Raw genomic sequence first — 57,671 nt, 5'->3', positions numbered from 1 at the left:
TGTAAAAAACTAGCATAAAATCAATATCAAAAGGGAAATAAAATAAGTAGTATATTATACTCTTGTTTTCTAACTTTGTGTTTTTTAATAATCTCGGCTATTACCTTTTCATAAACCTAATACCGTTTTAATAATTTTTTCAAATGCAAATACAATTCATCGATAGAAAATCTGGTAATCTAATTACCGAAACCCCACCTGGTGAAGGTTTTTTAAAATTATTATACAATAATCCGTTTGGAAAAATGGCTATTCTACCAATTGCTAAACGTAAATTTTTATCAGCTTGGTATGGCAAAAAAATGAACAAACTAAGTTCTGTAAAAAAAATACCCTCTTTTGTAAAACAATTAAATATTAATATGAATGAAGCTGAAAAATCTATTTCAGCCTTCACTTCATTTAATGATTTTTTCTATAGAAAATTAAAACCAACAGCAAGACCTATTGAAAATGGGTTTATCTCTCCTGGTGATGGAAAAATGTTAGCCTTTGAAGATATATCAAACATTCATAACTTTTTTGTAAAAGGACGACAATTTACACTAAAAGAATTTTTGGGTAGTGACGAGTTAGCTGAAAAACACAAAAACTCTTCTTTGATTATTCTAAGACTAGCTCCAAATGATTACCATCGTTATCATTTTCCGTTTGAAGGAACACCATCTCAAATGACAAAAATAAAAGGAGATTATTTTTCTGTTTCACCATATGCATTAGCTTCAAACTTCACGAAAGTTTTTTGTGAAAACAAACGTGAATACTGCATTTTATCAACTAAAGAAAAGGGAGAAATTATAGTAGCTCCAGTTGGTGCCACCATGGTAGGAACAATTGTCGAAACTTTTAAACCACACCAATCAGTAAAAAAAGGTGATGAAATGGGCTATTTTGCTTTCGGAGGTTCAACAATTGTATTACTTGCTGATAAAAACAAGTTAAAAATTGATTCAGATATTATTAAAAACACCAAAAACCGCATTGAAACTTTTGTTAAAATGGGAGAAAAAATAGGTTTATAACACTTTTAATTTTAACGATTCCTTTCTTTTAAAAATGATAGAAATCATAAAATTATTAGCGCATTAATACGTAAATTTGCCAAGTTTTATACTTAGCAGATTTACAGATGAAAAAAATCTTAGATATTCTTTACTCTACCCGCTTAACGGCCGTTTTATTTTTCTTATTCGCCGTAGCTATGGGAGTCGCAACTTTTATAGAAAACGATTTCGGAACACAAACCTCAAAAGCTTTAGTTTATAATACTTGGTGGTTTGAATTGATAATGCTATTTTTTGTTGTCAATTTTTTCGGGAATATTTTCAGATACCGTTTATTCAGAAAAGAAAAATGGGGTGTTTTACTATTTCATGCTTCTTTTCTATTAATTTTAATTGGTGCAGGTGTTACTCGTTACATCAGTCATGAAGGAATCATGATTATTGACGAAGGAGAAACTACCAATACTTTTTTTTCAGACACTAATTACTTGAATGTTATAGTAGACAATAATAAGTTTCAAAAAGAAACAAATAACGAATTATTACTTTCTGCATGGGGTAGCAATTCAGCTAAGTTTACTGAAACATTTCAACCCAATAAAAATGAAACACAACATAACATTACTTTCAAATTAGTTGAATACATTCCTTGGTCTGAAGAAAAATTAGTTCTGGATGAAAATGGAATTGAACATTTGTTCTTGGTGGAGAGTTCAAGCGGAAGTAGGCATGAGCACTATATAAAAAGAGGTACAACTCAAAATATTCATAACATACTTGTTAGTTTTGACGTAAGTGATAACAACGCTTCTGTTAATTTTTTTTATGAAGATGGTAATTTGAAGATGATTTCTAAAGATAATGGTGACTGGCTTCGAATGGCTGATCAAAAAAGAGGTCAGATTGTTAAAGATAGTGCACAACACTTTCAGCTTTTAACACTTCATACTATAAAAGGGTTACAGTTTGTTATACCTAAATCTCCTGAAAAAGGGATAATGAAAACACTTTCGGGAAAAAAAGATGATAAAAAATACGACACTGTTATTTTTGATATTACCGCTAATGGAGAAACAAAAAGAGTTAACTTTTACGGGGGGAAGTTTAATGTTGATAATATAGAAGAGTTTAATATCGGTGACTTAAATTTTAGAGCTTGGTATGGTGCTAAAAAACTACAAACACCTTTTAATGTAAAACTAAATGATTTTCAACTAGAAAAATACCCTGGCTCAGAAAGTGCAGCAGCTTATGCTAGTGAAATTACTGTTATAGAGGAAAAAGAAACTTTTGATTTTAGAATTTTCATGAACAACATTTTAGATTATAAGGGGTACAAATTATTTCAATCTAGTTATAAAATTGATGGTGATCATGAACAAACTCACCTTTCTGTAAATCATGATTTTATAGGTACTTGGATTACTTACATTGGATATTTCTTATTATTCTTTGGTTTAATATGTATTTTATTTATTAAAAACACTCGTTTTGATGATTTAAAAAAGGCATTAAATAAGGTAAAAGCAAAAAAAGCAAGTTTGTCAGTAATCATATTATTGCTCTCTTTAAATACAATTGGTCAAGAGCATGAAGCTCACAAACCAAAACAATTTTCAGAATCACAAATAGATTCTATTTTAACAGCCAACAAAGCAAGCATAGAGCACGCTACTAAATTTAGTTCTTTAGTAATACAAGATGTTGGAGGGAGAATGAAACCTACGCACACTTTAGCTTCTGAATTACTTAGAAAAGTTGCACACACCAATAATTTTAAAGGTCTGAATCCTACTCAGGTTTTACTATCTATAACGGAGATGCCAATGCTTTGGTTAAATGTTCCTTTTATTTATTTAGAAAAAGGAAACCCACAAATAAGAGAACTTCTTGGTGTATCTAAAGATACTAAATATGCCAAATTCATTGACTTCTATGACGATAAAGGAACTTCTATAATAGGTAAACGAGTGGTTGAAGCTCAAAAAAAGAAGATTAAAAGTAAATTTGATACCGATATTATTAAAATTGAACAAAGGGTTTGGTTATTATCACAAACTTTAGGTGGAGGTATGTTAAGAATATATCCGATACCTAATGATGAAAATAACAAATGGGTATCACAGCCAGAAACATTAAATGCTGGTTTTAAAGGAACAGACTCTGTATTTGTTCGCCAATCACTACCTGTTTATATGCAACTTTTACAAAGTTCAAAAAAATCAGGAGATTATACTGAAACGAATAAGGTCTTAGACGGAATTAAAAAATTTCAAAAGAAATTCGGAAAAGAAGTGTATCCTTCTGAAGATAAGGTTGAGTTAGAGATTGCATATAATAAATTTAATGTTTTTAATCGATTAATTAAGTATTATGGATTATCGAGTATCCTTTTGATTATCTTTTTAATTACTCAGATTCTTTCATCTAAAAAATGGATTAATTATATAGTAAAAGCTTTAATTGTTTTTATTATAGCTTTCTTTATTCTACATACTTTAGGATTACTTTCTAGATGGTACATTAGCGGAAGTGCTCCTTGGAGTAATGCTTATGAAGCAATTGTATTTGTTGCTTGGGCGACCATGTTATTTGGCTTATTACTTGGTCGAAAATCAACATTAACAATAGCAGCTGCTACTTTTATTACAGCTATTACCATGTTTTTTGCAAGTCTGAATTGGTTAGATCCAGAAATAGCAAATCTTCAACCTGTATTAAATTCTTGGTGGTTAAAAGTTCATGTTTCTATTATTGTGGGAAGTTATGGGCCGTTTTCTCTAGGAATGATTTTAGGTATTTTCACTTTATTCTTAATGATTTTTACAAATTCAAAGAACAAGAAGAAAATGGATCTTCATATAAAAGAACTAACAATTATTAACGAAATGTCTATAACTGTTGGATTGGTAATGTTAACCATAGGTACCTTTTTAGGAGGTATGTGGGCTAACGAAAGTTGGGGACGTTATTGGGGATGGGATCCGAAAGAAACTTGGGCTTTAATATCTATAATGGTGTATGCATTTGTTTTACATATGCGTTTAATTCCGGGGCTAAGAGGTCGTTATACTTTTAACCTTTGGTCTATTATTGCATACGCATCTATAATGATGACTTTTATGGGGGTAAACTTTTATTTATCTGGGTTACATTCATACGCTAGTGGAGACAAAGTAATTACTCCTACTTCAGTTTATTACTCAATTGCTTTTGTTTTTATTTTAGGTTTATTTGCTTGGTTTAAATATAAAAAGTTCTATAAAAAATAAACATATTAATATTTTAACAGAAAGATGTACTTTTGTGCATTGATTAAAAAGAAAAACATGTTCAATAAAAATATAAAGTTAATTATAGCTGCAATCATAGCCTTTTGGGCTGTTTATGAATTTACTCAAATTCATATTATGAATGGAATTTCTATTCTTTTACTTGCTGGTCTTTTCGTATTTTTTTACTTCAAAAATGAATTCATTTTACTTGCATTTATGCAATTACGCAAACAAAATTTTGAAGGTGCTAAAAAATGGCTAGACTATATAAAAAATCCATCGACTGCTTTAATTCAAAAACAAGAAGGCTATTATAATTACTTACACGGAATTATGCTAAGCCAAACCAATATAACTCAAGCAGAAAAATTCTTACGCAAATCTGTTAAACTTGGTTTAGCAATGGACCATGATTTAGCTATGGCTAAACTACAATTAGCTGGAATAGCTATGACAAAACGTAGAAAACGTGAAGCAACAAACTTAATGGCCGAAGCAAAAAAGTTAGACAAACACGGAATGCTAAAAGAACAAATGCAAATGATGAAACAGCAAATGAAGAAAATTTAATTTTATTCATTATTATTTTTAATTTTAACAGAAAAGAATGCAAAAGAAACTAGTTTTAAAAGCTTTTGAAAAGTATGCATCAAGATGGGTAGTTTTAACTATAGATATCATTTTGATATGTATCTCATTTATTTTGGCATATACTGTTCGATTTAATGCTAGCTTAAATTTTGATATTGAAAACTTGTATTATCAAATTCCTTTTATTGCTTTTATTGCTCTTATCAGCTTTCTTTCTGTTGGCTCTTACCGCGGTATCATTAGACACACAGGAACTCGTGATGCCTTTAATGTTTTTGTTGGTGTTACTTTGCTTTCAATGATTACAATTAGTATTGTTTTAATTAACACTACTTTTAAAATAGTTCCAAGTTTTACTATTCCTAAATCAATTGTAATAATACATTATTTAATATCAATTCTAGTTTTAGTTATTAGTAGATATGTTTTTAAGGCTTTTTTTGAGATCATGTCTACAGAATTAAGCACTATAACTAATGTACTCATATACGGCGCAGGTAATTCTGGACTAATTACCTACGGTGCACTAAATAGGGATACGAAGAACAAATACGAAGTAATTGGTTTTGTTGATGATGATGAAAAGAAAATTGGCAAAAAAATTGATCGAGTTAAAATTTATAATGGCCACAAAATAGACCAAAATTTTATCACAAATAAGCACATTAATGAGATCATTATTTCCATTCAAAAAATAAAGCCTGACAAACTTCTTTACTTAACGGACAAGTTATTACAGTTGGGTGTAAAGGTTAAAATTGTACCTCCTCTCTCTAAGTGGATTGATGGTGATTTAGAAGCAAATCAAATTAAAAGTATTAAAATTGAGGATTTACTTGATAGAAAACCAATTTTAATTGACAACCCTATAGTTAAAAGAGATGTTAACAATAAGGTTATTTTAGTAACTGGAGCTGCTGGATCGATTGGGTCTGAAATATCAAGACAACTTAGTTTATATCAGCATAAACATCTGGTATTAATAGATCAAGCTGAATCTCCTTTATATGATTTACAACAAGAACTACTTCAAAAAGGAAGAAAAAACATCACTTTTATAGTAGCTGATGTTAGAGATACTGTAAGGATGTCTTTAATATTTAAAGACTATAAACCTCAAAAGGTTTTTCATGCTGCTGCATATAAACATGTCCCTTTAATGGAAACTAGTCCTTACGAAGCTATTAAAATAAATATTGCTGGTACTAAAAACATTGCTGACTTATCTATAAAAAATAATGTTGAACGTTTTGTTATGGTTTCAACAGATAAAGCTGTTAACCCTACCAATGTTATGGGAGCGACTAAAAGAGTTGCAGAAATGTACATTAGTTGCCTAAGTAGTTCTAATAATCATAATACTAAGTTTACGATAACTCGTTTTGGTAATGTTTTAGGATCTAATGGCTCTGTTATTCCTCTTTTTAAACGTCAAATTGAAAACGGTGGTCCTTTAACGGTTACCCATAAAGAAATTACTCGTTATTTTATGACAATTCCGGAAGCATGTAGTCTGGTACTTGAAGCTGGAACCATGGGTAATGGTGGAGAAATATATATTTTTGATATGGGAAAATCTGTAAAAATATATGAAATTGCTAAGAGAATGATTTATTTATCTGGTTTAACTTTCCCTGATGATATTGATATTAAAATAACTGGTTTACGTCCTGGTGAAAAATTATATGAAGAGCTTTTAGCTAATGGAGAAGATACAGCACCAACATATCATGAAAAAATAATGATTGCTAAAAACCAGCAAATAAATGCTCATGCTATTAGTCATAAAATTAAAAAATTATGTGATTCAAACAAAGATCATGATAATGAAAAAATAGTACAGCTCCTTAAGTTAATTGTTCCTGAGTACAAGTCGAAAAACTCAATCTATGAGCAGTTAGATAATCTTTAATACACATAATATTTAATGATTTTAATAGCAGATGGTGGCTCTACAAAAGCAGATTGGATTCTTCTTGGCAAAGATAAAGAAGAACTTTTCAGAATTAACTCATTAGGTTTGAACCCTTCTATTCTTAAAGAAAGTGAATTACAAAAGATAATTGACAATATTTCTAAATTATCAAGAGTAAAGCAAAACATAAAGAAAATTTACTTTTATGGTGCTGGTTGTGGGACTCAAAAAGCAGTTACTACCTTATCTAAAGTGTTACAATTAAGTTTTATAAATGCTGAAATAAATGTTTTTGAAGATATGCTTGCTGCTGTTTATGCATGTACCCCTAAAAAACCTGGAATTGTTTGTATTTTAGGAACAGGTTCTAATAGTTGCTATTATGATGGTTATAAACCTAATAACCTAGCTCAATCATTAGGTTATACAATTATGGATGAAGCTAGTGGTAACTATTTTGGAAAACTACTACTTAGAGACTTTTATTATAAAAAAATGCCTAAAAGCATTGCTAAATCATTTGAAAAAAAATTTGATCTTAATGTTGATTTCGTTAAAACAAATTTATACTTGAAAGCAAATCCTAATATGTATTTAGCTTCATTTGCAAAGTTTATGTTTGAATATAAAAATGAAAAATATATTAATAAATTAATAAAAAAAGGCTTCAATAAATATTTTAAATATCAAGTACTACCTTACAACAAAGGAATAGAAACCTCTATCTATTTTGTCGGTTCAATTGCATATTATTTTAAAGATGTATTAAAAAAAGTAGCTTTAAAAAATAATTTGGTTATTACAGACGTAATCCAACGCCCAATTGACAACCTAATAAGATTTCATCAAAATAAGAATTATTAACACAATTCTACAACTCTTTCTAAAGCCATGCTTCTTGATCCTTTAATAAAAATAGTACTTTCTTTTAAAGGTTCATTTAAAATATATTTTTCAAGTTCTAAAAATGTTTTGAACTTTTTATGCTCCGTTGTTGTTTTATTAAAATTTTCTCCTACAAAAATCATGGTATCAAACTTAAGTTTTGAAACCAAATCTACCGTTTTCTGATGCTCTTCAGAACTAAAATCACCTAACTCAAACATGTCACCAAGAATAACTGTTTTATGAACTGCTTTATACATTTTAAAGCTATCTAGTGCTGCTTTCATACTTGTTGGATTCGCATTATATGCATCCAATATAATCGTATTTGTTTTTGTTTTTATAATTTCTGAACGATTGTTTGAAGGAATATAACTCTCTATAGCTACTTTTATTTTCTCTTTAGATATATTAAAATGATTACCAATAGTAATGGCTGCTGATATATTTGAAAAATTATATGAACCAATTAGGTTACTTTGAATTTCAACAGATTTAAAAGACACTTTAACAAACGGATTGACTTCAATAAAAAGAATAGATTCATCAAATAGGACTATATCTGCTTTTTTTGTTTTCTCTAATTGAATTGGGTCATTAGGATTTACAAAAACTTGTTTTTTATTGTTTATTAAAAAAGTATATAATTCAGATTTTGCATTAATTACACCTTCTAATGAACCAAACCCTTCTAAATGCGCACTCCCAAAGTTAGTAATGTATCCAAAATTAGGTTTTACTATATCTGATAAGAAAGCAATTTCTTTAGCATGGTTTGCTCCCATTTCAATGATACCTATTTCAGTATCTGAATTCATAGATAACAAAGTTAACGGTACACCAATATGGTTATTTAAATTACCTATTGTTGCTGTAGTATTATATTTTGATAATAATACGCTATTTATAAGTTCCTTCGTTGTTGTTTTACCATTACTACCGGTTAAAGAAATAATCGGTATCGCAAGAAAATCACGGTGAAAACTGGCTAATTTTTGAAGTGTTTTTAGTGCATTATCAACCAAAATAATATTCTCTGATGTTTTAAATGCTACTTCATCTACAATTGCAAATTTAGCTCCCTTAATTAAAGCTTCATTAGCAAATTTATTCCCATTGAAATTATCACCCTTTAATGCAAAAAAAATAGTGTTTTTTCTTACCCTCCTTGTATCAGTATCAACTAAACCATGTTGAATATATAATTTATGTAAATCAGCTATCTTCATATGGTAAAAATAAAAAACCTCATTGAAAATCAATGAGGTTTATAAATATAAATTTTATTCTTTTATTAATTCTTATATTTTGGTGTAGCTGTTTTACGTTTATTTAACATCATTGGCCCCATTTTATCTGTTGCACATCTAAAACCAATAAAGTTGGTAGCCATATATTCTGGAAAATACCTTCTCTGAGCTGGATCTAACCAATACTCTCTATCTGCCCAAGAACCACCTTTATAAACTCTAGATTTATCACTAACTAGTGTAGTTCTTCTTTTTGAGTCGTACTTATAGTTATTAATAGCCTTCCCTAATGAATCTAATTCTTTTTCAGGTTTCTGAGGTGAATTATACATCCTTGAAGCAAGATCTAATTGATCTTTATCTAATTCATAATCTTTTGATGATGCTTGATCTCCATCTCCTAAACTAGAATTATTTGCTAAATTGTAATTTCTTCTCATATAAGTATCTTCCTTCGTAATTGGAATGTACTTAACGCTACCAGGTAAGTCTTTTGGTACAATTCTACCGTTTTCTAAAGTATCATATTCTACTTCACCTAATTCATCACCTACAATAACAACTTTTCCGTTTTGATCTATTAATTTTTTTGTAAAAACGTTTCCTCTAAAGTAATTAAAGTCATTAGCTTCTGAATCAATTATAGGACGATAAACATCTTCTACCCATTCAGCAACATTCCCTGACATATCATATAAACCAAAAGCATTAGGAGGATAACTCTTAGCTGCATTAGGAATATCAGATCCATCACTACTCCAACCAGCAATACCACTATAATCACCTTTACCTTGTTTAAAATTGGCTAACTGATCACCTCTTCTTCTCTTATCTCTATCTCTTGTGTATTTACCAGTCCATGCATATTTCTTTCTACCTCTAATATTATTATATTCACGATTTTCAAAAATAGCTTTTGCTGCATATTCCCATTCAACTTCAGTAGGAAGTCTAAATTTCTGAGCTAAGATACCATCTGATGAAGTTACTTGTCTTCCTGAAAATGCATCTTTAGATGGTTTTGGTTCTCCTTTTTTCCTAGGTAATGGGATTCCTTTTTTATAAATAGTAGAATCTCCATCAAATAGTGCATAGGGGTTCGTTAAATACGTATCTGTATCGAAATTATTCTTTCCTTTAAAACTTAAAGAATCTTCTTTAAAGATATTTTTAATAACACCTTTATCCATTAATATTTTTAGGTTAACAGCGTTTGTACGCCATTTACAATACTTATTTGCCTGTAACCAACTAACACCTACTACTGGATATTCAGCATATGAAGGGTGTCTCAAATAACTTTCAGATAACAAATTAGTATTCCCTAATCCTTTTCTCCAAACTAAAGTATCTGGTAAAACAGATTGGTAAATATTTTTAAATTGAGGTTCTTCTGGAGGAAATATATCTTTAGTATACTGCATGAATAATCCATACTCTGCATTTGTAACTTCAGTTTCATCCATGTAAAAAGAACGTACATGCATTTTTTTCGGAGTAGTATTCCAATCAAACATTACATCATCTTGTACCAGTCCCATTGTGAAACTACCACCTTCAATATGTACCATTCCAGGAGGAGCTTCTTTACTATTTCTCTCCTCACCTTTAATATAACCACCATAACTAGGGTCATTAAAGTTCCATCCAGTTAGGGAAGATTTACCTGAACCACCACGTTTACCACTTTTACAAGAAGTAGCAAACAAGCTAATGATTACCAATAAACTAAATAATTTAAATGTACTTTTCATCTATTTTCAACTATTTTAAGGGTGCCGCAATTTACAATATTTCTAATTCCTTACAACTAATTTATTAACAAATTATAGCGTAAAGAACTTGCTTCTGTAAGATTATAAACGAGATTGTTTAACGTTTAGTATTACGAATTTAAGAAAAAGATTAAAATATCTAGCTTAAATCTTATAATTTTATAGTCATCTTTATTAATTCTAAGATTTAAGAACCATATAATATAATAATTCTTGCTCTATATCGTTAAGTTAATTATTAAAAGTCAAAGAAACTTTAGCAAACTTTTAAGAAAATCATATATTTGCTAAACTAAACCAATCGAATTTGTACATGAAAAAATTATCATTTTTATTGTTTTTTGCATGTTTTGCCCTTCAAACCAAAGCACAACAAATCACAACCGCAACTCCATTTTTATTAATCTCATCTGATGCTCGTGCTGGTGGTATGGGAGACGTAGGTGTAGCAACATCTGCTGATGCCTTTTCAATTTTCCACAACCCCGCTAAAACAGTTTTCAATAAAAACAAAATAAGTGTTGGTTTAAATTACACGCCATGGTTACGTAATTTAACTGATGATATTTTTGTTGGAAATGCTTCATATGTAAATAGATTTAAAGAAAACGCTGCTTGGGGTGTAGATATTAAATACTTTTCTTTAGGAGAAGTTGAATTGACAGATTTAAATGGTGTAGGTACTGGAACAGAAAATCCAAATGAATTTGCTATTTCTGCTATTTACTCAATGAAGTTGAGTGAAAAATTCTCAATGGGAATTGGGTTAAAATACATCAATTCTAACTTAGATATTAATGACAGTAATGTTAATGCTGTTAACTCATTTGCTGTTGATGTTTCTGGTTACTACCAATCTGATGAACGAAATTTAGGAAACTTTAATGGTCGCTATCGTTTAGGTTTCAATATAGCTAATATTGGACCAAAAGTAGAATATACGCCTGGTCAAGAAAATTTCATACCAACCAATGCTAAATTAGGTGGTGGTTTTGACTTTATATTAGATAGCAAAAACATTGTTGGTCTTAATTTAGAGTTTACCAAACTATTAGTACCTTCAAGTCCTAATTCAACAAGAGGTTGGTTTGACGGTATGTTTACTTCTTTAGGAGATCGCGATTTTAGCGAAGAGCTTAAAGAAACAACTTGGGCATTAGGTGCTGAATATTTATATAATAATGCTTTTGCACTAAGAGCTGGATATTTTCATGAAAGTGAAAAAAAAGGGCAAAGACAATTTTTAACTTTAGGAACTGGTTTTACAGCTAAAGCATTTACATTAGATTTATCTTATTTGGTAAACACATCTGCTGTAAACAATCCATTAGAAAACACTTTACGCTTCTCTTTATCATTTGATTTAGGAGAAATATATGAAGATTATTAAAATTTAGTTTATTTTTAATAAATTCGTCTAATAAAAAAAGCAGTCTATATAGACTGCTTTTTTTGACTAATACTATTTCTTATGAAAAAAATAGAAGTAAAAACTTCAGCAACCATTTTTAATACATTTTCAGAATTAGATGAAGATGATCAATTATTAATGAATAAAGCTATTGAAGCAAGAGCAAAAGCATATGCTCCATATTCTAATTTTAAAGTAGGTGCAGCTTTTTTATTAGAAAACGGAACCATTGTTCTAGGAAACAATCAAGAAAGTGCGGCATACCCTTCTGGTATGTGTGCAGAGAGAGTTGGAGTTTGGAAAGTAGGTTCTGAATTTCCTGGGATAAAAATAAAAAAACTAGCAATTACAGCTGCATCAGAAAACACTATCGTTAATAAACCTGTTGGTCCTTGTGGAGCGTGCAGGCAAACTTTATCTGAATATGAGATTAATCAAAAAGAACCTATAGAAATTATTTTTATGGGAGAAATTGGAGAAGTTGTTAAAACTACGTCTTTACTTTCTTTACTGCCTTTTTCTTTCGATAGCTCTTATCTATAGATAGTAACAGATTCAAAAAAAACATCAATCATTTTTTTTAGAAAATTAATTATAGCCTCGTTTTTTAAGAATTATATAATTTTAAAAAAATGACTACTAATTAGCATCTTAATTTGATTAAAAATGCTTTAATTGTATTATAATATCCTAAAAAATCACAATGACGTCAGCAGTAATTACTGGAACAGGTTCATACATACCTTCTATAAAAAAAGATAATAGTCAATTTTTAGAAAATTCTTTTTTTAATAACGATGGAACTTCTTTTGAAAATAGCAACACTATAATTATCGAAAAGTTCAAATCGATAACAGGTATTGAAGAACGTCGTTATGCTAAAACATCGTATAAATCATCTGACTTAGCATTTTTTGCAGCTAAAAACGCTATAAAAGATGCTAACATAAACCCTGAAGAATTAGACTATATTATATTTGCTCATAACTTTGGAGATGTAAAAGAAGGAGCAATTCAAAGTGATATTCTTCCTAGTTTAGCGAGCCGTGTAAAACATTTACTTCAAATAGAAAACCCTAATTGCGTTGCTTATGACATTTTATTTGGTTGCCCTGGATGGGTTGAAGGAGTTATTCAAGCACAAGCATTTATAAAAGCAGGTATTGCTAAAAAATGTTTGGTTATTGGTAGCGAAACTCTTTCTAGAGTTGTTGATAAATTTGACCGCGATTCTATGATTTATAGCGATGGTGCAGGCGCATGTGTTCTTGAATTAAAAGAAAATAGCAATAATGGTATTTTAAGTCACGCCACTCAAACCTTTACTAAAGATGAAGTCTATTATCTATTCTTTGGAAACTCTTTTAATAAAAACCTAGATAAGGATGTCCGTTACATTAAAATGCAAGGACGTAAAATTTATGAATTTGCTTTAAATAATGTGCCAAAAGCTATGAAGTTTGCTTTAGACAAAAGTGAAATAGATATTAATGAGGTTAAAAAAATATTTATCCATCAAGCAAATGAAAAAATGGATGATGCTATTATTAAACGTTTTTATAGATTATACAAAAAACCTGTACCTAATGGCATAATGCCTATGAGCATTCATAAGTTAGGAAATAGTTCAGTTGCTACAGTACCTACTTTATTAGATTTGGTTTTAAAAGGAAATATAGAAAATCAAGAAGTAAAAGAAGGAGACATTATTATACTAGCATCTGTTGGTGCAGGAATGAATATAAACGCAATTGTTTACCGCTATTAAAAAACTTCAAAAAATCTAAAATCAAATACTTAAAATCTAAAATCTAAGTACTATTTTTGCGCATGCAACAACACAACGTACTTATTTTAGATTTCGGATCGCAATACACACAACTTATTGCGCGCCGTGTTAGGGAATTGAACATTTACTGTGAAATTCATCCATATAACAAAATACCAAAAAATTTAAACGACTTTAAAGCTGTAATTTTATCAGGAAGTCCAAATTCTGTTAGGGCTGAAGGAGTCTTACACCCAGATTTATCAGAAATTAGAGGTAAAAAACCTTTACTTGCTGTCTGTTATGGTGCACAGTATCTAGCGCATTTTTCTGGTGGATTAGTCGCTCCATCTAATACTCGTGAATATGGTAGAGCGAATTTATCATTTGTAAAAGAAAACGAAGTCTTCTTTAGTGGTATTTCTACAGGAAGTCAGGTTTGGATGAGTCATTCAGATACTATTAAAGAACTACCTAGTGGCGGAACTTTATTAGCAAGTACTCATGATGTAGAAAATGCAGCTTATAAAATTGAAGGAGAAACAACATATGCTATTCAATTTCATCCAGAAGTATATCATTCTACTGATGGTAAACAATTATTAGAAAATTTTTTAGTTACTATAGCTGGGGTAGCTCAGACATGGACTCCAGATTCATTTGTTGACGAAACTGTTAAAGGAATACAAGATAAAGTTGGAGATGACAAAGTAGTATTAGGACTTTCAGGTGGTGTAGATTCTACAGTTGCTGCTGTTTTATTACACAAAGCTATTGGTAAAAATTTACACTGTATTTTTGTAAACAATGGCTTACTTCGTAAAGACGAATATAAAAATGTGTTAAAACAATACGAAGGAATGGGATTAAACGTTAAAGGAGTAGATGCTTCTGAACGTTTCTTAAAAGATCTAGCAGGATTATCTGATCCAGAAGCAAAACGTAAAAGTATTGGTAAAGTTTTTATTGAAGTTTTTGATGATGAAGCTAACCAAATTGAAAATGCAAAATGGTTAGCACAAGGTACTATATATCCTGATGTTATTGAATCAGTTTCTGTTAATGGAGGTCCATCTGCAACAATAAAAAGTCATCATAACGTAGGTGGTTTACCTGATTTTATGAAACTAAAAATAGTAGAGCCTTTACGAATGATTTTTAAGGATGAAGTACGTCGTGTAGGTGCTTCAATGGGAATTGATAAAGACTTATTAGGAAGACACCCTTTTCCTGGTCCTGGTTTAGGAATTAGAATTTTAGGTGATATCACTTCTGAAAAAGTTCGTATTTTACAAGAAGTAGATGCTATTTTCGTTAATGGTTTAAAAGAAGATGGTTTGTATGATAAAGTTTGGCAAGCTGGAGCTATGTTACTACCTGTAAACTCTGTTGGAGTAATGGGTGATGAAAGAACCTACGAAAAAGTAGTTGCTTTACGCGCTGTTGAAAGTACAGATGGTATGACTGCAGACTGGGTAAATTTACCTTACGAGTTTTTACAAAAAATATCAAATAAAATAATAAATAATGTAAAAGGTGTTAATCGTGTTGTTTACGACATTAGCTCTAAACCACCTGCTACCATTGAATGGGAATAAAGTTCTTATAATAAAAAAATAATGTAGATGAAGAAATTTCAATTTTTACTTTTAATTTGTATTTTAACTTTTACTGTTTCCTGTGGTCAACAAAAACGGTATGTCACGTATAAAATACAAGAAGGAGAAACAATACGTGACATTGCTAAACGACTGGATATGAAAACGAAAGATTTACTTCGTTTAAACCCTGATGTTAGCCGACGACCTGAAGCGAATACGCTAATTGTTATTCCAAATCCAAAAATAAAAAAAGAAATTTCTTCACCTTCTTCTAATGATAAAGGCGAAGTAGTTATTACTGACTCTGAAAAAACAGAGAACTCAGATAACGATTCTAATGAAAATTCAGAAAATAATGTTTTTCAACAAACAGTATATGAATACGATACTCATACTGTTGTCACTGGAGAAACTGTTTATAGAATTACTAAAGAGTATAATATATCTAAGGATGATTTAATTAAATGGAACCCTGAGTTTCCTGGAATTAAAAATAACGATTTAAGTATTGGTCAGGTTTTGAAGGTGAAATCAATTGAAAAAACAATTACAATTGACAGGAAAGAAGTTTTAACAAATTTTTTAACTCACACTGTTAAAAGTAAAGAAACTGTTTATAGTTTAACTCGATTTTATAATATTTCAAAGGAAGATTTAATCCGTTTAAATCCCGAATATCCGAATATAGTAAACAATGAGTTGTCTATTGACCAATTATTAAAAATAAAACCTATTGAAGATGTTAATCCTAATGAAAACTATACTTTTTACAAAGATAGTATTCAAGAGAACACATCTATTAATTTATCAATTTTACTTCCTTTTAAAGCTAAAAAATACAGTTTAATTTCTGCAACGAACATATTTAATAAGAAAAAAAATAAATATGCCTCTTTAGCCAATATGGTTACCGATTTTTATTTGGGTGCTGAAATGGCTATAGACTCAATTAAAAAACAAGGTATTTCTGTAAATGTAAATGTTTTTGACACAGGAAATAGAGATGATAACGTTCCGACGATTTTAGAGGAAGGCAAATTAGATAATACTGATGTTATTATTGGGCCTTTTTATTCAGAAAAGACAGAAATGATAGCTAATAAAGTTAACATCCCTGTTGTTTTTCCTCACTTTTCGAGTAAACAACAAAAACTTTCTTCCTCTAAACTAATTAAATCGGCCCCTGATAAAAGTAACTACACAGATTATTTAATTTCTTATTTAAAAGAAAACTATAATGGTGAAGAAATTTTTGTCGTAGGCGATGGAGCTGCAAGTTCTAATCAGGAAGTTGAAAAGATTATTAGCAAATTAAAAACTCATGATTCAATAAATAAAATTCATGTTTTAAAACCAAAAGATGGCTATATTAAGAGAGATCTTTTTACTAAAAAAATGACTACAAAAAAGCACAACTGGGTAATCATTACATCAAATAAAAATGTTTCAGTTGCTGATGTTTTAAATAGTATGATTGGCTTACCTGACGATATAAGCATTCATGTATTTGCTATAGAAAAAAACAAAGCCTATAATAAAATAGATAATAATAAGTTAGCTAGTGTAGATTTCACTTATGTTTCTAATGTTTTTACAGATGATTCTTCTGAAAACGTAAAAAAGTTTAATACAAATTATTACAGAAAAAACAATACAATTCCTTCTGATTACGCTATTAAAGGTTTTGATATTACCTATGATGTACTAATGCGATTGTCTTCAGGAAAAGAACTAACAACGACTTTTAAAGAAGGAGTATCACTTCGTGTAGAGAACAAATTTGATTATTACAAAAAGGGCTCAGGAAGTGTTAATAACAAAGGTTTATTCGTTGTAAAATATAACAAGGATTTAAGTTTAACAAGGCTTAAATAACTCTCATAAAAAAAGCGGTAAAATTAAAATTTTACCGCTTTTTTTATTTTAAAAATCTTTAGTTGTTTGTTTCTCTTGCCATTTCCATGCAGACAGTAATGCTTCTTCTAATGTTTTTTCACTTTTCCAACCTAATACTTCATTAGCTATAGTTGTATCTGCGTAAGCAGCTGTAATGTCTCCTAAACGCCTTTGAACTATTTCATAATTTAATGTTTTTCCAGATACTTTTTCAAAAGTCTTAATAATCTCCATTACAGAACTTCCTTTACCTGTACCGATATTAAAATTTTCAAAATTTTGACCATTTTGTTTATTTATTAATCGTTCTACAGCTTTTACATGAGCTTTAGCTAAATCAACTACATGAATATAATCACGAACAGCTGTTCCGTCTATAGTCGGATAATCATCACCAAAAACTAGTAATCTTTCTCGGTCACCTATTGCTGTTTGTGTTATATACGGTATTAAATTTTGTGGTACTCCGATAGGTAATTCTCCAATTTTAACACTTTCGTGTGCTCCTATTGGATTAAAATAACGCAATGATATTGCATTTTTATTATAAGCATTACAGCTTTCTTTTATTATCTCTTCACCAATTTGTTTTGTATTTCCATAAGGAGATTCAGCAGGTTTTATAGGTGCTTTTTCTGTAATAGGTAATTCATCTGCTTGACCGTATACTGTACATGATGAGCTGAATATAAAATTATCTATATTCCTATCACGTATTTCTTGTAATAAATATACTAAACTATTTATGTTGTTTTCATAATAGTCCAACGGTTTTTCAACACTCTCTCCCACTGCTTTAAATGCTGCAAAATGAATAATTCCATCAATTACATTTTCTTTAAAAAAAGCTTTTACTTCTTCTTTTACTCTTAAGTCTAATTGACAAAACTTTGGTTTTATTCCTGTTATTTCAGTTATACTATCTAATACATTAATTTTACTATTTGATAAGTTATCTATGATGGTTACTTCGTATCCCGAATTTTGAAGTTCTACTACAACATGAGAACCTATAAAGCCCAATCCTCCAGTAACTAATATTTTTTTCATTTTAATTATTTTTTTTATTGACAGCATTAACTGTCCAATCTTGATTTTTTATATACCACTCAATAGTTTTCTTAATTCCTTCTTCAAATTTTAAAGATGGTTTCCATCCGAGTTCTTGTTTAAGCTTCGTCGAATCTATTGCATAACGATAATCATGCCCCGCCCTATCAGTAACATAGGTTATTAACCAATCTGATTGTCCTGAGGTTCTATTTAATAAAATATCGACTTCTTTAATTAATAACTTAATTAAATCAATATTCTTCCATTCATTATCACCACCTATATTATACGTTTCTCCTATTCTTCCTTTATGAGATATTATATCTATAGCTTTAGCGTGATCTTTTACATATAACCAATCTCTAATATTTTCTCCTTTTCCATAAACTGGTAATGGTTTATTATTAGCTATATTATCTATAAAAAGTGGTATCAATTTTTCTGGAAATTGATTTGGTCCATAATTATTAGAACAATTAGAAATTATAATAGGTAAATCATAAGTATCATAAAATGCCCTTACAAAATGATCTGATGATGCTTTTGATGCTGAGTATGGTGAATGTGGATCATAAGCTGTTTTTTCAGTAAAAAAACCGTTTTCTTTTAAGCTTCCATATACTTCATCTGTTGAAATATGATAGAAAAGTTTATCTTTAGTGTTATCTTTCCAACTATGTTTAGCATTTTCTAACAAATTTAAAGTTCCAAAAACATTTGTTTTCACAAATGAAAAGGGGTCAGAAATTGAACGATCTACATGAGATTCTGCTGCAAGATGTATAACTTCATCTATTTTATGATCTTCAAAAATACTTTTCACTAGAATCTCATCACAAATGTCTCCTTTAATAAAAGTGTAATTTGGTTTACTTTCTATATCTTTTAAATTATCTAAATTTCCTGCATATGTTAAAGCGTCCAGATTAAAAACATGGTATTCTGGATATTTATTTACAAATAACCGTACAACATGTGAACCTATAAAACCTGCTCCTCCTGTTATTAATATATTTTTCATCGAATGAATTTAAAAAAATCTAAACCTATTAAAAAACAAACGGGCTTTCTAAATCTTTAAAAGTTGTTAATATTTTATCTTTTGACGAAAGTATTAATTTATCTTCATCAAGACCCCAATCAATATTTAACATTAAATCATTATAAATGATTCCTGAGTCACATTCTGGGGCGTATTTATTATCTACTTTATATGCGAAAATCGCTTCTTCTGACAAAGTGATAAAACCATGTGCAAAACCTCTAGGAATAAATAATTGTTTTTTATTTTCTTCGGATAACTCAACTGTTACATGTTCTCCATAAGTTGGTGAACCTACTCTAATATCAACTGCAACATCTAATACTTTACCTAAAGTGCAGCGTACTAATTTTGCTTGCGAAAATGGTGGTTTTTGAAAATGTAACCCTCGTAAGGTTCCAAAAACAGATTTTGATTCATTGTCTTGAACAAAATTAATTTCTTCTATATTTTCATTAAACTTATGTTGATTAAATGATTCATAAAAGTAACCTCTTTCATCATTAAACACTTTCGGTTCAATAATTACCACTTCAGGAATTTTTATTTTCGTAAAAATCATTAGTTTTCTTTTACTAAATTTAACAAATATTGTCCGTAACTATTTTTACTAAGTGGCTCTGCTAATTTAATAACTTGTTCTTTACTTATATACCCCATGTGTAATGCTATTTCTTCCAAGCATGCAATTTTTAAACCTTGACGTTTTTCAATAGTTTCGATAAATTGACTTGCTTCTAATAACGAATCATGAGTGCCGGTATCTAACCAAGCAAAACCACGTCCTAACAATTCAACTTTTAACTCTTCATTTTCTAAATATGTCTGATTTACGGATGTTATCTCTAATTCTCCTCTTTTTGATGGTTCTACTTTTTTTGCTATATCAATAACATTATTAGGGTAAAAATACAATCCAACAACTGCATAATTAGACTTTGGATCCTTAGGTTTTTCTATAATTGATTTAGCGTTTCCCGTATCGTCAAAATCTACTACTCCGTAACGTTCTGCATCTTTTACGTAATATCCAAAAACTGTAGCTTTTTTTTCTTTTTCTACATTTTTTTTTGCTGATAGTAACATTTCAGGTAATCCATGACCATAGAAAATATTGTCTCCCAGAATTAAACTAACATCATCATTTCCTATAAATTCTTCACCTATAATGAAAGCTTGTGCTAATCCATCTGGAGATGGTTGTATTTCATAACTCAATGAGATTCCCAAATCTGTACCATCACCAAGTAATTTTCTAAAACTAGGTAAATCTATAGGTGTAGATATTATTAAAATTTCTTTTATCCCTGCAAGCATTAATACAGATAACGGGTAGTATATCATTGGCTTATCATAAACAGGAAGTAGCTGCTTTGATACTCCTTTTGTTATAGGATATAATCGTGTTCCTGATCCGCCTGCTAGTATTATTCCTTTCATTTTTTTATAATAACGTCGTCTAATTTATAAAAAATAAAGCTTAGGGTAAATTCCTAAGCTTTTATTTTTTCAATAAAATTAATTTATATTATTTTTTTTTCAATAATTTATATATCGATTCTTTGATTCTACTTCTATCATCAGCTGTTAAGTTAGAACCTGATGGTAAACACAATCCTTTTTCAAATAATTTTTCTGACACATTCATTCCGTAATAATCTGAGTCTTTAAAAACAGGCTGTAAATGCATTGGTTTCCATAAAGGGCGAGACTCTATATTATCTTCTAATAAACTTAATCTTAAATCTTCTCTAGAAAACCCTGTTATAGTTTCATCTACAACAATGGCACTTAACCAATGATTTGAATAATAATCTTGCGTTGGTTCTTTAAAAACAGTTATTCCTGCAACATCTTTAAATAACTCTTGATAAAATTCATTGTTCGCTCTTCGATAACTGATATGCTTATCTAAAACTTCCATCTGCCCTCTACCAATACCCGCTACAATATTACTCATTCTATAGTTATAACCTACTTCTGAATGTTGATAATGTGGTGCATCATCTCTTGATTGTGTTGCTAAAAAAATGGCTTTTTGTTTATCTTTTTCTGATTTACAAACTAAAGCACCACCTCCTGATGTTGTAATAATTTTATTTCCATTAAACGATAATATTCCATAATCACCAAAAGTTCCACATTTTTGTCCTTTGTAGGTAGCACCTAATGCTTCTGCGGCATCTTCAATTAAAGAAATACCATATTTTTTTGAAATTGCTAAAATTTCATCCATTTTTGCAGGCATTCCATATAAATGAACCACAATAATAGCTTTTGGTTTTTTACCTTTTGATATTCCTTTTTCAATAGCTTCTTCTAATGCTACTGGACACATATTCCAAGAGTCTTTTTCGCTATCGATAAAAACAGGATTAGCTCCTTGATATTTTATTGGATTTGCCGATGCTGAAAAAGTCATACTCTGACAAATAACATCATCGTTTAATGCTACTTCTGATAATACTAAAGCTAAATGTATAGCAGCGGTACCAGACACTAAACAAGCAACACTTGAATTTTCACCGATATAATTTTCTAAATCTTTTTCAAACCCGTTTACATTTGGCCCAAGTGGTGCTATCCAATTAGTATCAAATGCTTCTTGCACGTATTTTTGTTCTGTACCTCCCATGTGTGGAGAAGAAAGCCAAATTTTTTCTTTCATATTAATAATTTGTTCTAAAAACAGTGTTTATAATTATTTTTAAATCTCCAAAGAAAGTATGATTGTGATAATATTCTAAATTAATTTTCACTTTATCAGGATAAATTACTTCATTATTATATTTAATTGGGTCTTGCTGTTTTGCTAATACTTCTTCTTCATTTGAATATTTTAAACTAGCTGTTCCTGTAATTCCTGGTCTCAATTTTAAAATCAATCTATCATCACCTTTTAAATTATCAGCATAACCTGGAACATCGGGTCTTGGTCCCACAAAACTCATTTCTCCTTTTAAGACATTCCATAAAGCAGGTAACTCATCTATTTTATATTTTCTAATAATAGCACCAAAAGGCGTTATTCTATTTTCTCCTGCTACTGAAATTGAAGATCCTGAATGAGCTACAACCATCGACCTAAATTTATATAAAATAAATAATTTTCCATAAGCCCCAACTCTTTTTTGTGTAAAAATAGGACTTCCACCAGGCATCTTTATCTTTATTAAAAAATATACAACTATAAATAAAGGGAATAGGAATATCAAACCCAGAAAGGACATAATTTTGTCAAAAAGTAATTTCATTTTCTTATTTTAAATTCTAATATCTTTTTCAATAAAAAAGTAGGGATATACATTATTAGCAGATGCTTAATAATTGAAGTATAGAATGATAGTCCTTTTAAGTGTTTTCTTTTTATTAAAATGTTGAATTTCTGCTCATCTTTTCTTCTTTTAATTAATTGTCTTTCATATCGAAATTGCATTAAAGGCTCTTTTAAATTCCTAATTACAATTTTTTCTTTAGCAGCTCTTAACCATAAATCGTAATCTTGGCTTTTACTTAAACTAACATCATAAAAGCCAATTTTTTCAAAAACATCAGCCCTAAAAACTACTGAAGGGTGTATTAATTCACAATTTTTTAAAAGAGTTTTAAATGTTACTTCCTCCTTAACTTTCTTATTTCCAATTTGATTAGCATTTTCATCAATTAACACTGCCTCACATCCTAAGATTTTAACTTCTCTGTTTTCCTCTAAAAACTTAATCTGGTTTAATAACCTATTCGGCTTTGCAATATCATCTGCATCCATTCTTGCAATATATTCAACACCACTATGTAAAGCTTTTTTTATACCTATATTTAAAGCATTAGGTAATCCTTTGTTTTTTTTAATTCCTATAAGATTAAGTCTAGTATCTCTAATGGAACTTAAAAAAACCTCATGTTCTTTTTTTAATCTCCCATCTTTAATAATAAAAAGAATAAACTCTGTATAAGTTTGATTTAAGATACTTGAAACAGATTTTTTAAAAAAATCTAAATTATCTCCAGAATATACTGGTAAAATAACAGCTAATTTGCTCATGTATAATTTCTAATATATTATTCTAGTTTAAGTACATTGCCATATTCTAAATCTTTATTCTTAGGATCAAATTTTTCAAAACCAGAACCTGGATGAAAAGTAATTTCCCCAAAATAAATCATACTGTCTAATTCATAAAAATCAATCCTTACAAAATGAAAATTCTCTGATAATTTCTCAACTAATTCAATTAAATCATTTATTCGTTTTGGTTTTTCTACCACATTACCTCTTGGGTAATGCAATCCAAAATCTAGCAAATTCCAATCTTTATCAAATAAACTTCTTCTATGATTAGTCTCCCTATCTATATCAACTTGAATGAACTTTACTCCACCGTTAAAACAATGAAACTTCAAATCTTGTGGAACTTTACCATTATCAGTATAAAGTAATTTCTCGACTATTATACACGGAGTAATATTTTTATATTGCCATTCTCGGCCTTGATAATAATAATTTAAACTAAGTGCCTTTTTCAGTTTTTTTCTTACTTTCACCCAATCTACTTCACTTTTATTTCTAACAATAAAATAAGTCCCACTGTCATGATTTGTTTTTATTATAAAAGGAAAATCTGGCAATTTTTCAGGGGAAATCTCTTTTACGTTTTTCGTTGAGAAAATAAGAGGTACTAAATATTTTTCACCTATTTGTTTTTTTATATATTCTCTTACTAAAAATTTATCAGCACATTTAGTGTGTAATTCTGTTCTATCATTAATTTTCAACCATTGTAATTTCTCATTAAATGTTCTCGGTTCAATTAAATTTAATCTCCTTTTAAACTTAATAAAATATTTTAACTTTATAAAGTTTTTATCAGACATACTTACAAGTAATTTAATAATATTTTTCATCATTTTTTATTATGGCTATTATATATCTACTATTTATACTTTACTACAAAAAATTCAGAGCACTTATTTTAAAATATACTTTAGAATATTAAATTTTTTTTTATAAAAAAACTTTAATATTTCAACTTGTAAATAAACTTTATTCAAAATAAATCCTGTCGAAAAATTTAAAATAGCATCTCTTTTTTTAACAAGTTCTACATATTTCGCTTCATTTGTTTTCAATGCTTTTCTTAATAACGAAAAAAAAACATAACCTAAATACACTTTTAAATTTTCACGTACATCAATATCTATTTTATCACTATTAATAATATAACCTCCTTCGATTGTGAAATTATCAAATGAATTAATTCTTCTTTCTGTGATTTTAGAAGTAACAGCAGATGCATCTCTAATCTGATAAATGTAATATGAATTCAAAACACATCCTATTTTAGATGTTTTTAACATCAACTTTATTTGAAATAACAAATCCTCTCCATTTGTCATACCTTCATCAAAGGTAACTTTAGTTTTCAGTAAGAATTCTCTATTAATAATAATAGAACAAATATGTTGATTGAATTTATTAATTAAATAACTATTCAAAACTCTTTTACTTTCGTATGTAGCATTTTTAAATTTATCATTTAGTTTAAATACAATCTCTCCATTTAATTTTAAAATCTTGAAACCAAAAGAAATTAAATTGAGATCCCCTTCTTTTTTTAAAAAATCAGTATTTTTTTTAAAAAAATTTTCTTCGATTCTATCATCTGCATCCAAAAAATAAATATAATCTCCTGTCGACTTAGCAATCCCCATATTCCTTGCGGAAGAAACACCTCCGTTTGGCTTATCTAAAACAACTATCTTTTCATTTAACTCGTAATCCGATAAAATCGTTTTTGTATTATCTGTTGAACCATCATTAATGATCAAAATCTCGAAATCTTTATATGTTTGAGCTAAAACAGAATTAATTGTTTCTCTAACAGAATTCTCAACATTATAACATGGAATAATTACTGAATATTTCATTTAAAAAGGTAAATTAATTTCATAAGGTATTAATTTCATATCTTTCCCATTATTTATTATATATGTACAATACATTAATATAAGAATAAATGTAAGAATAAAACGAATGAATCTTTTCCCTTCGTTATTTATCCTTGTTTTATTTATCAAAATAGGTATTATCAAAATGTAACTAGCTAAGATGTAATTGTGAATTCTTTTTATTGATAATATTATCGCCGAGTTTGTTTGCATTATTAAGACAAGCAAAACACAAATACCAATTGTGTTCATATTAAACAAAACTCTTTCTTCTAAGCTTTCTTTAAATTTACTTCTAGTTAGTTCTATTATGAAAGCTAGTATTAAGAAAGCATAAATTGCCATAGTTATTTTTGTACCATAAGCATCTCCTTTATCTAAATAAGAATCGTAACCTGTATAAATTATTATAAACTTAATAAAAAAACCTGCTATTAAAGCTCCTCCAAACATTAATAATTTATATATAAAATTAATGTTTTTTCTTAAAACAAAATATAGTGGAATAAAGAATATTATTGATAAATGAATAAAAAAAGTTGTTGTAATAATATAAGTAAAAAACGTCTTTATTTTTAAATTTGTAATAAATGGAAGACAATATAAAAATACAGCCACAGCCAATGTTTGTCTAATTACATTAAAAGAAAACAAATAAAAAGATATTACACATAAATATAATAGTATAGATAATTTAATATTTTGACTTTGTTTTGTAATAATTTTATAATAAAAATATTGTGTCAAAAAAGCAAATAAGATAAAGAAAAACTGAGGTTCTTTTAACCATTTTTTTAAATAAAAAACAATATATCCAAAACCAGGTTCTTTTGTCAACTCTTTAGTGCTATTAACATAACTATAAAAGTTTAAATAATTTTCAAAATCAATTCCAACTTTAAACCTGAGACCTGAAAAAAAAGCTAAAACAATAAAAATAATTTTAACCATAAAGTTACTTTTATCTCTTAGAGACAATAAAAGTAACAAAAGTATTACTATTAACAACCCAAAATAAGCTTCCATCTTATTTTGCAACTATTTTTAATGCTTCAGAAATATTTTTAACATCAACAAATTTTCTTGTCTTCTTCAAGAATATTTTAATAAAAGCTCTTTTTGTAAAATTTAACACGTAATAAATATTTGTTTTTATTAGAAAAACACTTTTATAAAAAAGGTTATTTACTTTAAGTTCTCTAAATATTATTTCTTTTATACTTTTACTTCTAGCTAAAGCAACTATATTAAATCTTTTTAAATTAAAAACACTGATTAATTCATTTAATTCAAAATCTCTAGCCGCTTTAATAGCACTTTCAGCCCAAATAGTTTCAACACTATAAAATTTTGGTATTAATTCCTCCCAAATATAATCATCTCTATGTTTTAAATGCGGGCAATCACTTAACTCACCTCTATGCCCTCCTGTTTGATTCTGTGAAGTTGTACTCTTCGGACAAGAACCTAAAACAGAAACTGGTATATTTAAAACTACATGGTTTTTAACTTGTGAAGATAATGCTATTGTTGAATATATATCTGGCGATAATGCTCTGAAATAACAACCTGCTTTTTCATAAACTTTTTCCAATATATCTCGTCTTATAATTCCGTGATAAATTCTTGGAAGTTGATATTGTTGATAATCTATAATTCCTTTTTTAAAAAGAGTTTTAAGAGTTTTATTAATATTCAAATACCGAATAAATGGTTGTTTTTTATACTCAATTATTTTAAACACTCCATTAGTTCCTATCTTTGGGTTTGGCCAATCATAGGAAGGATGATATGCAGGGCACACAGAGTCTATATTATTTTTCACCATGTAATCAATAACTTCAAATACAGTAGGTAATACGACATCATCATCTCCAATCATACACACATAATTACCTAAAGATCTATCAATAGAAATGTTCATATTCTCTTGCGATGACAATGATTTCTTTATATATAAATATTTTAATCTTTGATCATCTATCGTAGAAACAAATTCAGACAATGAATTATCATCAGAGTTATCTTGAATAATTAATTCAAAACAATTATTCTTGTATGATAACACACTAGAAATAACTTGCTTACAAAATTCTTGTCTATTCTTTGTTGGTATACAAATACTTAATAAAGGTCTAAGTCTTCCATCCATGATTTCTATTTATTTAGCTTATTTTTTTTTATAAAACTCAATACATTTATCCCCATCTCTTTTTTCATTATATATAAACTATACAATAGAGTTAAACAAAAAACAGAAATCCCTAAAAAAAACTTTAAATAAATTAAATTTAATTTTAATATTAAAACAGCACTTAAAGCAAAAATAAATACCGTTAAAATACTTAACCAAGTACTACCATGTAATAGTATTTTAAATTTATATTTATTAACTAAAAGCATAATACTAAAGTGAATTATAGTTAATATAAAAAAAGCAATTCCCAGTCCCGATAATCCAGCTATATTAAATCCCATAATGCACAAAAAAACATGGATTACTCTATAACCAATACAGATGAATAAAAACAATTTTGCTTCTGATTTTGCTACTAAAATCAAATCCATTGGATTTGACGCAATTGTTATTAATACACCAAAAATTGCAAAAATAATATAATCAGAGGCAGTAATAAAACTTTCAGAATATAATAATGTTAAAAAAAGCTTCATCAAAAGAACAAAACCAACAACTAAAGGACCTAATAAAAGAAAACCTACTTTTATTTGTTTATTAAGTTCTTCCTCTAATAAATCATTTTTTTTATTTATAGCTGCTATTCTTGGATAATAATCGGTAATTAATGCTGTTATTACTATTCCAAAATACCCTGATAATATAGTTGTCCCCACTTGAAACAATCCAACCATTTCTAAATTTGAATGCTTTAGTATATATGCTCTTATCAAAAACTCAACAAAAAATGTTAAAAATGTAGTAATCATTAATGTTACCCCCATCTTTAGCATTTCTTTACTCTCATTTATAACCTCAAAAAAAGAAACTTCGTGTTGTTTCATTTTTAATCGATATACATATATTTTAGGAAAGATAAAATAACAGATAGAAACACAAATCAATGCTAAAACAATTCCTTTTTCTTTTAAAAAAAAATATAACACTCCTCCAACAAAACTACCTATTAAAGTACCAAATATACTTGCTTTTGCTAAATCTTTTAATTTCCTTATGCCTTTTAAAATGGCTAATTGACTTTCACCAAGAATATAAAATATTACGACTATTGAAATAGCCATAAAGCTATAAATGTGTTCTTCGTTACCGAAAACCCAACGACTTAAAAATGGTGATAAAACTAAAGTTAATAAACCTCCAAATATTGACGTTCCAATAACAATATTATTAATTATCGAAATTTTTCGAGACTTATCATATTCTATTTCAGCTTCAGACACATCTTTAATCGCACTTTGTGAAATCCCCATATCTCCAAGAGTTTTCAAAGAGTTTATTGTCGATTGATACAACCCAATAATACCAATACCATTAGGTCCTAATACAACAGCTATTATTTTATTTAAAATCACTTTACATAAAATATTTACAACTTGAACACCTGCAAATAAAAAAGTAGATTTAAAAATATTTTTATATTTTTCTTCTTTCAATTTTTATTGATTCTAATTTAGAAAACTCTTAATTATTTTAAGTTAACTCATTTCTCTATATTGTAAGAATTTAGAATAAACCTCCATTTACATCTATTGAAGCTCCATTAGTATAACTACAATCAATTAAATATTGTACCGTTTTAAAAATATCTTCTGGACTACATAATTTTTGAGCTGGTATTTGTTTTATTAAGGGGGCTAAAAATTTTTTTGGTACCTGATCTATCATCCCTAACTCACTATACCCCATATTTATATTATTAATAGTTATATTCAACCCAGCATTCTCTTGCGTTAATGATTTTGTTAAACCCCATAATGCAGATTTAGAAGCTGCATAAGCACTAACACCAGGAGTCCCTTTAGAAGCAACAATAGATGAAAAGTTAATAATTCTTCCAAACTTTTGTAACCTCATAATTGGTAAAATAGCCCTAATACTATTAAATGATCCAATTAAATTAACATCTATTACCTTCTTCCATAATTCAGGATCACTTTTATGAGCAAAAGAATTATATGTAATTCCCGCACAATTTATTAAAGTAACCTCTTCAAGAATATCTTCATTCTTTTTGATCCAATCTGAAACTTGATTAAAATCTGTTACATCAATTTTAGAATACCCCTCTTTATTTAAAAAAGTAGAATTATAAGTTCCTAATACTTGTATACCTAATGACTGAAACTTCTCAAAAAGAAAACTTCCAATCCCTCTTGACGCACCTATTATTATTACCATATATTTTTTATAATTATTTTTTTAAACCCATTTTATAATTGACGCCCCATATGTCCAACCACTACCAACAGCCGCAAAAAGAATTCTATCTCCTTTTTTAATTTTCCCAGATCTATGTACTTCATCTAATAAAATAGGTAAAGTACCTCCAGAAGTATTTGCATATCTATCCATATTCGTCATAACTTTTTCAAAAGGTAATCCGATCAATTCTGCGGTTTTCTTTAGAATCCCAATACTAGGTTGATGAGGAACCATTAAATCGATATCGTCAATAGTAAGCCCCGTGTCTTCCAAAACTTGATTTATGGCTTTTGGCAATACTTTTGTTGCTGTTTCATAAACAGCTCTTCCATTCATTTGAAAAAAATGCTTTCCTTCCTCTAGTGTTTTAGAACTTGTAGGGAATTCTGATCCTCCGCCAGGAATAGTAAAATTTTCTTTTCCTCTTCCATCAGAATATAGTCTATAAGCTAAGAATCCTCCATTTACATTTGAATGTGATATTACCGCTGCTCCTGCTCCATCTCCAAAGAAAACTGCATCTCTTCTAGTCCAATCTGTTATTTTGGAAAAGGTATCTGCACCGATTACAAGAACATTATCATACACCCCGCTTGATATATATTGGGAAGCGACAGACATTCCAAATAAAAACCCGCTACAAACTGCTGAAACATCAAATGCCACCGCATTATATGCTTTTAATTTGTCTTGAACAATACAAGCTGTTGAAGGAGCTAATCTATCTGGCGTTGCTGTACAAACTATAATTAAATCGATATCATCTTTTGATAACTCTGCATTTTCAATAGCTCTTTTCCCTGCTTTCCACGCTAAATCACTTGTTGCTTCATTTTCATCAGCAATATGTCTTTCTTTTATTCCTAAATTATCAAAAACCCATTTTGAATTTGTTGGTAAAATAGTTTCTAAATACTCATTTGTATATATTTTTTCAGGTGTATAAGACCCCGTTCCAATAATTCTAGCATTTCTAACGAGCTGTTTCATCAAAATTATTTTATTTATTTTAATATCCTTCTTCAATCCCCATTTGAAGATGACACATTTCTAACGATAAAGGGATAGTTTTATTTATTCTAACTGCTATCATAGAGATTGGCAGTCCGTATTTAGCTCCTTTTGTAAAACCTGTTTTCTTTATTTCATTAATAAAAAATTCATTTTCTCCTGCCCAAATATTAATTTCTTCCCATCCATGTCTATATGCTAAAACTTTAGCAGACTTTAAAAGATGAGACACTTCTTTTCTTTCACCATTAAAATCAACTATATGACAAAAATTAGAATATACTTTTAAAATCAAAAATGATTTTTTATATTTTAAGCATATGTAATATAAATCAGGATGGTTAAGCCATCTAGTATTTTTATATTCAGGGTTTTCAATTAAACTTCCATTTATATTTGATGGAAATTTAATTGACTCAAAATTTTTTATTATTTCTACATTAGAGAAAGAATATTCGTCATCTTTCTCAAATGTAGAAATACTATAAATATCAATCTCTTGTACATGTTCCCAGCCTGCTTTTAAATGCCCTCCAATAACAGACCTCCCTTTTTGAGGAAATCCTAAAACATATTCAAACTCTCCTCTTTCTTTTTCGGATTTAATTGCAAACTCACTTAAAGAAACAAATAACCCAAGTCTTCTATAGCCTTCATGGATACCTACAGCAAAACATCTTCCGACATTAATTTTTTTGCCATTTAAATTCATTAATTTAGGTTCAACACTCCAAATTCCAATTAAAATATCCCCATCAAAAGCAGCATAAGTTATTGTTTCAGAATTTAACGTATTTGGAATATCCTTATGATACCAACTAATCCAATCATTGGAAATTGATGCTCCTTTAAATAAAGCATTATGCAATTCTTTATATCGAATTTCACAAGGGTCTATTATTCCATAATCAAATTTATTTCTATTTTTCATCTTTTTCTGTATTTACCCACCATCCGCATGGAAGTGCTACAAAATTATTCATAAATTCTGAAACCCCTTTTAGTTCTACATTATTATTAAAAACACTATAAATATTGTTATTTATATGTACACTTGTTGCATAAAAACCTTGGTTTCTAAACGATTTTATAGTTTCTATTTTATCTTGTGTTATAACTCCATACACCCAATTATTAGGAGATGAATTTGGATTCATTTCTAAAGAAGTGATATCAGACATTTCTTTTATTTTATCATTCCAAAACTCGGCATTATTTCGCTGTTTTTTCAATAACACATCTATTTCGTTCATTTGATGTAAACCTATAAATGAATTAACCTCTCCCATAAGCGCTCCATACCCTTCTAAAAGAATATCACAATTAGGATTAATTTCATTTAATTCATCTCTAAAAGAGCTTCTTTCAATACCATAATCACGTATTTTTTTAGCTTTATCAAACATTTCCTCATCGTTAAAAACAATGGCTCCTCCATCAATAGTATTAGGTAAACGTACAGTTTGAAATGAAAAAACAGTAATATCTGTTCCTAAGTTACCTGTTTTATTTCCGCTTAATTCAGATCCAAAAGCCTCTATACAATCATCTATTACAGGTATTCCATATTCTTTTCCTAAAGCATTCATTTCATTAATATGACCTAAATACCCACAATAATGATTATGAAAAATAGCTTTTGTTTTAGGTGTTATTCTAGAACGAACATCTTCAACCAACAATGCACCTGAAAATGGATTTACATCAGCCCAAACGACTTTTAAACCTTTCACAACAAAAGGTTGGTTAGACGCTAAACAACTTACTGGAGAAGCAATTACTTCATCTCCTGGTTTTAATCCTAATGTTGATAAAACAATTAACAGTGCATGATTATATGAACTAACCGTTAGTGTTTTTTCATTACCTATGTACTTTGATAATTTCTCTTCAAATTCCTTTCCCTTTTCACCGAAAGCTAATTTACCTGAATAGAGTATTTCTTCTATTCCTTTTGATAAATTTTCTGGCATATATGGTTTAAATATTGGTATCATATTATTTTTACCATCCTTGTTTTATACAATTAACAATTTTCTTTCGATCTTCTTTTGTAACCCACCAACCTGAAGGTATATGTACCCATGTTTTTTCAAACTTGTCTACATTTGGCAACTCAGTCTTAAATTCTGAAAAAAGTGAATGAACATCATTCCGTTTATGAAGCTCGGAAGCCATAATTCCGTTTTTTGCCATTGCCTTTATAAAATCAACTCTTCTGTCTACTTTTAAGGTATACAACCAATAGGATGGTTGAGAGTTTTCATAATAATTTAATAACTCAATCCCATCAATACCTTTTAAGACTTCGTCATAATATTTACCATTTTCAATATAAATATCTATAGTTTTTTTTATGCTTTCTAATTGAACAATTCCAACTGTAGCATTTACATTATTCATATGATATTTATATCCTTGAACTTCAATATTATTTTCTAAACGACTAACACCTTTTTTAATTCCAAACCATCGAATTAATTTTGCTCTTTCAAATTCATCATCATCTTTTATACAAATCATACCACCATCAACAGTAGTCATATGTTTAATCGCTTGAAAAGAAAAGGTTGTATATTTAAAATGATTCCCTAACTTTTCACCTTGGTAAGTAGCTCCCAAAGCATGAGCTGCATCTTGAATTACAGATACATTATATTTTTTTTCTATCTCTTGAAACCTCTTAATATTAATTGGTGTACCAGCATAATCTACAGCTATAATAGCCTTGGTTTTATCAGTGATTTTACTTTCAACAGAATCTGGACATAAATTACCTGTATTTAAATCTATATCTGCCCAAATAATTTTTGCGCCAGTTTGAGTAATTACAGTATTTGTTGGCTCTGCGGTTATTGCTGTTGAAATTACTTCATCTCCTGATTTTACTCCTGCTAATATTAAAGCGATATGTAAAGCTGATGTACCACTATTAACCGACAAACAATTTTTAGCTCCAATAAACTTAGAAAATTTATCTTCAAATTCATTCACTATTTCTCCTTGTGCTATATATCCTGAATATAATACTTCTTCTAATCTTGGCATTAGAATTTCTTTAGAAGGTAACAATGTTTTAATTAATGGAATCATAGTTTTTTCAGTTTTAATTTAACTCCTCTCTAACATAATCTAATGTTAATAATAATTTTTTCATTCCATCAACATCTAAAATAGTTGTATTATCAGAATTGTATTCCTCATTTTTTAACCTAGGACCATCTTCCTGAACATATTTAGTATAATTTAAATCTCTAAAATCTGCGGGGACTCTGTAAAAATCACCCATATCTTCAGATTTAGACATTTCCTCTCTACCACATAATGTTTCATACATTTTCTCACCATGACGAGCACCAATAATTTTGATTTCATTATTAGCATTAAACAATTCTTTTAATGCTTTTGCTAATATTAAAATTGTTGCTGCAGGTGATTTCTGAACAAATATATCACCCGGTTTTGCATTATTAAAAGCAAAAATAACAAGATTAACAGAATCTTCTAAAGACATCATAAACCTTGTCATTGCTGAATTTGTTATAGTTAACGGTGACCCTTCCTTTATTTGCTTAATAAACAAAGGGATGATTGACCCCCTTGAAGCCATTACATTACCGTATCTTGTAGCGCAGATAACTCCTTTGTTTTCTTTTACTCTAAAATCTCTTGCCTTTGAAACAGCTAGTTTCTCCATCATAGCCTTAGACATCCCCATTGTATTAATGGGATAAACAGCCTTATCCGTACTTAACACTATGACTTTTTTAACATTATTAGAGGCTGCTGCTTCTAATACATTTTCAGCTCCAAGAAGATTCGTTTTAATAGCTTCCATCGGATAAAACTCACAAGAAGGAACCTGTTTTAAAGCTGCTGCATGAAATAGAAAATCTACTCCTCTCATTGCGTTGTCAATACTTTTAAAATCTCGAATATCTCCAACAATAAAATTTAATTTATCATTTTTATACTGGATTCTCATATCTTCTTGTTTCTTTTCATCACGACTAAAGATTCTTACCTCTTTAATATCAGATTCTAAAAACTTATTTAATACTGCATTACCAAAAGAACCTGTTCCTCCAGTAATCATTAATACTTTATCCTTAAACATATTTTTATCAATATTTTTTAAACCAATTAATAAACTCTTTAATACCTTTTGATAGTAACGTGCTAGGCTTATAGTTATAATCTTTGATTAAATCATCTACATCAGCCCAAGTTCTTTTAACATCTCCCATTTGCATAGGTAACATGTTTTTCTGTGCTTTAATATCTAAATTGTCTTCTATTTCTTTTATAAAATCTAACAATTTTACAGAATTATTATTCCCAATGTTATATATTTTATATAAATTTCTATCCGAAATTCGTTTTTCGATAATTTTACTTACTCCTGCTACAATGTCATCTATATAAGTAAAATCACGCTCCATATCACCGTTATTAAACACCTTAATCGGTTTCTCATTGCTAATTGCCTCGGCAAATAACATCGGAGCCATATCTGGTCTTCCCCATGGTCCATAAACAGTAAAGAAGCGCAAACCTGTTGTAGGTATATTATATAAATGGCTATAACTATGCGCCATTAACTCATTACTCTTTTTGGTTGCTGCATACAGACTTACAGGGGCATCTACTTTATCTTTCTCTGAAAAAGGGATTTTTGCATTTGCACCATACACACTAGAACTACTCGCATATACCAAATGTTTTATAGCATAATTCCTAGAGCATTCAAGAATATTCAAGAATCCTACAATATTACTTTGAATATATACATCAGGGTTTTCAATGCTATAACGAACACCTGCCTGTGCAGCTAAATTACAAACAACATCAAACTTTTCACTTCTAAATAACTCAACTAATTCTATTTTATCTTCTAAATTAAGTCTGATAAATTTAAAATCATCATTTGACTCACTCTTCGATTCCTTATAAAAAACGGCTGCATCTTCTCTTTTAACACCTAATTCATTTAACCTAGCGTATTTAAGATTGATGTCATAATAATCGTTGATATTATCAACACCAACAACTTCAAAACCTTTTTCTAAAAGTATTTTACTTAAATGAAAGCCAATAAAACCTGCTGCTCCTGTAACTAAAACTTTCATTATTTTTTTCCTATTTGATGATATTCAAAACCTTTCTCTTCTAGTTTAAATACATTATATTGATTTCTTCCATCAAAAATTATAGGTGTATTTAATTGCTTTTTTATTTCAGAAAAATCTGGAGAACGAAATTCCTTCCATTCCGTTAACATAATTAAAGCATCAGTATCTTTTAAAACATCATATTTTGAATTAAAATAAGAAACTCCTTCAACATCTTTTAAATAAAAATGTTGAGCTTCTTCCATTGCCTTAGGGTCATATGCTTTAACCCTAGCTCCCCTCTTGACAAGTTCTTTTACCACATAAATAGCGGGTGACTCTCTCATATCATCCGTCCCAGGCTTAAAGGCTAAACCCCAAAGGCTAAACTTTTTCCCTGATAAGTTCTCACCAAATCTTTTTACTATTTTTTCAGCAATTACAAATTTCTGACGATTATTAACATCTTCTACTGATGTTATTAACTGTGCATCATATCCGTTTTCTGCTGCTATCCTTTTAAGTGCTTTTACATCCTTAGGAAAACAAGAACCTCCATAACCAGCTCCTGGATAAATAAAACTATATCCAATTCTTGTATCTGATCCAATACCTATTCTTACGTTATTAACATCAGCTCCTACTCTTTCACATATATTTGAAATTTCATTCATAAATGAAATTTTTGTAGCTAACATTGCGTTAGCAGCATACTTAGTCATTTCTGCTGAACGAATATCCATAGTAATAAAACGATCATGTGACATTGTAAATGGGGAATACAATTGTCTCATTTTATCAAAAGCATATTCAGTTTCCGCACCAATAACTACACGATCTGGCTTCATAAAATCATTAATAGCATCTCCTTCTTTTAAAAACTCTGGATTTGATACAACATCAAATTCAATTGAAACATTTCTAATATCTAATTGCTTTTGAATCGTTTCCTTCACCTTATCAGCAGTTCCAACAGGAACAGTAGATTTGTCCACAACTATCAGACGACTGTTCATTTTTTGACCAATTTCATTTGCAACTGCCAAAACATATTGTAAATCAGCAGCTCCATCATCTCCCATAGGTGTTCCAACAGCAATAAAAATAATTTCTACATCTGAAATAACTTCTTCTAATTTCGTTGTAAAAAAAAGTGTTTTTTGTTTAATATTCTTAAGAACCATTTTCTCTAAACCTGGCTCATAAATAGGAACAACTCCTTGATTTAATTTATTTATTTTATTTTGATCAATATCAACACAAGTAACCTTATTTCCCATTTCAGAAAAACAAGTACCAGAAACTAAGCCTACATAACCCGATCCTACAACTGCTATATTCATTTACTATTTATTTTAAAATCATTAACCCATTTTTTTCCAAAAACAAAACCTATACCTAAAGTTGTTCCAACAAACAACCAAACTATAAATATTAATAATCTTTTAGGCTTTGATTTTATAACAGGTACACTTACAGGATTTATTACCGTAAAAACAGGAGTATTTTCCTTTAACTTTATTTTCTGTGTCTCTAGTTGTTTTGCTAACTCAGAATAAATACTATATGCAAGATTAGATTCAGACTGAAGTCTTTCTAAATGTGATTGAGATCTTGATGTTATTAACCTAATATTTTTATCCCTAAAACGAGCTAAGATGGCTTGCTTTTTAATAAAATCTTTTTTTAATTCTTTGTATCTCTCTTGAATGAATTTAAATTCATCCTTTGCTTTTTGTGTTTTGAAATTAGTTATTGCCTTCTGTAATAACTCTTGTACCTTTTTAGTCATTTGTGCAGAAGCTAATGCCTCTGGCATTGAAAAAGATATTTTAACAACCCCTTCTTTACCATTAATATCTAAACTTAATTGATCTTCTAACTGTTTAAAAAGAGTATTTTCTTCTTTTGACACTCTATAAATAGAGTCTTTTGATACTTCTTCTAGAGCATTTTTTTTACTTTTAAACAAACCAGAAAACTTACTAGGAAGGCCTATAGTATAGCTCTTAATAAAAGAAAGAACACCTATTTTTTTATGATTTTCGTAATATTCTTTATAAGTTATTTTTTTATTTTTAGCATTTAATTTTAAAGGTACATTTAGCAATTCTTTTTGAAAAGGTATGCTTTTTACAATTTTAGGATATAAATTAGGGGAGATGTTTTCATTTACATTCCCTCCTCCTAAATTTATTCCCGCCATGGCTGCTAACCCTCCTAAATTACCTCCAACTTTATTACTCGTTGTTTGAGGAACTAATGTAGTAGAAGCTATGTATTCTTTTTCAGAGAAGATAGCTATAAACAAACCGATCAATCCAAATATAGTTATAAAACGAATTAAAGTTTTTTTACCCTTCCATACTATTTTAAATAACTCTAATAAATTAATTTCATCCTCAGGGTTATTGCTGCTTTTATTTTCCATTTTTATTTATCAGTTAACGATTTAACTAAGACACCTAATGTTGCTAACCCTGATGTTATAGCAATAACTTCTTGTGTTGAAATTTTTCTAGTATTCTCTGGTTTATTAGGTATTAAAATCACAGAACCTGGTTTTACCTCAGGATATGATTTAAAAAATAAGAAACGTTTTGTAGTCTTTATATCTCCATTTGCATGAATTACATACGCCCTACTTTTTTTCGCTTTCGCAGAAAAGCCCCCTGAGTTTTCTATATAATGTTTAAAACTCTTCCCTTTTTCATATCTGACTAATGATGGTGATAAAACTTCTCCTTCAACTTTTACTGTTTGTCTCTCCGAAGGTATAAAAAGCTCATCCCCTTCTTCTAAAATTAAATCAAATTTAGAGTTTTCCCCACCTTTAGCCAAAATCTTATTTAAATTAATACCTATTTTGAATGTATTCTTTATTTCATCTGAGACGTCAGTTAATGTATCTTTTTTTGCAAAATCAGCAATTAACTCTGACTGCTTTTTATCTTCTAACGCATTATTCTTTCTTGTTAAAAAAGCACCTTCTATATAAGCAAACTTAGTTAATCCTCCTGCCTTTTTTATTAAATCTGATATTTTTTCATTTTTTAAGCCTATAGAATATTCTCCTACAAAATTAGCTTCACCTTTTATAAAAACAGTTTTTTGTGCAGTGTACCCTTTTAAATATCTAACAGAAACAATATCAAATGGTTTTAATATAAAGTTATTACTAGCAGTACCTTCCAAATTTTGGCTAGCTTTAAGGTTAAAATTTTTACTTATCGTCTCAAAACTACCATCTTTCAATCTTCTAGAAACATCAATTACATTTGAATCTGCACCGCCCTTTAATCCACCACCAAGAGCTATTAAATCTTCAATCTGCATTCCTTTCATAAAGTCAAATTTATCAGCTTTATTCACAGCTCCGTTAATTGTAATAAATTCTTTTTCTTTTAACTCTTCTTTATTAAATATATAAATACTATCATTCTCTTTTAAAAATAATTTTTTATTTTCATTTCTTAATGAAAATGATATTGTTTCTTTATTTATTTTATCGTATGTTCTAACAATAATTCCTCGGTCTAAAAAAGCTTCTCTTGTAACACCTTCTGCTTTATTTAATAAAGCATCTATTGATAAGTTTTCTTTATATTCATAATTCCCAGGTTGAAATACAGCTCCAGCTATAATTATTCTGTTAGAAAAATCATCTATAATTTCATTAATTTTTATATAATCTCCATCTTTTAATTTTTCAGAAGATAATTCTTTAAATGGAATTTCTATTATTTCTTTTTGCTTACCATTTATACGTTCAATGATAATATTTTGCTTGTATGCATTTGAGGCAAAGCCACTACAGTATTTTAATAAATCAGCAACTTTTTCTCCCTCTTTCATTTCATACAAACCAGGTCTTTTTACAGCTCCTTCAATTGTTACTAATTTATCATAAGGTTTGATAATTAGAACATCTTGATCTTGTACTGTTATATTTCCTATCTCAGAACCGTTTACTAAAAAATCATAAAAATCAAAGTCCGAAATTTTTTGTCCAGCTCTAAAGAGTCTAACATTTCTAAAAGTTCCATTTTTAGTAGGCCCTCCAGCAGCATATAATGAATTTAAAACGGTTGAAAAACCACTTAATGAATACGACCCTGGAACTTTCACCTCTCCAACAATACTCACTTGAACATTTCTAACTTCCTTAATAGATACTGCAATGTTGACTTTATTATAACTATTAGATGAAGCTTCTATTCCTGAATAAATCCTTTTTAGATAATTTTTAATCTTAGCTCTTGCAGCTTTTATCGGTAAGCCTATCAAGTGGATATTACCAACACCTTGAATATTAATAACTCCTTGTCTATTAACTTTCTTCTCGTAATTGGCTTCAGCTGCTCCCCATAAATCAACAGCAAGAATATCTCCTGCTCCTACAATATAATTTTCAGGTGTTGCAATATTTAAATTTGGTGTAAATGAAATGTTTGGATTATTAAAAAAGTCATACCCAAAAAGTTTTTCTTTTTTTTCCTCTTTCTCACCTTCTTCTCCTGTCAGTCCAAAATATAAATCATTTTCTTTTTTTTCTATTTCATTATCATTACCCTTTTCTTTATTTAAAGTAGTATTTCCAAGGTTCCTAATTCTAGTCTGCAATTTTTGAGCCTGTAATTCAGACATTCCTCTGGTCTTAGCAATCGCTAATGCCTGTTCTAAGGTATAACCTTCTTTTTTTATTTTATCCCAATAACTAGCAACTTCCTTATCTGAAAGATTATCTACTTCAATATTATTCAAATTCCCTTGAATATCTTGAGCTATAATTGTATTGATACATAAACTAAAGAATAAGAGTATTAATAAAATATTTATCTTTTTTAACATCATTTTTTTTTCATTTCCCGATTGAGTAGTACTCAATTCTTTTTTTATCTAAATTACTTTCGATATACTGATTTCGACCGTCAAAGATAATGGTATTTTTCATTAATCTTATCATTTTATCAAAATCAGGAGAACGAAATTCTTTCCATTCCGTTAATAGCACTAAACTATCAACATCTTCTATAACTTGCTATTTATTTTATCTTCATCAATATCAACACAAATAACCTCATTTCCCATTTCAGAAAAACATGTCCCTGTTACTAAACCTACATATCCTGTACCTATAACGATTATTCTCATCTTACAAAAGGGTGTTTCTCTCCAAAATTAACCAACTCAGCATTCCTTATACCATATACTATTTCAATTGATGACCTAGCATCCACCAAGCCAAAACCGTGCCCTTTTAAAATCCCTTTATAACTTTCAGTATGTAATTCTGTAAAACCACCACTAAATTCAATTTCATCTCCATCAACTGTAATTGAGCGGTAAGTTCTTTGTTTCTTCTCCTTTACGTCGTTAGGTAATGAGTTTTCATCTATTGATAAAAACCAACGTACTCTAGCGTTTTCAAACTCTAAATACCCAGCAGACTTATCTTTTTCTCTTAAATGCACTATATTTTCTTGAACATCCCCAAAAACCCAAGAAAGCATATCGTAAAAATGGACTCCAATATTAGTTGCAATACCTCCTGATTTACTTTCATCTCCTTTCCAAGAAACATCATACCAATTTCCACGAGAAGTAATATATGTTAAATCAACATCATATTTTCCTTTTTTATTTTCAGCATCAACTTTTTGTTTTAAAGCTATAATACTTGGATGTAAACGTAGTTGCAAAATTGTATTCACTTTATTTTCTGACTCTTTTTCTATAGCTTGAAGAGCCTCTAAGTTCCATGGATTCAATACTAAAGGCTTTTCGCAAATAGCATCGGCACCTCTTCTTAAAGCCATTCTAATATGTGAATCATGTAAGTAGTTTGGCGTACATATACTAACATAATCAAGCTGTACACTTTGTTGCCGCTTAATTTTCTCTATGTGACGATCAAACCGTTCAAATTCCACAAAAAAATCAGCTTTTGGAAAATAACTATCCATTACACCAACACTATCAAATTTATCAAGAGCTGCTACTAAATTATTATTAGTATCCTTTATAGCCCTTAAATGACGTGGAGCAATATATCCTGCTGCCCCAATTAAAGCAAAATTTTTCATTATAATGTTTTATCTATTAATTCATCAGGTAGAAAACTCTTCACATCATAAACAACACCATTATTTTTCTTTAATCTTGAAAAATCAATTTGTTTAAATTCATTATGAGAAACTGCTAAAACGACAGCATCATATTTTTCACCATATAAATTAGATTTCAAATCTAAATCATACTCGTTATTAACTTCTTCTTTTTTCGCCCAAGGATCATAAATATCTATAGCAACTCCATAACTTTTTAAAGCATGATACACATCAATTACCTTTGTATTCCTTATATCTGGACAGTTTTCCTTAAACGTAACTCCTAAGATTAAAATCTCAGCTTTTTTAACTTTCACATCTTCTGAAATCATCAATTTCACTACTTCTGATGCCACATGATTCCCCATACTATCATTCAACCTTCTACCAGATAAAATTATCTCAGGGTAATACCCAAATTGCTGTGCTTTTTGAGCTAAATAAAAAGGATCAACACCAATGCAGTGTCCACCAACTAACCCTGGCTTAAAAGGTAAGAAATTCCATTTTGTAGAAGCTGCTTCTAAAACTTCGTTGGTATTAATATTCATTAAGTTGAAAATTTTAGCCAACTCGTTTACAAAAGCTATATTAATATCTCTTTGACAATTCTCTATTATTTTTGAAGCTTCTGCAACCTTTATAGAGGGAGCCATATGAGTCCCTGCCTTAATTACCGATTTATATAAATTATCAATTTCTTTAGCTATTTCTTCAGTAGAACCCGAAGTAACTTTTAAAATATTTTCAACTGTACGAATTTTATCACCAGGACTTATTCTTTCTGGAGAATACCCTACGTAAAAATCTTTGTTTAATTTTAAATTTGATACAGCTTCTAATACAGGAACACAATCCTCTTCAGTAGCTCCAGGATACACAGTAGATTCATATATAACAGTATCACCTACCTTAAGAACAGCCCCTATTGTTTTACTTGCACTTAACAACGGTAATAAAATAGGTTGATTATTTTTATCTACAGATGTTGGAACTGTTACAATGTAATAATTACATTGCTTTATATCTTCTGAATTAGATGTAACAAACAATCCTTTTTCATTAGAGCCTTTATCCACTAAAACAGATTTCAATAAACTATTGTCAACTTCAAGAGTTACATCTACTCCCGTCTTTAACTCTTCTACTCTTTTTGTTTTAATATCAAAACCAACAACCGAGTATTTAGCCGCAAATAACCTAGCTAATGGCAAACCAACGTAACCTAATCCTATAATTGCAATCTTTGGTGCATTCATCATTTTCACTACTAAAAGTACATTGTAAATAGTCTACGAAAGTACAAAAAAACATTATCAACAAAATATTATAAACAAAAAAAAGTCTCATCAAAATTTGATGAGACTTTCAGTGGGCGCGAAGGGATTCGAACCCCTGACCCCTTGGGTGTAAACCAAGTGCTCTGAACCAACTGAGCTACGCGCCCGTTTGCAATTAACATTAAGACCTTTTGGTGGGCGCGAAGGGATTCGAACCCCTGACCCCTTGGGTGTAAACCAAGTGCTCTGAACCAACTGAGCTACGCGCCCTTATGTGCTAATTGCGGGTGCAAATATACAACCCTTTTAGAGACTCACAAATTTTTTTTGCATTTTTTTTCATAAAACTTCTGCAACAACAAACGTGCTCCCCCCTATATAAATCACATCTTGACTCTCTGCTTTCAATTTAGCCACACCAAAAGCCTGACTTACAGAAACAAACGATTCTCCTATTAAATTATACTCACTAGCCTGCTCCTTTAATTTTTTTTCTGACAAACCTCTTACAATATCTGGTTTACAAAAATAATAAGTTGCATTTTTTGGGAAAAGAGGTAATACCTCATTCAATTTTTTATCAGAAACTACTCCTAAAACAATATGTAAATTTTCATATTTTTCATTTTGAAGTTGTTTTAAAGTATAATTTAACCCTTCTTTATTATGAGCTGTATCACAAATAATTTTTGGTTCGTATTCCAAAATTTGCCAACGACCTTTTAAATTTGTGTTTTTTACCACATTTAACAAACCTTTTTCTATATGTTTTTCTAAAATAATAAAACCTTTAAGTTGTTTAACTGTTTTTACCGCTGTTAATATATTTTTAGATTGATAATCTCCTAACAAATCTGTTTTGTAATCTCCCTCTTCATCAGAAGCAAATAAAATTTCAGAATTACAATCTTTTGCTTTAGTTAAAAAAACTTGTTTAATTACCTCTTGTTTCTCCCCTATAATAATAGGAATTCCTTGTTTTATAATACCAGCCTTTTCATATGCAATTTCAGGTAACGTTTCTCCCAAAAATTGTGTATGATCCAATCCTATATTTGTTATCACAGAAACTTCAGGCGTTATGATATTAGTAGAATCTAATCTACCACCTAAACCTACTTCAATAATAGCTATGTCTACTTTTTGGTCTGCAAAATAATCAAACGCCATACCTACTGTCATTTCAAAAAAAGACACCTTTTGTTTCTCTAAAAATTCTTTGTTTTCTGAAATAAAAGCAACAATATTTTCATCAGGAATTTCTATACCATTAATTCGAATACGTTCTGTAAAATTCTTAAGATGTGGAGATGTATACAGACCTACTTTATAACCTGCTTCTTGTAAAATAGACGCTATCATGTGACTTGTTGACCCTTTTCCATTAGTTCCTCCTACATGAATCGTTTTAAAAACTTTTTCTGGATTACCTAACTTATCACTTAAAGCTTTAATATTCGTTAAATCTTTTTTAAATGCAGTTTTACCTTGACGCTGGTACATTGGCAATTGTGCAAACATCCAATCTAAGGTTTCTTGATATGTCATATGTATTATTTATAATCTATAAACTATGTCTGGAGCAATATATACTATAATTATCTAAAGTCTTTTTTATTAAGAAAAAAAACATAATACACTCCCATATATTTATGTTTAATGTTTCTATATTGGTGGTGGTGGAAATATTTCAATTCTTCTATTTAGAAATATATTTAGTTTCAAAGAATCAGATGAATGTTCTTTAATTTCATTAAACATAGTAACTACCTTCATTAATAAAGACTCAAGCTCATCTATTTTACACGTTAGAGAAACAACAAGTTTTTCAGGCGAGTCTGAATACCTGTCATCTTTTCCATAATTTAACAAATCCTTTTTCAGCACACTTATTAAATCACCTATAGAATATTTCTTTTCTTTTAATATACTATCTTTTGAAATACTCAAAATATTCTTAAACTTCAAAAAAGGTGGCATACCTTTACCAAAGGTAGTTGATACTAAAATATTATATTCCTGTTTATTCTTTTCTACTTTGATATAAGCTTTTTTATCGTAGTAATTCAAGCCCTGTAGACTATCAATTAGATCTTCAAAATTTTTAAATGATTTAAAGTTTAATACTTCATAGTTCTCTTTCTTAAGAAAGGAAGCTTCTCTAGGATAATAAAACTTTTTCACAACTCCCTCCTTACTGTTTTTGCAAGAAAAAAAGAGTAATAATACTATTATTTTTATTATAAGTTTCAATTTCAAAAAAGACAATTATTGAGACAAAGAGAACTTATAGATAATTGTTCCTCTTTGTTTTGATGGCGCTTCACCATCTGCATTCCATCTTGTTTTTAAAGCAGCTTCTTTAGCTGCTTTCTCTAAACAAGCAGCTGAACTAGTACTTCCTTTTACTCCTCCAACCAGAGCTTTAATAACTTTTCCATTTTGGTTAACTTCAATACTTACCACAACAGTACCTTCTTCTTCACAATCTGGTTTTTTTATAGGCTTAGATAACGCTTTTCTTCCTGCTAAATTATAATTACCTCCAGATCCACTTCCTGAGTTCCCGTAATATTTGTTAGAGTTTGGATTTCCATTCTCATTACCTTTAACCCCAGTCTCATTATCATCTCCTTCTCCTTTCGTAGCACCGTCTTTTGAAGTACCATTTAAAAGACTATTTAAAGCATCTGTTGTTTGTTTTGATGGCTTTGGTTTTTGTTTAGTTTCTGTTTTTTTAGGTGTTTCTTTTACTTCTTTCTTTTGTTCTTTTGATTTCTCTATAACAGGAACACTTTTAGCACTATCATCAGTGATTACTTCTTCTTCAATAGTCTCTTCTGAATTTTCTTTTACTTCCTCTTCAACAACTTCTTCTTGCTGCTCTTGTGTAGCTTGTTTTTTGGTATTCTGTACAGGCTCTCCACTACCTACTTCGGAGTTCCCAAAATTAATTGCTAATCCGTATTCTATTGGCGGATCTAAATACTTCATCCCATAGTTAAATACTCCAACTACTAAAAGCATTAGAATAACAGCAGTGATAATAGCTGATTTACGTTTATGTTCTGTATTTAAAACTAACATTTTTATTTACCTTTAACAGCTAAAATCATTTTTAATTTATTTCTATTTGCAATATCTATAATTTTCATCACGTTTTTATATGGTACGTTTTGATCACCTCTAATTACGACCGTTTTCTTTTTATCTACTCCTACTTTTGTAAGTATTGTTCTTTCTAAATTAACTTCACTTACTTTTGTTTTATCAATATAAAAAGAAGATTTTTCGGTTATAGTAACAGCTACAGCTGTATTATTCTCTGTTTTTCCTCCTGCTTTTGGTAATAATACATCAATTGCGCTAACTGTAACTAATGTTGATGTTAACATAAAAAAGATTAGTAATAAGAAAACAATATCCGTCATAGACGACATATTAAAACTTGGATCAACTTTATTTCTTCCTTTTAAATTCATTTTATTTATTCTAAAATTAAAAGATTACCTATTATACAGGTTCATTTAATAAATCTAAAAACTCTACAGATTTAGCTTCCATTTGATATACAACTTTATCAGTACGAACTACTAAATGATTATAAGCAATATAAGCAATAATACCTACAATTAAACCACCTACTGTTGTTGTCATTGCTGTGTACAAACCATCAGACAATAATTTTATATCTATTTGCCCTCCTGAATTTGCTATTTCATGTATAGCAACTATCATTCCTATTACGGTACCTAAAAAACCAATCATCGGTGCAGCACCAGCAATTGTTGCTACTACTGAAACATTTCTTTCTAATTGATACACCTCTAATTTCCCTGCATTTTCTATTGCCTTATTAATATCCTCTAACGGTTTTCCTATTCTAGAAACTCCTTTACCTATTAATCTTGCCGTTGGTGAATCTGTGTTTTCACATAATGCTTTTGCACTTTCTAACTTACCATTAGTTATATGATCTCTTATTTGGTTCATAAAGTTTTCATCAACTTTAGAGGCTGCTTTAATAGCGAAGAAACGTTCAAAATAAATATAAAGTGCTACGCCTAATAACACAAATAAAATTGCAATTATAACTTGCCCTCCAACACCTCCATCCATAATTAAATTATAGATTGATAATGTTTTTTCTTTTGTCGCTTCTTCTAGCAACTCTGTTTGTTCTTGAAAATTAGCTATCATTAAATTAATTTTATAAGTATATTAACGGTTATCTTGTTTTTTAATTGCTTAAAAAAATCCTGAATTTATTTAAAAACTCAGGATTCTTTAATTAAATCATTATCATTTTATTTATCCTAACACAAATTTCACCATTACATACCCTAAAGTCCCTAGGACTATAGTATACGGTAATGCCATTTTCACCATTTTACCATATGATAAATTTATTAATGGTGCTAATGAAGATGTTAATAGGAATAAAAATGCAGCTTGACCATTTGGGGTAGCTACACTTGGTAAATTAGTACCTGTATTAATAGCTATGGCTAGTTTTTCAAAATGTTCTCTAGTAATAACTCCATTTTTAAAAGCTTCTTGTACTTCACCTATATAAACAGTTGCAACAAAAACATTGTCACTTATTGCTGATAATACTCCATTTGCAAGGTAAAATAAACCTGGTTGTGAAGTTGGATCTTGATCAAGTGCCCAAGCTATTATTGGAGAAAAAAGATGTTGATCATGAATCATTGCTACAATTACAAAAAACACTACTAACAAACCAGTAAAAGGTAATGCTTCTTCAAATGCTGGACCTAATTGATGCTCATCAGTTAATCCCATAAATGCAGTTTGAACAATAATTAAAGCTAAACCAATAAAACCAACAGGTGCAATATGTAATGCTAAACCTGCAATTAGCAATATAGCAGAAACAGCTTGTACTATTAAACCATACTTTTCTTTATCAGTACGCTTACTATCTTCTTCCTCTGTATATTTTTCAATTATACTTGCGGCTATTTTTGGCAATTTAGCACCAAAACTAAACCACCCCGTAAGCTCAAGAACAACTGTAGTTGCCATACCAGCAAATAATACAGGAATCGTAATTGGAGCCATTTGCTTAAAGAATTCAATAAAATCCCAACCTAAACGCTCTCCTATTAATAAATTTTGAGGCTCACCAACTAAAGTACATACACCTCCTAATGCAGTACCTACAACACCATGCATTATTAAGCTACGTAAAAAGCTACGAAATTGTTCTAATGTTTCTCCACTTAATTCATCTCTATCTAAAATCCCATCTTCATTGTAATCTTTTGCACTCGAATGAATTTTATGATACACTCCATAAAAACCAACAGCAACACTAATCAATACTGCTGTTACTGTTAATGCATCTAAAAAAGCCGATAATAATGCCGATAAGAAGACAAATAGTAATGATAAAACAACTTTTGATTTTATCTTAGTGAATACTTTACTAAAAATAAACATTAATAAAGGTTTCATAAAATAAATCCCAGCCACCATAAACACTAGAAGTAGTATTACTTCTAAGTTCTGACTAACCTCGTGATATGCATTTTTTGGTGTCGTTAATCCTAATGCTATTGCTTCTATCGCTAATAAACCACCTGATTGTAATGGATAACATTTTAAAGCCATTGCTAGAGTAAAAATAAATTCACCTATAAAAAGCCATGCCGTAATTGTTTTTCCTAATATCATCAATGAAAATATATTGAAAATTAAAAAACCAATCATGGTCATTTTAAACCATTTCGGACTATTACCTAAAAAATTTTTAAACATATCGTTTTTTATTATTTATATCAATTCTTTTAATGCTATTTCAAATGCAGTTGAGCAAATTTTTGTTTTTGATGCACTCTTTGCAAATGATCTTTGTAATGCCTTTTTTATAATATTTGAAGTATCATCAAAGATTGCTTTATCTTCCATCGGTAAAGCTACTTTAGCTTCCATTAAATAAGCAAAGACTCTTGCAATACCGCAATTAGAAATAAAGTCTGGCAATAAACTTAAATGTTTATCTGTATATTCCATTATTGGTCCAAAGAAAATTTCTTTATCTGCAAATGGCACATTTGCTCCTGGAGAAATCACTTCTAAACCTGTATCAATCATTTTTTGTACTTGATCTTGAGAAACTAGTCTTGAGGCTGCAGCTGGAACAAATATTTCTGCTGGTAAACTCCAAATTTTACTATTAATTTCATCAAAAGGAATCATTTCACTAGAAACTAACTTATTTCCGTCTTTTGCTAAAAACAAATCCTTCATTTCCTCCATAGAAAATCCATTTTCATTTATAACTCCCCCTTCTCTATCAATAATACCAACAACTTTTGCCCCTAATTGAGTTAAATAATATGCTGCTGCTGAACCTACATTTCCAAAACCCTGAACAATAGCTCTTTTCCCAGAAATAGTTCCTCCATAAATATTATAATAATGTTTAACAGCCTCGGCAACACCGTAACCAGTTAACATATCAGCAACTGTATACTTTTTAGATAAATCTGGTGAAAATTGTTTATCTTCTATCACCTTAATTACACCTTGACGTAATTGACCTATTCTATTAATTTTATCTGCTTCTGTTGGCTTAAAATGTCCATTAAAAATTCCTTCTTGAGGATGCCAAACACCACAACTTTCTGTAATTGGAATTACATCTTTATCTGCATCAACATTTAAATCTCCTCCTGTACCATAATAATGTTTTAATAACGGAGTAACTGCTTTATACCAACGTTCTAAAACACCTCTTTTTCTTGGATCATTTGGGTCAAAATTAATTCCTGATTTTGCACCTCCAATTGCTGGCCCAGAAACAGTAAATTTAACTTCCATTGTTTTTGCTAAAGATAAAACTTCATTTTTATTTAAACCTTTACGCATTCTCGTTCCACCTCCTGCAGCTCCTCCCCTTAAAGAGTTTATTACAGTCCATCCTTCTGCTTCAGTTTCTTGATCTTTCCAGTGAAAAACAATTTCTGGTTCTTTTTGTTCGTATATTTTAAGTAATTCTTTCATAATATTCTTTAATAAATTTTCAACTTTAATTTGTTATAATCTCTAAAATAATCTGTGTAAAATGTTCTCGCTAGGAGAAGCTAAAGTTGTCTCATTTAAAAAAGTTTTTATTTATTTAATTCATGTTTAAAAACATACTGTCACAAAATTACCATAAAAAAAATAATAGGTCAAATTTTTTGATTCTAAATTACTACGGATTAAAAATAATACCCGATGAATGATTTTTTCTTGCACCTGTTACACTACTTAAACAATTCACTTGATTATCAATACGTAACAATCCTAAAAAAGCAAAAATTAAAGCTTCTTTATAATTAATAAGCTCTATTGTTTGAATTTCTACTTTCTTTTTTGAATAAAATTCTATTCTTTTCATTAAAAAAGAGTTAAAAACACCTCCTCCTGTTATTAAAACAGCGCTACTATTGTGAATTATTTTACCTATTTGAATAGCAGAATGCTCTATAAAAGTTCTTAGAATAATTGAAACATCTTTTTCTTTTTTATCAATTAATGGTAAAATATTTGATAGTACCCACTCTAACCCTAAAGATTTAGGTGCTGCTTTTTTGTAAAACTCTAAGGAATTTAATTCTTTTAATAAATCTTCATTTATCTTTCCTTTAGCCGCAATATTCCCTTTATCATCATAATCAAATCCTAATTTTTGAACATAATGATTTAAAACAATATTTACCGGACAAATATCAAAAGCGATTCTATTTTCTTTTATTTTATATGAAACATTTGCAAAACCACCAAGGTTAACACAAAAATCAAAATCGGCAAATAATAACTCATCACCAATAGGAACTAATGGTGCTCCTTGTCCACCAAGATTAACATCTTGTGTTCTAAAATCACAAACAACTTTTTGGTTCGTTATTTCTGATATTGTTTTTCCACTTCCCACCTGAAGTGTAACACCTTTACCTGGTTGATGTAAAACTGTATGCCCATGAGAAGCTATAAAATCAACATCTACAATATCATTTTTTTTAATAAAAAGATTAATTTCTTTTCCTAGTAACTTACCATATTCAATATCAAGTATAATTAGATCATCTTTAGAAAAATGAATGGCTGTTTTTAGTTCATTTTTCCATTTATTGCTATAAGAAATCGTGGTAGCTGCTAATATTTTAAAACTCTTATAATTCTTTTTATTAAACTTAACATAAACTAAATCAATTCCATCTAATGATGTCCCAGACATCAAACCTATTATAAAGCAACAATCTCCATTCATATCTGTAAAAATAATAAAACTCTGTTGAAAATATGCCATTAAAAAAGTATATTTGTAGACATTTTTTACGAATATAATAATCATATATAATGGATTTTAGTTTAACAGAAGAACATATAATGATTCGTGATGCAGCTCGTGATTTTGCTCAAAACGAATTATTACCAGGAGTAATTGAAAGAGATAATGCGCAAACCTTTCCAGACGAATTAGTTCGTAAAATGGGTGAGGTTGGGTTTTTAGGTATTATGGTAGACCCTAAATACGGAGGAAGTGGAATGGATGCTATTTCTTATGTATTAATCATGGAAGAGCTTTCTAAAATTGATGCTTCTGCTTCTGTTATGGTTTCTGTAAATAACTCTTTAGTTTGTTATGGATTAGAAGCATATGGTACTGAAGAGCAAAAACAAAAATATTTAACAAAACTAGCTACTGGTGAACAAATTGGAGCTTTTTGTTTAAGCGAACCTGAAGCTGGTTCTGATGCGACTTCTCAAGCTACAACAGCTGAAGATAAAGGTGATTACTATTTATTAAATGGTACAAAAAACTGGATTACCAATGGTGGTCGTGCAGGTGTTTATTTAGTTATAGCTCAAACTGATCGTAGTAAAAAACATAGAGGTATCAACGCTTTTATTGTTGAACAAGGGATGGAAGGTTTTCATGTAGGTCCTAAAGAAGATAAATTAGGAATTCGTGGTTCTGATACACATACGTTACAGTTTAACGATGTAAAAGTACCTAAAGAAAATAGAATTGGTGAAGACGGATTTGGATTTAAATTTGCAATGAAAACATTATCTGGTGGTCGTATCGGTATTGCTGCACAAGCATTAGGTATCGCCTCAGGATCTTACGAATTAGCTTTAAAATATTCTAAAGAACGTAAAGCATTCGGAACAGAAATTTGTAATCATCAAGCAATTGCATTTAAATTAGCTGATATGCACACAGAAGTTGAAGCTGCAAGAATGTTAGTTATGAAAGCTGCTTGGGACAAAGATCAAGGTAATAATTATGATATGTCTGGAGCAATGGCAAAATTATATGCATCTAAAGTTGCTATGGAGCAATCTGTTGAAGCAGTGCAAATTCACGGTGGTAACGGTTTTGTAAAAGATTATCATGTAGAGCGTTTAATGCGTGATGCAAAAATTACTCAAATTTATGAAGGTACTTCAGAAATTCAGAAAATTGTAATTTCAAGGGGTGTTATCAAAGGATAAAACCTAATTATTATAAACTTAAAGTCCATCATTAATTTGATGGACTTTTTTTTGGGCGTTAACCACAAGTGTTGCGCTTTTCATATTCGATTTTTGTTCATGTTTCACAAAAGAACTTAAACAAAGCTTCAATCGCTAACACGTATACTTATAATTATTAGTCTTTAAATTCTAATTTATGTAAATGTAAACCAGAAGCTGGCGCTATATTTTTAATGAACTCGATCTCTGATGTCGGATTCAAACTCTCTTTAATAAAATTCAAATCGAATTCTCCTTTTCCTAAATCGTGTAATGCTCCCATAATTAAACGGATTTGATTTCTTAAAAAACCTTCTCCTCTTACAACTAAAACAAAACTTTCTTTCGGAAAAAAAGATGCAGTTAATTCTGTGTTCTCTTCAATCCTGCAAGAAACAATTTCTCTTTCAACTTTCGTTTCTTCAGTTGGTTTTGTGCAATAGCGTTTATAATTATGAAAACCTTCAAACAACATTGCTCCTTCTTTCATCAAATCAACATCAAGCTGTTCTCTGAAACGTGTTAAAAATGGAGCAGCATATGGATGATTTTTTTCTCCATATGAAAAGTAGTATCGATATTCTTTTAGCTTCGGGTGTTGAATTATATTGAAATCTCTATCAATATCTTCAATCTTTAAGGCTCTCATATCACCAGGAGCATTTGCGTTAAAATCTATCATAAATTGATCAAAATTTACTTTTTCATCAATAAATAATTGAAACGCAAAATGAGTAGCTGATACTCTTGCGTCAGTTCGACCAACACCTAAACTTTTAAGACGGATTCCTTTATAAATAAACTTTAGAGTTTTATCTAAAAAGAGGTGTCCCGTTTTTAAATTTGGTTGTTTCTGCCATCCATGAAATCGAAAACCTAAATATTGAAGCGTAACTAAGTACGTATGCTTGTAATTCATCATTGTAATAACTCGTATGATTGCTTAGCTATTTCTAACTCTTCATTTGTAGGAATTACTAATATCTTTACATTAGATATTTCTTTATGAATTTCGGTTAATTCTTTAGCTCTCATATCATTCTTAGTTTCATCTAATTCTATTCCAAAGAACTCCATAGAATTACAAACTAACTTTCTTATATAAACAGAATTTTCACCAATACCAGCTGTAAAGACAATGGCATCTAACCCATTCATAGCTGCAATGTATGAACCTATATATTTTTTAATTCTATACGCATTCATATCTAATGCTAATTGACAGTTTTCATCTCCTTTTTCTGCTGCTGCTTCAATGTCTCGTAAATCACTAAAACCTGTTAAACCTTGCATTCCGCTCTCTTTTTGTAACATATCGTTTACATAATTAGCTTCATACCCTAAATTGTTTATCAGGTAAAAAATTAAAGAGTGATCAATATCACCTGAACGCGATCCCATAATTAGTCCTGTTACTGGCCCAAAACCTAAACTATGATCAATACTTTCTCCGTTATTAATAGCAGTAATACTACAACCATTTCCTAAATGAATTGTAATAATTTTAGATTTTTCTTTATCTAAATACTCAATTGCTTTTTCTGATACATATTTATGGCTTGTTCCATGAAATCCATATAAACGAATTTTATCCTCTTCTAAAAATTTATTAGGAATTGCATATTTATATGCCTTTACAGGAATAGTTTGATGAAATGCTGTATCAAATACAGCAATTTGTTTTGCTTTAGTAAATATAGTTTCTGCAACTTTAATACCTTCTAAATTAGCTGGATTATGTAGTGGTGCTAATGAATATAACTCCTCAATTTTCTCCTTAACTTTATCTGTTACAATCGTAGTTTTTGTAAATGAATTTCCTCCATGTACAACTCTATGAGCTACTATTTGAATATCATCAGTAGAAGCTATTACACCAACGTTTTTATCAAGTAATAAACCAACTACTTTTTCTAAACCTGCTTTATGATCTTTAATTTCATATTCCTCTTCAATGTCATTCTTTACTGATTTGTAATGAACATTACCTAATTTTAGTCCAATTCTCTCTATCAATCCAGAACAAATTACCTCTTGCTGTGGCATTTCGAATAATTGATATTTTATAGATGAACTACCAGAATTTATTACTAATATTTTCATATTTATTTATCTTGAGCTTGAATTGCAGTTAAAATTATGGTGTTAAAAATATCATCAACAGTACACCCTCTGCTTAAATCGTTTACCGGTTTGTTTAATCCTTGTAACATTGGTCCTATAGCCAATGCACCAGTTTCTCTTTGCACCGCTTTATAAGTATTATTCCCTGTATTCAAATCTGGAAAGATTAATACATTTGCTTGACCTGCTACTTCTGAATTTGGTAATTTCTTTTTTCCAATAGCTGGGTCAACTGCTGCATCGTATTGAATTGGTCCTTCAACTTTTAAATCTGGTCGTTTTTCTTTAATAATTTCTGTTGCTCTCCTAACTGTATCAACATCTTCTCCTTTTCCAGAAGCTCCTGATGAATAAGATAACATAGCTATTTTAGGATCAATTCCAAAAGCAATACTAGAATCTGCAGATGAAATTGCTATTTCAGCTAATTCTTCTGCTGAAGGATTTGGATTAATTGCACAATCACCAAAAACAGAAACTCTATCTTCTAAACACATAAAGAAAATAGATGAAACTACTGAAAATCCAGGTTTAGTTTTCACAAACTGTAATGCTGGTTTAATAGTATGTTGAGTAGTATGTGCTGCTCCAGAAACCATTCCATCAGCAAGTCCTTTATGTACCATCATTGTTCCGAAATAAGAAACATCTGCCATTAAATCTTCCGCCATTGCAGGACTTAATCCTTTATGTTTTCTTAACTCATATAATGTATTAGAAAAATCACTTAAATAATCAGACTCTATCGGGTTGATAATTTCGGTTTTATCAAAATCGAAAGAAATATTTAATCGTTTTATCGAAGTTTCAACATTTACTCTTTTACCTAAAATAGTTAATTTAACTATATCAGATTTTTGAAGTTGTGAAGCTGCAATTAAAATTCTGTCATCATTTCCTTCAGGTAATACAATATGTTTTCTTACTTCTTTTGCCTTTTTAAACAGATTGTATTGAAACATTCTTGGTGTAAGAATATCAGTTCCTTTATAACTTGTTAATTTATCATTTAACGTTGTAACATCTACATATGTTTCAAATGTATTTAAAGACATTTTAATTTTGTCAACATTCTCTGCATATATATGAGATCTAACATTCCCTAATTTAGTCGTAACAGCAAAAGTTCCTTCTTTAACCCATAAAACAGGAACAATTTTTTCTAAACCTTCAATTAATTTAAGTATTGATGGATTTAATTCTATACCTCCAGTAAGTACGATACCAGATATTGAAGGATAATTAGTAGAAATATTTGCTTGTAAAGTACCTAATAATATATCAGATCTGTCAGCAGGAGTAACGACAACACTTCCTTCTGTTAAGTGATGTAAAAAATGAGATAATTGCATTGCACCTACCTTAATATCACCTGTTGTATTATTTAATAATTCTTTCCCGAATAATACATCCGCATTAATTTCTTTTAAAAACTCTTTAACAGTTGGATTATTTAATTTTTTATTAATTGGTATTGCATTAATAGAAACTGAATTAGGTAAACTTCTACCTACTTCTTCAATAATAATACTAATGTTTTTTTCTTCAACTTTATTAGCTATTACAGATATTACCTCTACATCTTTATTTACAAAAGAATCATAGGTTAATTTTAAGCTTTGAATAAACTCATCAAGTGTTTTATTTACTCCTCCCGAAACGATAATAACTGGAATTCCAAGATTCTTAGCTATTAACACATTTAAATCCATTTCAATAATAGCCCCATGATCAGAAAAATCTGTTCCTTCAACAATTACAAAATCATTTTTATCTTCTAGGTTTTTATATTTTTCAATAATACTAGTCATTACTTCATCTTCTCCATCATTATTTAATTTATTAATTAAATCTGATCTTGTAAAAGCATAGCAATCTTCGTAGGAACATTTTATATTAAAATAATTAAGAACTGTATTAATATGGTTATCTCTTTTATCTCCTATTTGATTATCAATTATAGGTCTAAAATATCCAACTTTTGGTTTTTTTCGAAGCAATAATTGCATTAAACCCAGACTCAGCATTGACTTTCCTGAATTTGCTTCACTAGCAGCGATATAAACAGCTTTATTCATATTTCTTATTTTATGCAAAATTACACGAAATAAAATTAATTTTTTATGATAATTGTTGGTATAATTATTAAATAAATGAAATTGTTATTATCTATAAATACATTAATTTATAAGTTATACTTTCAACCCTAATTAAAAACTCGATTATAAAGTAATTACTAAAAGTGTGTCATCTTTTTAAGGCATTCTATTTTTAAAATATTTAACTAATAGCATAGTTAAATTAATCTAATTTACTGAATTCTTATCCCCCTAGTTGGATTGGTAGTTTTATTAAATACAAATTATTTGTTTGTTTTGATTTCAATTTAGCGCAAAAAAAAACCTCAATCTAGTTATAGATTGAGGTTTAAAAGAAAGGCAACGACCTACTCTCCCACCATTGGCAGTACCATCGGCGCAAATGGGCTTAACTTCTCTGTTCGGGATGGAAAGAGGTGAGCCCCATTGCGATAATCACCTTAAATCGTTCAGTATATTTCAACTGTATAAGTTAACATATTAGTAAAATCATATCGTAAATTATCAAAAGAGTTTGCGTCCCGACCCGAAGGTCGGGAACTATACATAAGCCTATGGGTTATTAGTAATACTCGGCTATGACATTAC

Annotated in this window: 50 protein-coding genes, 2 tRNA genes, 1 rRNA gene and 1 pseudogene (1 of these 54 running past the window's edge); 12 read left to right on the top strand and 42 right to left on the bottom strand. The window is 29.4% G+C overall.

Annotated features, from left to right (window positions below; translation table 11 throughout):
• The 6 genes from H518_RS19530 to H518_RS0108350 form a co-directional block, all read left to right on the top strand.
• Nucleotides 1–18: the 3' end of a sterol desaturase family protein gene (locus H518_RS19530; RefSeq protein ID WP_051263714.1), read on the top strand. 873 nt of this gene lie to the left of the window's left edge; only the last 18 of its 891 coding nucleotides appear in the window; its start codon lies beyond the left edge, outside the window; the stop codon is at nt 16–18.
• 125 nt (nt 19–143) lie between these two features.
• On the top strand, nt 144–1,022 hold the full coding sequence (gene asd / locus H518_RS0108370) for an archaetidylserine decarboxylase (RefSeq protein WP_028888637.1): 879 nt from the start codon (nt 144–146) through the stop codon (nt 1,020–1,022).
• Between the two features lie 107 nt (nt 1,023–1,129).
• Nucleotides 1,130–4,276 (top strand): cytochrome c biogenesis protein CcsA, encoded by a 3,147-nt coding sequence (gene ccsA / locus H518_RS0108365; protein WP_028888636.1) that lies wholly within the window; start codon nt 1,130–1,132, stop codon nt 4,274–4,276.
• A gap of 57 nt (nt 4,277–4,333) precedes the next feature.
• Nucleotides 4,334–4,849, top strand: a complete 516-nt coding sequence (locus tag H518_RS0108360; RefSeq protein WP_028888635.1) for a hypothetical protein — start codon at nt 4,334–4,336, stop codon at nt 4,847–4,849.
• A 37-nt stretch (nt 4,850–4,886) separates the two neighbouring features.
• The gene (locus H518_RS0108355) at nt 4,887–6,782 is read left to right on the top strand and encodes a polysaccharide biosynthesis protein (RefSeq protein ID WP_028888634.1); all 1,896 of its coding nucleotides are present in this window, start codon (nt 4,887–4,889) and stop codon (nt 6,780–6,782) included.
• 15 nt (nt 6,783–6,797) lie between these two features.
• A complete protein-coding gene (locus H518_RS0108350) occupies nt 6,798–7,649 on the top strand; it encodes an N-acetylglucosamine kinase (protein WP_028888633.1) in 852 nt (283 codons plus the stop codon).
• Here H518_RS0108350 and H518_RS0108345 read toward each other — a convergent pair.
• Together H518_RS0108345 and gldJ are read right to left on the bottom strand one after the other, a co-directional pair.
• Nucleotides 7,646–8,899 carry a UDP-N-acetylmuramoyl-tripeptide--D-alanyl-D-alanine ligase gene (locus tag H518_RS0108345; protein WP_028888632.1) on the bottom strand — a complete coding sequence of 418 codons (1,254 nt, stop codon included), beginning with the start codon at nt 8,897–8,899 and terminating at the stop codon, nt 7,646–7,648. The two genes, H518_RS0108350 and H518_RS0108345, sit on opposite strands and share 4 nt — an antisense overlap.
• 65 nt (nt 8,900–8,964) lie before the next feature.
• Nucleotides 8,965–10,674, bottom strand: coding sequence for a gliding motility lipoprotein GldJ (gene gldJ, locus H518_RS0108340; RefSeq protein ID WP_028888631.1), 1,710 nt, complete (start codon nt 10,672–10,674; stop codon nt 8,965–8,967).
• A gap of 334 nt (nt 10,675–11,008) precedes the next feature.
• Here gldJ and porV point away from each other — a divergent pair, with 334 nt between their 5' ends.
• From porV to H518_RS0108315, 5 genes are all read left to right on the top strand, one after another.
• Nucleotides 11,009–12,085 (top strand): type IX secretion system outer membrane channel protein PorV, encoded by a 1,077-nt coding sequence (gene porV / locus H518_RS0108335; RefSeq protein ID WP_028888630.1) that lies wholly within the window; start codon nt 11,009–11,011, stop codon nt 12,083–12,085.
• An 81-nt stretch (nt 12,086–12,166) separates the two neighbouring features.
• Nucleotides 12,167–12,649 carry a cytidine deaminase gene (locus H518_RS0108330; protein ID WP_028888629.1) on the top strand — a complete coding sequence of 161 codons (483 nt, stop codon included), beginning with the start codon at nt 12,167–12,169 and terminating at the stop codon, nt 12,647–12,649.
• 160 nt (nt 12,650–12,809) lie between these two features.
• A complete protein-coding gene (locus H518_RS0108325) occupies nt 12,810–13,874 on the top strand; it encodes a 3-oxoacyl-ACP synthase III family protein (RefSeq protein ID WP_028888628.1) in 1,065 nt (354 codons plus the stop codon).
• Between the two features lie 62 nt (nt 13,875–13,936).
• The gene (gene guaA / locus H518_RS0108320; protein WP_028888627.1) at nt 13,937–15,472 is read left to right on the top strand and encodes a glutamine-hydrolyzing GMP synthase; all 1,536 of its coding nucleotides are present in this window, start codon (nt 13,937–13,939) and stop codon (nt 15,470–15,472) included.
• Between the two features lie 27 nt (nt 15,473–15,499).
• Entirely contained in the window at nt 15,500–17,350 is a 1,851-nt protein-coding gene (locus tag H518_RS0108315) for a PBP1 and LysM peptidoglycan-binding domain-containing protein (RefSeq protein ID WP_028888626.1), read from the top strand.
• Nucleotides 17,351–17,398: 48 nt separating this feature from the next.
• Here H518_RS0108315 and galE read toward each other — a convergent pair whose 3' ends face one another.
• The 36 genes and pseudogenes from galE to H518_RS0108140 all read right to left on the bottom strand — a co-directional run bounded on the left by galE (nt 17,399) and on the right by H518_RS0108140 (nt 51,646).
• Entirely contained in the window at nt 17,399–18,421 is a 1,023-nt protein-coding gene (galE, locus tag H518_RS0108310) for a UDP-glucose 4-epimerase GalE (RefSeq protein ID WP_043706750.1), read from the bottom strand.
• Nucleotide 18,422: 1 nt separating this feature from the next.
• Entirely contained in the window at nt 18,423–19,445 is a 1,023-nt protein-coding gene (gene rfbB / locus H518_RS0108305) for a dTDP-glucose 4,6-dehydratase (RefSeq protein WP_028888624.1), read from the bottom strand.
• A 28-nt stretch (nt 19,446–19,473) separates the two neighbouring features.
• Entirely contained in the window at nt 19,474–20,028 is a 555-nt protein-coding gene (rfbC, locus tag H518_RS0108300) for a dTDP-4-dehydrorhamnose 3,5-epimerase (protein WP_028888623.1), read from the bottom strand.
• Nucleotides 20,028–20,906, bottom strand: coding sequence for a glucose-1-phosphate thymidylyltransferase RfbA (rfbA, locus tag H518_RS0108295; protein ID WP_028888622.1), 879 nt, complete (start codon nt 20,904–20,906; stop codon nt 20,028–20,030). Before rfbA ends, rfbC begins: the two co-directional genes overlap by 1 nt.
• Nucleotides 20,907–20,994: 88 nt before the next feature.
• Entirely contained in the window at nt 20,995–22,134 is a 1,140-nt protein-coding gene (locus H518_RS0108290) for a DegT/DnrJ/EryC1/StrS family aminotransferase (protein ID WP_028888621.1), read from the bottom strand.
• 1 nt (nt 22,135) lies between these two features.
• The gene (locus tag H518_RS0108285) at nt 22,136–22,720 is read right to left on the bottom strand and encodes a sugar transferase (protein ID WP_028888620.1); all 585 of its coding nucleotides are present in this window, start codon (nt 22,718–22,720) and stop codon (nt 22,136–22,138) included.
• Nucleotides 22,717–23,508 (bottom strand): glycosyltransferase, encoded by a 792-nt coding sequence (locus tag H518_RS0108280; RefSeq protein ID WP_028888619.1) that lies wholly within the window; start codon nt 23,506–23,508, stop codon nt 22,717–22,719. Before H518_RS0108280 ends, H518_RS0108285 begins: the two co-directional genes overlap by 4 nt.
• Nucleotides 23,509–23,525: 17 nt before the next feature.
• Nucleotides 23,526–24,371 carry an ATP-grasp fold amidoligase family protein gene (locus H518_RS0108275; protein ID WP_043706743.1) on the bottom strand — a complete coding sequence of 282 codons (846 nt, stop codon included), beginning with the start codon at nt 24,369–24,371 and terminating at the stop codon, nt 23,526–23,528.
• 60 nt (nt 24,372–24,431) lie between these two features.
• Nucleotides 24,432–25,391: a glycosyltransferase family 2 protein gene (locus tag H518_RS0108270; protein ID WP_028888617.1), complete on the bottom strand. Its 960-nt coding sequence runs from the start codon at nt 25,389–25,391 to the stop codon at nt 24,432–24,434.
• Nucleotides 25,392–26,363, bottom strand: a complete 972-nt coding sequence (locus tag H518_RS0108265) for an EpsG family protein (RefSeq protein WP_162143108.1) — start codon at nt 26,361–26,363, stop codon at nt 25,392–25,394.
• A gap of 76 nt (nt 26,364–26,439) precedes the next feature.
• A complete protein-coding gene (locus tag H518_RS0108260) occupies nt 26,440–27,564 on the bottom strand; it encodes a glycosyltransferase family 2 protein (RefSeq protein ID WP_028888615.1) in 1,125 nt (374 codons plus the stop codon).
• A 5-nt stretch (nt 27,565–27,569) separates the two neighbouring features.
• The gene (locus H518_RS0108255) at nt 27,570–29,042 is read right to left on the bottom strand and encodes an oligosaccharide flippase family protein (RefSeq protein ID WP_028888614.1); all 1,473 of its coding nucleotides are present in this window, start codon (nt 29,040–29,042) and stop codon (nt 27,570–27,572) included.
• A 70-nt stretch (nt 29,043–29,112) separates the two neighbouring features.
• Nucleotides 29,113–29,787: an SDR family NAD(P)-dependent oxidoreductase gene (locus tag H518_RS19525; protein ID WP_051263713.1), complete on the bottom strand. Its 675-nt coding sequence runs from the start codon at nt 29,785–29,787 to the stop codon at nt 29,113–29,115.
• A 21-nt stretch (nt 29,788–29,808) separates the two neighbouring features.
• Complete coding sequence (locus tag H518_RS0108245) at nt 29,809–30,801, bottom strand: 3-oxoacyl-ACP synthase III family protein (RefSeq protein WP_028888613.1); 993 nt, start codon at nt 30,799–30,801, stop codon at nt 29,809–29,811.
• A 19-nt stretch (nt 30,802–30,820) separates the two neighbouring features.
• Entirely contained in the window at nt 30,821–31,753 is a 933-nt protein-coding gene (locus H518_RS0108240) for a GNAT family protein (protein ID WP_028888612.1), read from the bottom strand.
• Nucleotides 31,743–32,819 (bottom strand): DegT/DnrJ/EryC1/StrS family aminotransferase, encoded by a 1,077-nt coding sequence (locus H518_RS0108235; RefSeq protein WP_028888611.1) that lies wholly within the window; start codon nt 32,817–32,819, stop codon nt 31,743–31,745. The genes H518_RS0108240 and H518_RS0108235 overlap by 11 nt, the downstream gene beginning before the upstream one ends.
• Before the next feature lie 7 nt (nt 32,820–32,826).
• Nucleotides 32,827–33,915 carry a DegT/DnrJ/EryC1/StrS family aminotransferase gene (locus H518_RS0108230; RefSeq protein WP_028888610.1) on the bottom strand — a complete coding sequence of 363 codons (1,089 nt, stop codon included), beginning with the start codon at nt 33,913–33,915 and terminating at the stop codon, nt 32,827–32,829.
• A 13-nt stretch (nt 33,916–33,928) separates the two neighbouring features.
• Complete coding sequence (locus H518_RS0108225; protein ID WP_028888609.1) at nt 33,929–34,939, bottom strand: polysaccharide biosynthesis protein; 1,011 nt, start codon at nt 34,937–34,939, stop codon at nt 33,929–33,931.
• A 7-nt stretch (nt 34,940–34,946) separates the two neighbouring features.
• Nucleotides 34,947–35,951, bottom strand: coding sequence for an NAD-dependent epimerase (locus H518_RS0108220; protein ID WP_028888608.1), 1,005 nt, complete (start codon nt 35,949–35,951; stop codon nt 34,947–34,949).
• Nucleotides 35,951–37,276, bottom strand: coding sequence for a UDP-glucose dehydrogenase family protein (locus H518_RS0108215; protein ID WP_028888607.1), 1,326 nt, complete (start codon nt 37,274–37,276; stop codon nt 35,951–35,953). Before H518_RS0108215 ends, H518_RS0108220 begins: the two co-directional genes overlap by 1 nt.
• On the bottom strand, nt 37,273–38,364 hold the full coding sequence (locus tag H518_RS0108210; RefSeq protein ID WP_028888606.1) for a Wzz/FepE/Etk N-terminal domain-containing protein: 1,092 nt from the start codon (nt 38,362–38,364) through the stop codon (nt 37,273–37,275). The genes H518_RS0108215 and H518_RS0108210 overlap by 4 nt, the downstream gene beginning before the upstream one ends.
• 2 nt (nt 38,365–38,366) lie before the next feature.
• Nucleotides 38,367–40,820: an SLBB domain-containing protein gene (locus H518_RS0108205; RefSeq protein ID WP_155995187.1), complete on the bottom strand. Its 2,454-nt coding sequence runs from the start codon at nt 40,818–40,820 to the stop codon at nt 38,367–38,369.
• Nucleotides 40,795–40,947 (bottom strand): hypothetical protein, encoded by a 153-nt coding sequence (locus H518_RS20825; RefSeq protein WP_240472509.1) that lies wholly within the window; start codon nt 40,945–40,947, stop codon nt 40,795–40,797. The genes H518_RS0108205 and H518_RS20825 overlap by 26 nt, the downstream gene beginning before the upstream one ends.
• 32 nt (nt 40,948–40,979) lie before the next feature.
• Nucleotides 40,980–41,087 (bottom strand): annotated as a pseudogene (locus H518_RS20820) (hypothetical protein); the annotation flags it as partial.
• Nucleotides 41,084–42,019: a Gfo/Idh/MocA family protein gene (locus H518_RS0108195; protein WP_028888604.1), complete on the bottom strand. Its 936-nt coding sequence runs from the start codon at nt 42,017–42,019 to the stop codon at nt 41,084–41,086. The pseudogene H518_RS20820 and the gene H518_RS0108195, both read right to left, overlap by 4 nt.
• Nucleotides 42,019–43,302 carry a nucleotide sugar dehydrogenase gene (locus H518_RS0108190; RefSeq protein WP_028888603.1) on the bottom strand — a complete coding sequence of 428 codons (1,284 nt, stop codon included), beginning with the start codon at nt 43,300–43,302 and terminating at the stop codon, nt 42,019–42,021. Before H518_RS0108190 ends, H518_RS0108195 begins: the two co-directional genes overlap by 1 nt.
• A gap of 113 nt (nt 43,303–43,415) precedes the next feature.
• Nucleotides 43,416–43,490: transfer RNA gene (locus tag H518_RS0108185), tRNA-Val, on the bottom strand.
• 25 nt (nt 43,491–43,515) lie between these two features.
• A tRNA-Val gene (locus H518_RS0108180) sits at nt 43,516–43,593 on the bottom strand.
• Between the two features lie 69 nt (nt 43,594–43,662).
• Nucleotides 43,663–44,871, bottom strand: a complete 1,209-nt coding sequence (locus H518_RS0108175; protein ID WP_028888602.1) for a bifunctional folylpolyglutamate synthase/dihydrofolate synthase — start codon at nt 44,869–44,871, stop codon at nt 43,663–43,665.
• A 117-nt stretch (nt 44,872–44,988) separates the two neighbouring features.
• Nucleotides 44,989–45,576 (bottom strand): hypothetical protein, encoded by a 588-nt coding sequence (locus tag H518_RS20475; protein ID WP_155995185.1) that lies wholly within the window; start codon nt 45,574–45,576, stop codon nt 44,989–44,991.
• Between the two features lie 15 nt (nt 45,577–45,591).
• Nucleotides 45,592–46,410, bottom strand: a complete 819-nt coding sequence (locus tag H518_RS0108165; RefSeq protein ID WP_028888600.1) for an energy transducer TonB family protein — start codon at nt 46,408–46,410, stop codon at nt 45,592–45,594.
• A gap of 2 nt (nt 46,411–46,412) precedes the next feature.
• Complete coding sequence (locus H518_RS0108160) at nt 46,413–46,805, bottom strand: ExbD/TolR family protein (RefSeq protein ID WP_028888599.1); 393 nt, start codon at nt 46,803–46,805, stop codon at nt 46,413–46,415.
• Between the two features lie 31 nt (nt 46,806–46,836).
• Nucleotides 46,837–47,523, bottom strand: coding sequence for a MotA/TolQ/ExbB proton channel family protein (locus tag H518_RS0108155; protein WP_028888598.1), 687 nt, complete (start codon nt 47,521–47,523; stop codon nt 46,837–46,839).
• 111 nt (nt 47,524–47,634) lie between these two features.
• Nucleotides 47,635–49,107, bottom strand: a complete 1,473-nt coding sequence (nhaB, locus tag H518_RS0108150; RefSeq protein WP_028888597.1) for a sodium/proton antiporter NhaB — start codon at nt 49,105–49,107, stop codon at nt 47,635–47,637.
• A 15-nt stretch (nt 49,108–49,122) separates the two neighbouring features.
• Nucleotides 49,123–50,355, bottom strand: a complete 1,233-nt coding sequence (locus H518_RS0108145; protein WP_028888596.1) for a Glu/Leu/Phe/Val dehydrogenase dimerization domain-containing protein — start codon at nt 50,353–50,355, stop codon at nt 49,123–49,125.
• 193 nt (nt 50,356–50,548) lie between these two features.
• Nucleotides 50,549–51,646, bottom strand: a complete 1,098-nt coding sequence (locus H518_RS0108140; protein WP_240472508.1) for an anhydro-N-acetylmuramic acid kinase — start codon at nt 51,644–51,646, stop codon at nt 50,549–50,551.
• 50 nt (nt 51,647–51,696) lie between these two features.
• On the opposite strand from H518_RS0108140, the gene H518_RS0108135 reads away from it, so the two are divergent.
• Nucleotides 51,697–52,839, top strand: a complete 1,143-nt coding sequence (locus H518_RS0108135; protein ID WP_028888594.1) for an acyl-CoA dehydrogenase — start codon at nt 51,697–51,699, stop codon at nt 52,837–52,839.
• Between the two features lie 157 nt (nt 52,840–52,996).
• Here H518_RS0108135 and H518_RS0108130 read toward each other — a convergent pair whose 3' ends face one another.
• From H518_RS0108130 to rrf, 4 genes are all read right to left on the bottom strand, one after another.
• Nucleotides 52,997–53,782, bottom strand: coding sequence for a tRNA pseudouridine synthase A (locus tag H518_RS0108130; RefSeq protein WP_028888593.1), 786 nt, complete (start codon nt 53,780–53,782; stop codon nt 52,997–52,999).
• Nucleotides 53,779–54,963 carry an acetate/propionate family kinase gene (locus H518_RS0108125; protein WP_028888592.1) on the bottom strand — a complete coding sequence of 395 codons (1,185 nt, stop codon included), beginning with the start codon at nt 54,961–54,963 and terminating at the stop codon, nt 53,779–53,781. Before H518_RS0108125 ends, H518_RS0108130 begins: the two co-directional genes overlap by 4 nt.
• Nucleotides 54,964–54,965: 2 nt before the next feature.
• Nucleotides 54,966–57,062: a phosphate acetyltransferase gene (gene pta, locus H518_RS0108120; RefSeq protein ID WP_028888591.1), complete on the bottom strand. Its 2,097-nt coding sequence runs from the start codon at nt 57,060–57,062 to the stop codon at nt 54,966–54,968.
• Nucleotides 57,063–57,417: 355 nt separating this feature from the next.
• Nucleotides 57,418–57,526: ribosomal RNA gene (gene rrf / locus H518_RS0108115) — 5S ribosomal RNA — on the bottom strand.
• Between the last annotated feature and the right edge of the window lie 145 nt (nt 57,527–57,671).

Source organism: Tenacibaculum ovolyticum DSM 18103, from assembly GCF_000430545.1.
In the GTDB taxonomy this organism is placed as follows: domain Bacteria; phylum Bacteroidota; class Bacteroidia; order Flavobacteriales; family Flavobacteriaceae; genus Polaribacter; species Polaribacter ovolyticus.
Note: the sequence above shows the minus strand (reverse complement) of the source record. Positions and strands in the feature narration are given on the sequence as shown.

What these genes read in the sequence shown, in the direction of transcription:
- asd (WP_028888637.1), top strand. Translation starts at nt 144, where the DNA reads ATGCAAATACAATTCATCGATAGAAAATCTGGTAATCTAATTACCGAA.
- ccsA (WP_028888636.1), top strand. Translation starts at nt 1,130, where the DNA reads ATGAAAAAAATCTTAGATATTCTTTACTCTACCCGCTTAACGGCCGTT.
- H518_RS0108360 (WP_028888635.1), top strand. Translation starts at nt 4,334, where the DNA reads ATGTTCAATAAAAATATAAAGTTAATTATAGCTGCAATCATAGCCTTT.
- H518_RS0108355 (WP_028888634.1), top strand. Translation starts at nt 4,887, where the DNA reads ATGCAAAAGAAACTAGTTTTAAAAGCTTTTGAAAAGTATGCATCAAGA.
- H518_RS0108350 (WP_028888633.1), top strand. Translation starts at nt 6,798, where the DNA reads ATGATTTTAATAGCAGATGGTGGCTCTACAAAAGCAGATTGGATTCTT.
- H518_RS0108345 (WP_028888632.1), bottom strand. Translation starts at nt 8,899, where the DNA reads ATGAAGATAGCTGATTTACATAAATTATATATTCAACATGGTTTAGTT.
- gldJ (WP_028888631.1), bottom strand. Translation starts at nt 10,674, where the DNA reads ATGAAAAGTACATTTAAATTATTTAGTTTATTGGTAATCATTAGCTTG.
- porV (WP_028888630.1), top strand. Translation starts at nt 11,009, where the DNA reads ATGAAAAAATTATCATTTTTATTGTTTTTTGCATGTTTTGCCCTTCAA.
- H518_RS0108330 (WP_028888629.1), top strand. Translation starts at nt 12,167, where the DNA reads ATGAAAAAAATAGAAGTAAAAACTTCAGCAACCATTTTTAATACATTT.
- H518_RS0108325 (WP_028888628.1), top strand. Translation starts at nt 12,810, where the DNA reads ATGACGTCAGCAGTAATTACTGGAACAGGTTCATACATACCTTCTATA.
- guaA (WP_028888627.1), top strand. Translation starts at nt 13,937, where the DNA reads ATGCAACAACACAACGTACTTATTTTAGATTTCGGATCGCAATACACA.
- H518_RS0108315 (WP_028888626.1), top strand. Translation starts at nt 15,500, where the DNA reads ATGAAGAAATTTCAATTTTTACTTTTAATTTGTATTTTAACTTTTACT.
- galE (WP_043706750.1), bottom strand. Translation starts at nt 18,421, where the DNA reads ATGAAAAAAATATTAGTTACTGGAGGATTGGGCTTTATAGGTTCTCAT.
- rfbB (WP_028888624.1), bottom strand. Translation starts at nt 19,445, where the DNA reads ATGAAAAATATATTAATAACAGGAGGAGCAGGTTTTATAGGTTCACAT.
- rfbC (WP_028888623.1), bottom strand. Translation starts at nt 20,028, where the DNA reads ATGATTTTTACGAAAATAAAAATTCCTGAAGTGGTAATTATTGAACCG.
- rfbA (WP_028888622.1), bottom strand. Translation starts at nt 20,906, where the DNA reads ATGAAAGGAATAATACTAGCAGGCGGATCAGGAACACGATTATATCCT.
- H518_RS0108290 (WP_028888621.1), bottom strand. Translation starts at nt 22,134, where the DNA reads ATGAAAGAAAAAATTTGGCTTTCTTCTCCACACATGGGAGGTACAGAA.
- H518_RS0108285 (WP_028888620.1), bottom strand. Translation starts at nt 22,720, where the DNA reads ATGAAATTACTTTTTGACAAAATTATGTCCTTTCTGGGTTTGATATTC.
- H518_RS0108280 (WP_028888619.1), bottom strand. Translation starts at nt 23,508, where the DNA reads ATGAGCAAATTAGCTGTTATTTTACCAGTATATTCTGGAGATAATTTA.
- H518_RS0108275 (WP_043706743.1), bottom strand. Translation starts at nt 24,371, where the DNA reads ATGATGAAAAATATTATTAAATTACTTGTAAGTATGTCTGATAAAAAC.
- H518_RS0108270 (WP_028888617.1), bottom strand. Translation starts at nt 25,391, where the DNA reads ATGAAATATTCAGTAATTATTCCATGTTATAATGTTGAGAATTCTGTT.
- H518_RS0108265 (WP_162143108.1), bottom strand. Translation starts at nt 26,363, where the DNA reads ATGGTTAAAATTATTTTTATTGTTTTAGCTTTTTTTTCAGGTCTCAGG.
- H518_RS0108260 (WP_028888615.1), bottom strand. Translation starts at nt 27,564, where the DNA reads ATGGATGGAAGACTTAGACCTTTATTAAGTATTTGTATACCAACAAAG.
- H518_RS19525 (WP_051263713.1), bottom strand. Translation starts at nt 29,787, where the DNA reads ATGGTAATAATAATAGGTGCGTCAAGAGGGATTGGAAGTTTTCTTTTT.
- H518_RS0108245 (WP_028888613.1), bottom strand. Translation starts at nt 30,801, where the DNA reads ATGAAACAGCTCGTTAGAAATGCTAGAATTATTGGAACGGGGTCTTAT.
- H518_RS0108240 (WP_028888612.1), bottom strand. Translation starts at nt 31,753, where the DNA reads ATGAAAAATAGAAATAAATTTGATTATGGAATAATAGACCCTTGTGAA.
- H518_RS0108235 (WP_028888611.1), bottom strand. Translation starts at nt 32,819, where the DNA reads ATGATACCAATATTTAAACCATATATGCCAGAAAATTTATCAAAAGGA.
- H518_RS0108230 (WP_028888610.1), bottom strand. Translation starts at nt 33,915, where the DNA reads ATGATTCCATTAATTAAAACATTGTTACCTTCTAAAGAAATTCTAATG.
- H518_RS0108225 (WP_028888609.1), bottom strand. Translation starts at nt 34,939, where the DNA reads ATGTTTAAGGATAAAGTATTAATGATTACTGGAGGAACAGGTTCTTTT.
- H518_RS0108220 (WP_028888608.1), bottom strand. Translation starts at nt 35,951, where the DNA reads ATGAAAGTTTTAGTTACAGGAGCAGCAGGTTTTATTGGCTTTCATTTA.
- H518_RS0108215 (WP_028888607.1), bottom strand. Translation starts at nt 37,276, where the DNA reads ATGAATATAGCAGTTGTAGGATCGGGTTATGTAGGCTTAGTTTCTGGT.
- H518_RS0108210 (WP_028888606.1), bottom strand. Translation starts at nt 38,364, where the DNA reads ATGGAAAATAAAAGCAGCAATAACCCTGAGGATGAAATTAATTTATTA.
- H518_RS0108195 (WP_028888604.1), bottom strand. Translation starts at nt 42,019, where the DNA reads ATGAAAAATTTTGCTTTAATTGGGGCAGCAGGATATATTGCTCCACGT.
- H518_RS0108190 (WP_028888603.1), bottom strand. Translation starts at nt 43,302, where the DNA reads ATGAATGCACCAAAGATTGCAATTATAGGATTAGGTTACGTTGGTTTG.
- H518_RS0108175 (WP_028888602.1), bottom strand. Translation starts at nt 44,871, where the DNA reads ATGACATATCAAGAAACCTTAGATTGGATGTTTGCACAATTGCCAATG.
- H518_RS0108165 (WP_028888600.1), bottom strand. Translation starts at nt 46,410, where the DNA reads ATGTTAGTTTTAAATACAGAACATAAACGTAAATCAGCTATTATCACT.
- H518_RS0108160 (WP_028888599.1), bottom strand. Translation starts at nt 46,805, where the DNA reads ATGAATTTAAAAGGAAGAAATAAAGTTGATCCAAGTTTTAATATGTCG.
- H518_RS0108155 (WP_028888598.1), bottom strand. Translation starts at nt 47,523, where the DNA reads ATGATAGCTAATTTTCAAGAACAAACAGAGTTGCTAGAAGAAGCGACA.
- nhaB (WP_028888597.1), bottom strand. Translation starts at nt 49,107, where the DNA reads ATGTTTAAAAATTTTTTAGGTAATAGTCCGAAATGGTTTAAAATGACC.
- H518_RS0108145 (WP_028888596.1), bottom strand. Translation starts at nt 50,355, where the DNA reads ATGAAAGAATTACTTAAAATATACGAACAAAAAGAACCAGAAATTGTT.
- H518_RS0108140 (WP_240472508.1), bottom strand. Translation starts at nt 51,646, where the DNA reads ATGGCATATTTTCAACAGAGTTTTATTATTTTTACAGATATGAATGGA.
- H518_RS0108135 (WP_028888594.1), top strand. Translation starts at nt 51,697, where the DNA reads ATGGATTTTAGTTTAACAGAAGAACATATAATGATTCGTGATGCAGCT.
- H518_RS0108130 (WP_028888593.1), bottom strand. Translation starts at nt 53,782, where the DNA reads ATGATGAATTACAAGCATACGTACTTAGTTACGCTTCAATATTTAGGT.
- H518_RS0108125 (WP_028888592.1), bottom strand. Translation starts at nt 54,963, where the DNA reads ATGAAAATATTAGTAATAAATTCTGGTAGTTCATCTATAAAATATCAA.
- pta (WP_028888591.1), bottom strand. Translation starts at nt 57,062, where the DNA reads ATGAATAAAGCTGTTTATATCGCTGCTAGTGAAGCAAATTCAGGAAAG.